The organism is Streptomyces sp. NPDC037126, from assembly GCF_055605965.1.
In genome coordinates, this window is record NZ_JBVJTD010000029.1 from 1 (window position 1) to 56581 (window position 56581).

Genomic DNA, 56581 nt, shown 5'->3' on the forward strand with positions numbered 1-56581 from the left:
AGGTGCTGGACCGGCACATGCACCACCTGCGGACGCCCCATGCCCCGCCCTCGGAGCATCCGCAGACAGCCCAGAACCTAACGAAGCACTACTAGCCGGAGGACAGGGACGGGGCGCGCACCCGCGCGCCCCGTCGGCTCAGCGCACGCGCCGCGACGTCACCGTGAACTGGGCCCCGTCGGCGTCCCGCAGGATCGCCTCGTCCTCCTCCTCGCTCAGCACGCTGCCGCCGTGCTTCTCCGCGGCCCGCGCACAGCCCGTCACGTCGGCCACGGCGAAGTGGATCTGCCAGTGCGGCCGCACGGAGGGGTCCGGCGCCGCCTCCTCCGCGCCCGAGTCGATGCGGGCCACGATGTCGCCCTGGCTGCGCAGCAGGACCTCGCCGGCCTCGTACTCCACCTCGCAGCAGCCGGGCGCCCCGGTGGCCCAGTCGAGGATCTCGCCGTAGAAGATCGCGGAGTCGAAGGCGTTGCGGGTGTGCAGCCGGATGAACGTGGGTGCCGCCCGGCGCCAGGCCTCCCAGTTGGAGACCAGTTCCCCCTGCCAGATGCCGAAGGTGGCCCCGTCCCGGTCGGCGAGCAGCGCCGCCCGGCCGGGCGGGAAGGACAGCGGCCCCACCGCCGCCGTACCGCCGCGCTCCCGTACCCGGGCCACGGCCACGTCGGCGTCGGGGACCGCGAAGTACGGCGTCCAGGCCACCGCCATCTGCCACATCGAGGCGACGGCCGCGATGCCGGCCACCGGCACCCCGTCCGCCAGCGCGATGCGGAAGTGCTCGCCGAGCTTCGCCCCACGCCAGCGCCAGCCCAGCACGGCCGCGTAGAAGTCCTGGGTGGCCTGCAGATCACGGCTGGTCAGGCTCACCCAGCACGGGGCGCCGAAGACGGAGTGGGTGGAGACGACGTCCCGCTTGCGCGGTCCGCGGCCGGGGCCCGCTCCATCACTGACGGGGGTGTCTTGGTTCATGGCAGTCGCGTCCTGCTCTCGGGGCCGGGCGGCCACCGGTCTCGGTCCAGTGTCCAACCGGACAGGGGTGGGGCGCAGGTCGAGTACCCCCGGTGGCAGGGGGGCAGGCCGGTGCGCAGGATGGAGGGATGGGAGAGAGTGAGGCGGTCCGCATCGCCGCGTTGCAGGCCGAGGTCGACCAGCTCAAGGAGGCCGTGACCTCCCACGCGGTCGTCGACCAGGCGATCGGGATGATGGTGGCGCTCGGCCGGGTGACGCCCGACCAGGGGTGGCAGGTGCTGCGGGAGGTCTCCCAGCACACCAACATCAAGCTGCGCAACGTCGCCGAGCTGATCCTGATCTGGGGGCGCCGGGGCGACATCCCGGCCGACGTCCGCGCGGCGGTGGAGGACACCCTGGACCGGTACGGGCCGGTCCAGGTGCCGGGCGCCGACGAGGGCTGAGGGGGCGGGGGCTTCAGCGGGCTTCCGCGAGCAGTTCCTCGCGCAGGTGGTCGAAGCAGCCGCTGAGCAGCCGCGAGACGTGCATCTGCGAGATACCGAGCTGCTCGGCGATCCGGCTCTGCGTCATCCCGCGGAAGAACCGCAGATAGAGGATGGTGCGCTCACGCTCGGGCAGAGCCTCCAGGCACGGCTTGACCGCCGCCCGGTCCACGACGAGGTCGTATCCCGGGTCCGGCCCGCCCAGGGAGTCCCCGAGCGCGTAGCCGTCCGTTCCGGCCACCTCGGCGTCCAGGGAGAGCGCGGAGAAGCACTCCAGCGCCTCCATGCCGGTGCGCACCTCGTCCTCCGTCAGCCGTGTGTACGCGGCGATCTCGGCGACGGTGGGCGGCCGGCCCGAGGTGGTCTGGGCCAGCTCCTTCATGGCGCTGCGGACCCGGTTGCGCAGGTCCTGGACCCGGCGCGGGACGTGCAGGGTCCACATGTGGTCCCGGAAGTGACGCTTGATCTCCCCCGTGATGGTGGGCACCGCGTAGGCCTCGAACGCGCGGCCACGAGAGGGGTCGTAGTGGTCGACGGCCTTCACCAGTCCCAGCGCCGCCACCTGGTAGAGGTCCTCCAGGGCCTCACCGCGGCCGCGGAAGCGGACGGCGATCCGCTCGGCCATGGGCAGCCACAGCTGGACCAGCTCGTCCCGCAGCGCCTGGCGCTCGGGACCTTCGGAGAGCCGGGAGAGGAGTTCGAAGGACTCACCCGTGTCGGGTGCGTCGTCATGTGGGTGGGGTTTCGTGCTGCCAGTGACACGCATCGCGCGCACCTCTTTCGGCAGGTGCCGGTTGGACAGACACCGTGGGAGGCGCGCTCGGACCATCGATAGGACACCGGGGCGTCCGGCGAGGGCCGGTTCCCACGGACGTGCCTCCTGTCCGAAGCACTAACTACCCTTTCCCGTTCAGGGACATCTCAAAACAATTGGCAGTATAAGGGGCGGCGCCCAGGTCGCCTTTGACCGCTTCTTGGGGGTGCTCGAGGAGCATTACCTCTGTTACAGAGGTAATCTCGGGAGTGTGGAAGACGAAGCGGAACGGGGTACGGGAACGCGGCTGGAGAGCTTCCCCGAGGAGCTGGCCGACGCGCTCGTACGCATCCAGCGGCTGATCCGGCGGCGGCTGCGCGGCGGGCTCACCGGGCCCCGGCTGCGCGGTGCCGAGGTGGAACTGCTGAGGATGGTCGAGGCCCGGCCCGGCATCGGCATCTCGGAGGCGGCCAAGGCGCTGCACCTCGCGAGCAACTCCGTGTCGACGCTGGTCAACCAGCTCGTGCGGGACGGCTATCTGCTCCGGGAGACCGACCCGGCCGACCGGCGCGCGGCACGCCTGCTGCTGACCGGGGCCGCCGAGAAGCGCCTGACGGACTGGGGGCGCCGCCGGGCCGAGCTGTTCGGACGGCAGGTCTCCCGGCTCGACGAGGCCGACCGCGAGGCCCTGCGCGCGGCCCTCCCGGCCCTGCGTAAGCTCGCCGTCCATCTCCACGAGGACACCGAGGACACCGAGGACACCGAGGGTGACGAACCGGACCCGAACGAGGGCGCGGAGGAATCATGACGAGGACAGAGGCATCATGACGGGCGACACGGCTGAGGCCGTCACCTGCAGCGGACTCGCCTACACCTTCGGTGACACCCGTGCCGTGGACGGGCTCGACCTCGCCGTCCGCGAGGGCGAGGTGTTCGGGCTGCTCGGGCCGAACGGCGCCGGCAAGACGACCGCGATCCGCTGCATCACCACGCTGCTGCCGGTCCCCGCCGGCATGGTCCGCGTCTTCGGGCACGACACCGCGAAGGAGCGCATGGCCGTCCGGCGGCTGCTCGGCTACGTCCCGCAGCAGCTGTCCGCCGACAGCGGGCTCACCGGCCGGGAGAACGTCGCCCTGTTCGCCCGCGTCTTCGACGTGCCGCGCCGCGAGCGCGCCGAACGCGTCGCCCAGGCCCTCACCGCCGTCGGTCTCTCCGACGCCGCCGACCGGCTCGCCAAGACCTACTCCGGTGGCATGATCCGCCGCCTCGAACTCGCCCAGGCCCTGGTCAGCGCGCCCCGGCTGCTGATCCTCGACGAGCCGACCATCGGCCTGGACCCGATCGCCCGCACGGGCGTCTGGGAGCACATCAACGCCGTGCGCGCCGCGACCGGCATGACCGTCCTGGTCACCACCCACTACATGGACGAGGCCGACCAGTACTGCGACCGGGTCGGCCTGATGCACCACGGCCGCATCCGCGCCCTCGGCACCCCGGACGAGCTGCGCCGGGGCCTGGCCGAACGCCGGGGCACGGACCGCCTGCCCACGCTGGAGGACGTCTTCCGCGACGTCGCCGGCAGTGGCCTCGACGACCACTCCGGAGGAGGATTCCGCGATGTCCGAAGCACCCGCCGCACCGCGCACCGCGTCGGCTGAGGGCACCCGGCTGCTGCTGACCCCGCCCGCCCCGCGTCCGGGGTGGCGGCTGCTGCCGGCCCGGGTCGTCGCCATGTGCGCCGTGGAGCTGCAGAAGCTGCGCCACGACCGTACCGAGCTGTACACCCGCGCGATCCAGCCCGCCCTGTGGCTGCTGATCTTCGGCCAGACGTTCACCCGGATCCGCGCGATACCCACCGGCGGCATCCCGTACATCGACTACATGGCGCCCGGCATCATCGCCCAGTCGGCGATGTTCATCGCGATCTTCTACGGCATCCAGATCATCTGGGAGCGAGACGCGGGCATCCTCAACAAGCTCCTCGTCACCCCGACCCCCCGTTCCGCGCTGATCACCGGCAAGGCGTTCGCCGCCGGGGTGAAGTCGCTGGTGCAGGCGATCGTCGTCGTCCTCATCGCCGCCCTGCTCGGGGTCGCCCTCACCTGGAACCCGCTGCGGCTGCTCGGCGTCGCCGCCGCGGTGATCCTCGCCTCCGTCTTCTTCTCCTGCCTGTCGATGACCATCGCCGGCATCGTCCTGAGCCGCGACCGCCTGATGGGCTTCGGGCAGGCGATCACCATGCCGCTGTTCTTCGGCTCGAACGCCCTGTACCCCGTCTCGGTGATGCCGGGCTGGCTGCAGGCCGTCAGCAAGGTCAACCCGCTGAGCTACCAAGTCGACGCGCTGCGGGGCCTGCTGCTCGGTACGTCCGCGCATCTCGCCGCCGACTTCGGCGTGCTGGCGGTGGCCGCCGCGCTCGGCATCACCGCGGCCTCCGCGCTGCTCGGCCGGCTCGCCCGGTGATCTTGCCGCGGACGTGATGTGCGGCACGCACCCGCGTCCGCCGGATGGTGCCGCGGGCGGATTGTTCCTGCGCAGCGCTTGATCACCGATCAAAGCGGGCGAACCCCCTGGCCACAGCGCATTCTGCTCATTTGACAGTGCGCTCAGCACACAGATAGACAGCAGCTCTCGAAGGTCGAGAGGGGCACTGTGTACGAGCCGAACGTGGTCGGGGACTGGCAGGAGTACGAGGAGCATGCCGGTCTGCGGGTCCTCGTCCATCGCCTGGAGGCCGCCGAGCCGCCGCGCGGACGCGACGACGCCGCCGTCGGGCTGACGTACTTCAGTCTCCGGGTGACGGTGGAGAACCGCGGTGCGCGGCACTACGGCATCCACCTCGAGGACGGGCAGATCGACGTCCGCGTCGGACCCGACGGGGAGGGCGCCTTCATCGACTGGCGCAACTCCCAGTTCGTCGAGGGCTTCGACGTCTACCCGCTGCGCCGGGCCACCGCGGTCGTCTACGCGGCCGCCCCGGAGGCGTCCCTCAGCCACGTCGACGTGCAGGTCCAGCTGCGGGTCGACGAGGAGTGGAGCGAGCGCCGGCTGTGGGCGGGCGGCATCGGCGTCCTGGAGGCGGCCGCGACGGCCGCTCCCGCGGCCACCGGACCGGCCAGCCTGGCCCACCAGGTCAGCGCCTTCCTCAAGGACCAGACGGAGCCCGGCGCCGCCTGACGCCGCGCCGCCTGAGAGGGGGGCGCAGAGGCCTGGTCAAGCGCCGCGCGGGGTCTTCCCGAAGCCCGATGGAGCCCGGCACCGCTTGGTGCCGGGGCCACCGCGCCGGTCAGTGCGGGATACCGTCGATGATCTCCCGCGCGCCCTGCCTGAGCAGAGCCACCGCGACCGAGGTGCCGAGCGTGGCCGGGTCGAGCCGGCCCGCCCACTCGTGGGCGTTCAGCCGGGTCTTGCCGTCCGGGGTGAACACACAGGCCCGCAGGGAGAGTTCCCCGCTGCGGTCCACGCGCGCGTAACCGGCGATCGGGCTGTTGCAGTGGCCCTGCAGCACATGCAGGAACATCCGCTCGGCCGTCGCCTCCCGGTACGTGTCCGGGTCGCCGAGCCCGCTGACCGCGTCGATCAGCTCCGTGTCGTCCTCGCGGCACTGCAGGGCGAGGATGCCCGCGCCGATCGGCGGCATCATCGTCTCCGGCGACAGCACCTCGCTGATCACGTCGGTCCGGCCGATGCGTTCGAGGCCGGACACCGCCAGCAGCAGCGCGTCCGCCTCGCCGTCGGCGAGCTTCGCCAGCCGCCGGTTGGCGTTGCCGCGGAACGGTACGCACTCCAGCTGCGGATGGGTGGCGGCCAGCTGGGCGATCCGGCGCACCGCGGAGGTGCCGATGCGGGTGCCGGCCGGCAGCTCGTCCAGGGTGAGCCCGCACGGGTGCACCAGCGCGTCCCGGATGTCGTCCCGCTTCAGGAACGCGGCGAACACCGTCCCGGCGGGCAGCGGCCGGTCCGCGGGCACGTCCTTGACGCAGTGCACCGCGAGGTCCGCCTCCCCGGCCAGCAGGGCGGCGTCCACCTCCTTGGTGAACGCCCCCTTGCCCTCGACCTGGGACAGGTCGCCGAGCCACTTGTCGCCGGTGGTCTTCACGGGGACGACCTCGGTGCGCACCCCCGGGTGCAGCACGGCCAACTCGGCGCGGACACGCTCGACCTGAGCCAGAGCCATGGGCGAGTCGCGGGAGACGATTCGGATCAGTTCGGGAACCGGCATGCGCACACGATAGACCCAGCGGGCTCAGTCAAGTCCCTCGGGCAGGTGTGCCGCGGACTCCTCGGGCGTCAGATCGGGGCGCAGCCGCAGCCAGGACGGCTGGCGCAGCAGCCCGGCCCGGGTTCGGGTGCTGTAGCTGACCTCGCCCACCAGGCGGGGCTGCACCCAGCGGGCGTCCGGGACGCGGGGGACCGGGTCGAAGGGGCAGCGGTCGCTCGCCGCCTCCCGCAGCAGCGCCGCCAGGCCGGTCCGCTCCGCCTCGTTCCAGCCGGTGCCCACCCCGCCGACGTAGCGCAGCCGGCCGGCCGCGTCGCGCTGGCCGACCAGCACCGCGCCCGGCAGGCCCGTCAGCCGCCCCTTGCCCGGCAGCCAGCCGCCGACGACCACGTCCTCGGCCCGCATGTTCCGGATCTTGATCCAGGCGCGGGAGCGCACCCCGGGCTCGTAGACCGAGTCCAGCCGCTTGCACACCAGGCCCTCCAGGCCGTGCTCCCGGGTGGCCGCGAGCGCCTCGGCGCCGTGCCCGGTCACCGCGGCGGGCGTCGACCAGTGCGGACCGGTGAGGCCCAGTTCCTCCAGCCGGGCCCGCCGCCGCGCGTACGGCAGCCGCACCAGCGGCTCGGTCAGATACGGCACGTCGAACAGGACGAGGTGCACCGGCACCTGGGCGGCCCGGCGCGCGGCCCGCGCGGGCGCGTGGGCGAGGCCCATCCGGCCCTGGAGCAGCTGGAAGTCGGCCCGGCCCCGCGCGTCCAGGGCGAGCACCTCGCCGTCGAGGACGGCGGGCACGGCACCGAGCGTGCCGCCGAGGGGCCGCAGTTCGGGGTAGGCGAGGGTGATGTCCTCGCCCGAACGGGCGCGCAGCAGCAGGCTGCCGTCGCCCGGCAGATAGACCATGACCCGCTGGCCGTCCTGCTTGGTCTCGTACGCCCACCGCTCGTCCTGGGCCGAGGGCGGCAGCGATCCGGCGGTGGCGAGCATCGGCGCGATGAGCGGCAGGGCTACGGCGGTCACGGCTGAACATGTCGACCACTCCCACCGCCCTCACGCCCCTCACGCCCCCGGTTCCCCTGAACGGGCCCGGGGGCGGGAGCCGCACCACGCAGGCCGCGGATCCGGGGCGGGGGAGCCGCGGCGGTGGCGGACGGCGTCGACCCCGGTCCGCGGGCGGGCCACCGCCTCGGCGTCCCGCACGTCCGCGCCCGGGTCCTCGCGGACGTCGTACACCACTCCGGCCGGGGCGAGGCGGCCCGGTCGCCCCGCCCCGGCCGGCCTCCCGGCGCCCCGCTCAGCCCACCGTCTCCGCCGGGGACGCGGGGGCTGCCGAGGCCGGGGCAGCGCTGCCGCGCCCCCACACCCGTGCCTCCTCGGCCTCCGCGCGGCTGCTCGGGTGGGCGTCTTGGGGCTTCGTGTGTTCCCGGCCCCGCGTGTCTGATTGAGTCCTCGCGCCTTCCGGTGACTCCGTAGGCCTCCTCGGGCTCTGGCGCCGTGTCAGGTCCGGGTTGTGGCGATGCTCAGGGTGTTCGCCGCCACGACCGCGCAGATGCCCGCCCACTCGGGGCCGCCGAGGCCCTGGCCGAGGACCGCCCAGCCGACCAGCGCGGCCAGGACCGGGTTGACGCTCATGAACAGGCCGAAGGTCTGCGCGGGGACGTGCCGGAGGGTGAGCAGGTCGGCCAGGTAGGGCACGGCGGAGGAGAGGGCCCCGGCGGCCACGGCGCACAGCAGGGCCCCGGCCGTCGGCGGGTGGCGCGGCGCGAGCCCGATGCCGATGGGCAGGAAGGCCAGCGCGGACACCGTGGCGGCGGCCGCCGCGCCCTGCGCACCGGGAACGCGCCGCCCGACGACCCGGTTGAGCAGGATGTACGACGCCCAGCAGCACGCGGCCACCAGGCCCAGCGCCATCCCGGTGTAGTCGGCGGAGGGGCGCGGGCGTATCAGTACCACGACCCCCGCCGCGGCCAGCGCCGCACAGCCGGCGTCCAGCCGGCGCCGGGACGCGGCCAGCGCGATCGTCAGCGGGCCGAGGAACTCCAGTGTCACCGCGAGGCCGAGGCCGATCCGGTCGACGGCGGAGTACAGGCTGAGGTTCATCGTGCCGAAGACGGCGCCGAGCAGCAGCACCGGCCACCACTGCGACCAGGTGAAGCCGCGCAGCCGGGGGCGGCCCACCGCGAGCAGGACGAGCGCGGCCACGTACTGGCGGACCGCCACCACGCCCAGCGGGCCGAGGACCGGGAAGGCCAGTGCCCCGACGGCCGCTCCGGTCTGGTTGGACAGCGCGCTGCCGACCATGGTGCCCACACCGGTCAGCCGCCGGGCCGCCGGCAGGGACGCGGTCGCGGGTATCGCCGTGGCCGGGCGTTCGATGGCTCCTCGCATACTCCGCACGGTGCGCCGCCCGCCTACTTGCACATAATGCATGCGTCGGCCGATCTATACGCTGGCCGTATGGATGACATCGAGCTGCGGCAGCTGCGCTGTCTGGTGGCCATCGTCGACGAGGGCACGTTCACCGACGCGGCGATCGCCCTCGGCGTCTCCCAGGCCGCCGTCTCCCGCACCCTCGCGTCCCTCGAACGCGCCCTCGGAACAAGGCTGTTGCGACGGACTTCCCGAGAGGTGGCACCGACCGCGACCGGGCTGCGGGTGGTGACGCGGGCCCGGCGGGTGCTCGCGGACGTGGCCGGCCTGGTCCGGGAGGCCACCTCGGGGCACACACGGGTGCGGATCGGATACGCGTGGTCGGCGGTCGGCCGCCACACCGTGGCCTTCCAGCGCCGCTGGACCGCCGCCCGTCCGGGCACCGACCTGTATCTGGTGCGGGTGAACTCGCCCTCCGCGGGGCTCGCCGAGGGCGCCTGCGATCTCGCGGTCGTCCGCAAGCCCCTGGACGACCGGCGGTTCGACACCGCCATCGTCGGTCTGGAGCGGCGGCTGTGCGCGCTCGCCGCCGACGACCCGCTCGCCGGACGCCGCTCGGTGCGGCTCGCCGACCTCGCCGACCGGGTCCTGTTCGTGGACCGCCGTACCGGCACGGCCACCCCCGAGCTGTGGCCGCCCGACACCCGGCCGGCGACCGAGGAGACGCACGACGTCGACGACTGGCTGACCGTCATCGCCGCCGGGCGTGGCATCGGGGTGTCGGCCGAGTCCACGGCGAACCAGTACCCGAGGCCGGGCATCGTCTACCGGCCGGTGCGCGACGCCGAACCCGTCGCCGTGCGGCTCGCCTGGTGGCGCGACGACCCGCATCCGGCGCTCCAGGCGGTGGTCGAACTGCTCACCGAGCTGTACCGCCAGGGACGAGGACAGGGCTGACGGATCGCCCCACATCTTTGTTGACGATCTTGTCTGGCTGGATTTAGGTTCGACAGGCACTCACTCAGGGAGGGCACGATGCCGAAGGAAGCCCGTCCGACCACCGGAGAGCAGGCCAAGCAGCATGCGCTCGCGCAGCTGCGGCAGGCGATCCTGCACGGCGACATGGCGCCGGCCCAGCGGCTGGTGGAGAACGAACTCGCCGAGCAGTTCGGTGTGACGCGGGCCGGCATCCGTGCCGCGCTCATCGATCTGGAGGCGCAGGGGCTGGTCGAGCGGATCCGCAACCGCGGATCGCGGGTGCGGGTGGTGACCGTCGAGGAGGCGGTCGCGATCACGGAGTGCCGCATGGTCCTGGAAGGGCTCTGTGCGGCGAAGGCGGCCGTCGCGGCCAGCGACGAGCAGCTGAGCGGTCTGGCCGACCTCGGCAAGGCGATGGAGAAGGCCGTCGCCGACGGCGAGCCGGTGACCTACTCCGACCTCGACCACCAGCTCCACGACCGGATCCGGGAGATCTCCGGACAGCAGACCGCGGTCGAGCTGCTGGAGCGGATCAACGCGCAACTGGTGCGCCACCGTTTTCAGTTGGCGCTTCGGCCGGGACGTCCGCAGCAATCCCTGAGCGAGCACCTGGCGATGATCGAGGCGATCGGCGCCAGGGACCCGCAGGCGGCCGAAGCGGCCGTCCGCGCCCACCTCGCCGGCGTGATCGAGGCGCTCGGCGGCTGACGCACCGAGCGCGGGCGCGGGGCGGGCGCGCACCTGTCCACCGGGGCACGGGCCCCGCCGGGGCACACCCGGCGGCGCCCCGCTGCTGCCCACCGGGCTGAGCTCCCGCGGCACGCACGAGGGGGCCGCGCAGAGCCGTGCGCGGCCCCTTGGTGCGACCGGCCAGCCCGGACGGCGGCCGGTCACCACCGCCCGACCGGACCCCCGTGCGGCGCCGGGCGTCCGGGTCAGTCCTGGGCGCTCGGCGGTCCGTCCGCGTCCAGGCCCGTGCACGCCAGCTTCCCGTCCACCTCCGCGCACGCCTCCACGCCCCGGGGCGAGGACACCGAGAGCATCGGGCTGCTGACACCGGTGGCGTCGTCCGCCGGGTAGCTCGCGGTGAGCACGTCCTCGCCCGCCCGCACGGACACCTCCCGGGCCCGCGGGGAGCGGACCCGCACTTCGGACCAGGCGGTGCCGCAGGCCGGTGACCAGCGCAGCCGGACCGCGTACCCCTGGTCGCTGACCGTGCTCGTGGTCTGCGCGTCCCGTGCGCACACCGACGCGCCGGGCAACTCGCCCTGGCAGGTGGTGCCGTGGCAGCGCGGTGCCGTGGTCGCGGTCCGGGCGGCCGGCGCGCTCCCCGGACGCCCGGACAGGGCGACGGCGGCGGCCACCGCCGTCGCCGCGCCGAACAGCGCGAGGGCCGACACCGGGAGCCACCGCGGAAACCACCGCGACCAACGGCCGCGTGCGGGCCCTTCGGGCGGGCACGGGGGAGCGGGAGCCCCGGCCGCCTCCCACAGGGCGAGCACGGCGGCCGGGTCGGCCTCGGCGAGCCGGCACAGGGCCTCCACCGCGGGCCGGGGCGGCCGCTTGCCGCCGGAAAGATAGCGGTGCCAGGCGGACTTGCTGTAGGGGGTGCGGGCGGCCAGCGCCGCCAGGCTCAGCCCCGTACGGTCCTTCAGTTCGCGCAGTCTCAGCACCAGTGGCTCGTCCGGCGTGGTCGATCCTTGGGGGTGCCGCATCGTACGTTCCTCGACTCCCATTCCGCTATGGGCGATTTCGCCCCTGTTGCCGGAATGGCTTCCCTGCCGGACGGCGGCTTCAACACCCGAAGGGATACTGGGAGGGTGAACCATGCGCCCATGCCGAAGGCCTGTTCGGGACGCGGGGTTCCCGGACAGGCCTTCGACGGTCAGTGGATGCGGTGGCCGGCGCCGGTCAGCACCAGGGGACGGCCCGGTTGGCCCGCACGTAGTGGGCGGAGACGTAGCCCCGGTGGTGCGGGAGCCGGTACCAGATGTGGTTCCCGTACACCCCGGAACCGTAGGCCTTGCAGCTGAGGGTCATGACCCGGTGCGTGCGCCGGTGGCCGACCACCCGGTAGCCGGTGCCCGGTCCCGAGCGGACGTTGAGCCGGAAGCGGTGGGTGGCGACCCGGCCGGTGAGGCTGTGGTGGTACGGCGTCTGGCGCGCGGTGAAGCGGTAGGCCAGGCCCTGCGGGGAGAACCAGTAGACCGCCCCCTGCGAGGTGAGGCGAAGCCCGCGGTAGGCGTGGTGCATCCGGCGCGCGTGGTACCCGCGGTAGTGGACGTGGTGCCGGACGTGGTGCGTACGGTGGGTGTACTGCTGGGCGGCGACGGCGGGCACCGGGTGCTGGGCGGTGGTGCTCGCGGCGGCGGCACCGGCCGTGGTGGGCAGGAACGCGAGCACCGCGACCGTGGCCAGCAGGCCGTTCTTGAGGGTCCGTCGGATCATGGAAGCCTCCGGCTGTCGATCTCGTGACCACGAGCCGTGATCACGCCGGCCAGCCTTGCCGTGACGAACCGTCACCATGCCGTCCCGGCGTCCCGCGGGATGCGCGGGACGTCCCCCGGGACGGGTGCGGGAGGCGCGAGGAGGCCCCCGCGGCCCGCCGGGAACAGGTGTTCCAGGGCCCTGTCCGGCGCCACGGGCGTTCGTGCGATGTGCGACGGGGCGCCTGTTTCGGAACGGGTGGGGACGGGGGAGACGGATGCCGAGCGGTGGGCGTCCGGGCGGCGGACGCCCGGTGGCGACGGCGTGACGAGCCGGCCGCACCGGCCGCCCGATGGCCTACCGTCCAGTAATATCCGGCGGCAGGTCACCAGAGGAGGAACCGTGTCCCGGTCCGAACGCTCACCCCTGCTGCTAGCCGGCCTGCTGGCCGCCGCGGGGGTCGCCCACTTCGCCGCCCCACGCCAGTTCGACGCGATCGTGCCCCGCGAGCTGCCCGGCTCGCCCCGGGGCTGGACGTACGGCAGCGGCGCCGTCGAACTGGCCCTGGCGGCCGGAATCGCCGCGCCCCGCACGCGTACCGTCGCCGCGAAGGCGGCCGCGGCGTTCTTCGTCGGCGTGTTCCCGGCGAACGTGAAGATGGCCGTGGACTGGCGGAACCGGCCCGCGCCGCTGAAGGCGGCCGCCGTCGCACGGCTGCCGCTCCAGCTGCCGTTGGTGCTGTGGGCCCGCGGTGTCGCCCGGAGCGGGGAGGGACGGTCGTGACGGAGCGCATCGAGGTCGGGGACAAGGTCGAGGACTTCGCCCTGCCCGACGAGACCGGCACCACCCGCCGGCTCACCGAGCTGCTGGCCGACGGGCCCGTGGTCCTCTTCTTCTACCCCGCCGCCCTCACCCCGGGTTGCACCGCCGAGGCCTGCCACTTCCGCGACCTCGCCGCCGAATTCGCGGCCGTGGGCGCCCGGCCCGTCGGCATCAGCGGGGACAGCGTGGACAAGCAGCAGGAGTTCGCCGGCCGGCACACTCTCGGCATGCCGCTGCTCTCCGACACCGACGGCACGGTCCGCGAACGGTTCGGCGTCAAGCGGGGCTTCTCCCTCGCCCCCACCAAGCGCGTCACCTTCGTCATCGCCGAGGACCGCACCGTCCTGGAGGTCGTCCGCACCGAGCTCCGCATGAACACCCACGCCGACCGCGCCCTCGCCGCACTCCGCGCGTACCGGGGCTGACCTCCGGGGGCGCGGGCCCGGGTGTGTGTGTCCGGGCCCGCGCCCACTTGCGCGCTGCCAGGGCCGCCGAGCAGGCCCGAGCCGCCCTCCGGGCCCCTGGGCGCACGCCTGCCGGGGTCCGGAGCGGCACCACGGCTCCAGCACGGGCTCGCCTGTCCGGCGGGCCCCGAGCCAGGGCACCGCTCTCTGTCGGCTCGCCGGCTCCTCCCGCGGTTGAGGCACGGGGACAATCGGATCATCCTGGGGTGTATGGAGCGTGTCGCCGCCGTGGCGATCATCGACGCCCTGGGCAGGGTGACCGGGTGGAGCGAGGGCGCGCGGCTGCTCACGGGGCGCGCGGCCGGCGATGTCGTGGGCCGGCCGGTGGCCGGGCTGCTCGCCGAGGAGGCCCCCGGCGACTTGCTCGCCGCGGGGAACGGCGTCGTCACCCTGCGCCACCGCGACGGCCACCGGATCGAGGTGGCCGTCACTGCCTGCCCCGTCGCCGGTGCCGACGGCAGGCCCGCCGGCTTCGTCGTCACGTCCGACCCGCCCGAGACAGCGCTCGCCGCCCAGGCCTTCCAGCAGGCGTCCATGTCCATGTCGGTCTTCGACCCGGAGCAGCGCTACCTGCGCGTGAACGACGCCGCCGCCAAGGTGATGGGCGTCCCCGAGGCCACGCTCACGGGCCGGTACTTCCCGGAGACCGTGGAGGACGCCGAGCACAACCGGGGCTTCCTGACCCACCTCCGCGAGGTCGCCGAGAGCGGCCGGCCCGTCCGCTACGAGAGCTTCGCCGACGCCCCCTCGCTGAACCGGGAACACCTGTGGAGCCTGGAGATGTGGCCGCTGCACGCCGGCTCCGGCGAGCTGACCGGGGTCGCCGTCGCCGCCCTCGACAGCACCGAGCAGTACTGGGCCCGGCGCCGCCTCGCCCTGCTGAACGAGGCCTCCACCGGCATCGGCACCACCCTGGACGTGGTGCGCACCGCCGAGGAACTGGTCGAACTCCTCGTCCCGCACTTCGCCAACTTCGCCAGCATCGACCTGCTCGACTGGGTGCTCAGGGCGGACGAACCGCCGATGGTCCCCTACGACGGGCTCGAACTGCGGCGGGTCGCCCACGACTCCACCCGCCGCGGCAACCCCGGCGCGGCCGTGCCCGTCGGCGAGACCGACGTCTACGTGCCGTCCTCGCCGCCCGCCCGGGCCCTGCGCGAGGGCCGTGCCGTGCTCAGCCAGGCAGGCGAGCCGGAGTTCGTCCGGTGGCTGGAGGAGCGCAACGCCCGCTCGCCCCAGGGCCGCCCCTACCGGCAGAGCGTCCACTCCCTGATCGCGGTGCCGCTGCGCGCCCGGGGCACCACCCTCGGCGTCGCCGTCTGCGTCCGCACGGCCCACCCGGAGGACTACGGCCCCGACGACGTCGTCTTCGCCGAGGAACTCGCCAGCCGCGCCGCCGTCTGCATCGACAACGCCCGACGCTTCGCCCGCGAACGCGCGACGGCCCTCGCCCTCCAGCACAGCCTGCTGCCGCGCGGCCTGCCCGGACAGGCCGCGGTCGACGTCGCCCACCGCTATCTGCCGTGCGGCTCGCTGGCCGGCATTGGCGGCGACTGGTTCGACGTGATCCCGCTGTCCGGCGGCCGGGTCGCCCTGGTCGTCGGAGACGTGGTGGGCCACGGCATCCAGTCCTCGGCCACCATGGGCCGGCTGCGCACCGCCGTACGGACGCTCGCCGACGTCGACCTTCCGCCGGACGAACTCCTCACCCACCTCGACGACCTGGTCACCCACCTGGTCGCCGAGGACAGCGGCGAGGAGGTCGCCGAACTCGGCGCCACCTGCCTGTACGCCGTGTACGACCCCGTCACCTGCCGCCTCTGCCTGGCCGCCGCCGGCCACCCGGCCCCGGCGGTCGTACTGCCGGGCGGCTCCGCGGAGTTCGTACCCATGACCGCGGGACCGCCGCTCGGCGTCGGCGGGCTGCCGTTCGAGGCGACGGAACTGCACCTGCCCGAGGGAGCCGTCATCGCCCTCTACACGGACGGCCTGGTCGAGGACCGCGAGCGGGACCGGGACGGCGCCACGGCCGAGCTGCGCCGCGCCCTCGGCGCACCCGCCGTCTCCCTGGAGGCGCTCGCCGACACCGTTCTGAAGGCCGTCCTGTCCGACCAGCCCGGCGACGACGTGGCCCTGCTGCTCGTGCGCACCCGCGCCCTCGGCGCAGACCGGGTCGCCACCTGGGACGTCCCGCCCGACCCCGCCCATGTCGCGGTCCTGAGGCAGGCCACCGGGGAGCAACTGGCCGCCTGGGGGCTGGAGGAGGCCGCCTTCGTCACGGAACTCGTCGTCAGCGAACTCGTCACCAACGCCATCAGGTACGGCGAACCCCCCATCCACCTCCGGCTGATCCGCGACCGCGCGCTCATCTGCGAGGTCTCCGACGCCAGTTCCACCTCACCGCACCTGCGCCGGGCCCACGCGTTCGACGAGGGCGGCCGCGGACTGCTGCTGGTCGCCCAGCTCACCCAGCGCTGGGGCAGCCGGCAGACGGGCGCAGGCAAGATCATCTGGGCCGAACAGCCGCTCCCCGACGCCTGACCACCGGAACGCGGTGTCCGTGCCGGCTCCGGTCCGGCCGCCCCTCAGTCCTCGTCCCCGGCCGCCGCGACCTGGGCCAGGGTGCGTCCGGTGCGCACCGAACGGGCCCGCCGCGGGTCCGGGGTGCCGTGTCCGGCCGACCGGGCCGGGCCCTTGCGGACCAGCAGCCAGGACTCCTCCTCGTCCGCGCCGCCTCGGAAGCGGGTCAGGGCGTACTCTCCGTGCAGCTTGGTGCCGTGCAGCCGGAACGTGGCGTGCCCGCCCTCCAGGGACTCCGCGAAGTCCACCGGACGCCCCCGGCGGTCATGGCTGAGCGGTTCGTATGTCCCCCGGTCCCACACGATCACCGTGCCCCCGCCGTACTCGCCCTCGGGGATCACGCCCTCGAAGTCCTCGTACGCCAGCGGATGGTCCTCGGTCGGCACGGCCAGCCGCTTGTCCCCGGGGTCGCTGGACGGGCCCTTCGGCACCGACCAGGACTTCAGCACGTCGTCCACCTGCAGCCGGAAGTCGAAGTGCATCCGGCTCGCGTCGTGGATCTGCACCACGAAATGGGGCCCGCCGTCCCCGCCGGACGTGCCCTCGCCCGCCGGCTCGCGGGTCCGTGCGAAGTCGCGCTTGCCGCGGTACCTCCGCAGCCGGTCGTCCGCTGCCACGTGCGGCTCCTTCCGTACGTCCGCCTCAAGGGCCCCGAGTACCCCGGATCGCGCCCTTCCCCGGGCGGGGCGCTCAGAACTCCTCGTGCGTCTCCGGGTCCCCGCCGAGCCGGCGCGGCGCGTGGCGGGCGACCGCCGCCATCTGGTCCGAGTCCAGCTCGAAGCCGAAGACGTCCAGGTTGGCGCGCTGACGCTCGCGATCGGCCGACTTCGGAATGGGCAGCGCGCCGAGCTGGACGTGCCAGCGCAGCAGCACCTGCCCCGGCGTCACCCCGTGCGCCGCGGCGATCCGCACCACCTCGGGGTCGTCCAGCAGATGGCTGCCTCGGCCGAGCGGGCTCCAGCTCTCGGTGACGATGCCCCTGTCCGCGTGGAAGGCGCGCAGCTCCTCCTGCGGGAAGAGCGGGTGCAGCTCGATCTGGTTCACCGACGGCAGCACGCCCGTCTCCTTCTCCAGCCGGACGATGTGCTCCGGGGTGAAGTTGGAGACCCCGATCGACCGGACCAGACCGTCCTCGCGGAGCCTGACCATCGCCTTCCAGGAGTCGACGTACCTGCCGACGCGTGGATTGGGCCAGTGGATCAGATACAGGTCCACGTACTCCAGGCCGAGCCGCCGCCGGGACTCCTCGAACGAGGCCAGGGTCTCCTCGTACCCGTGGTGGCGGCCCGGCAGCTTGGTCGTCACCACCAGCTCCTCGCGGGGCACCCCGCTGCCCGCGACGCCCCGGCCCACACCGGTCTCGTTGCGGTAGTTCGTCGCGGTGTCCACCAGCCGGTAGCCGAGGCCGAGCGCGCCCCGCACGGCCCGCTCGGCCGCCGCATCGTCCAGGGGCCAGGTGCCGAGGCCCACGGCCGGGATCGCCGTACCGTCGTTGAGCGTGTGCGCCGGAATGCCGTTCACGATGGAGCCTCCCTCGACAGTGTCGTCCCTCCAGCCTCACGGATACGGTGAGCGGTGATCAACCGGACGGCGGGAAGAGAGCGGCGCACGGCGCCACGCGCGGCGCCCGGGTGTCACGATCTCCGGGGAGCCGGTACGACGAACATCGGAGCGCGCATGACGACGGACAGGGCCGCAGCGGACCAGCCGGAGCGAGTCGCGGGCGTGGAGGTGAGGCCGGTCGCCGGGCACATCGGGGCCGAGATCACCGGTGCCGATCTCGCCGGACCGCTCGACGACGCCGTGGTGGCCCTGATCCGGCGGGCCCTGCTGCGCTGGAAGGCGGTCTTCTTCCGGGAGCAGCGCCTGGACCACGCCGCGCACGTCGCGTTCGCCCGCCGTTTCGGCGAACCGGTCGTCCTCGGCCGCCGGGGCGGCGCCTCACCGGCCGGCTTCCCCGAGGTGGAGACCACGGCGGACCGGCTGGAGCTGGGCGGCCGGTTCGGCATGGAGCACGAGGAGTGGCTGCGGCGCCGCCGGCACACCCTGCTGCGCGGCTGGCACTGCGACCACGGCGCCCGCATCGACCCGCCGGCCGCGACCGTCCTGCGCGCCGAGGCCGTACCGCCCTACGGCGGCGACACCACCTGGGCCAACCTGGCCGCCGCCTACGCCGGGCTGTCGGCGCCGGTCCGGGCCTTCGTGGACGGGCTGCGCGCGGAGCACCGGCTCGGCGTCGGATACCAGCCACGGCCGGGCGACGACGCCTACCTCCGCCACCTCCTCGACCACCAGGTGGCCTCCGTGCACCCGCTGGTGCGCGTGCACCCGGAGACGGGGGAGCGGGTGCTGTTCGTGAACGGCTACTACCTGGAGCAGCTCGTCGGGATCTCGCGCCCGGAGAGCGCGGCCCTGCTGGAGATGCTCCTGGAGCAGGCGGTCCGCCCCGAGTACACGGTCCGCTTCCGCTGGGAGCCCGGCAGCGTCGCCTTCTGGGACAACCGGGCCACCATCCATCTGGCCCCCGGCGACCACACCCACGTCGGCGCTCCCCGGATCATGCACCGGGTGATGCTCCGGGGCGACGTGCCCGTCGGGGTGGACGGCAGGCCGTCCGAACCGGTCACCGGCACGGAGCCGGGCCGGTGGTGAGTCAGCCGCCGGGCCGCCACCCCAGCGCGGGCCCCAGCCCCGTCGCCATGTCCGTCAGGATCTGTACGTAGTCCTCGTGCGCGAAGGTGAACGGCAGGGCGAAGGCCACCTCGTCGATCTCGCGGAACGCGGCGTGCGCGTGCAGGCGTTCGGCCAGCTCCCGCGAGGTGCCGACCAGGTCCGGCGCGAACAGCAGCCGTGCGGCGCCCTGCGGGGAGGCCGTGCGGGGCAGGCGCCGGGCCGCGTACTCCGCGTACCGGGCGCGCTGCCCAGGTGTCGCCGAGTCGGTGGGGATCACCACCAGGCCCTGGGAGACCCGGGCCGCGTCGCCGTCCGGGTGGTGGGCACGGAACTCCCGGATCTGGGACAGCTGGATCCGGGCGAAGTCCAGCGGCACGTCCGGATCATCGGCCTTGACGACACTGCTGGTCAGGAGGTTCATGCCGTGCTCGCCCGCCCAGCGGGCCAAGCGGAGGCTGCCGCCGCCGTACCAGAGCCGCCGCCCGAGCCCGGGGGAGTGGGGCTGGACCACGTCCGAGAAGGTCTCGAAGCCCTCCGTCCCGCTGAAGTCGGTGGCGGGCTCGCCGCGCACCAGGTCGAGCAGCCGCCGGACCCGCTCGTGACCGAAGTCCTCCGCGTCCGCGGTGTCCGGGTACAGGGCCTGCCCGACCTGCCCGAAGTGCGTGGGCACGCCGACGCTGACGCCCGGGTTCAGCCGGCCGCCGGACAGGATGTCGACGGTCGCCAGGTCCTCGGCGAGCCGCAGCGGGTTCTCCCAGCCCAGCGGTGTCACCGCCGTGCCCAGCTCGATGCGGCGGGTGCGCTGCGAGGCGGCGGCGAGGACGGCGACCGGGGACGAGATGCCGTACTGGAGGTGCCGGTGGCGGACCCAGGCGCTGTCGAACCCGAGCCGCTCGCCCAGCTCGATGATCTCGAGCGTCGACTCGTGGCCCCGGGCCGGATCCGCCGGGTCGAAGAGCCCGATGGTGAGGAAACCCAGCCTGCGCAGGGGGCGAGGGGTGGACGCCACGGGCTCCTCCAGCGGTCGTACGTCGGCTCCCCCGATTCTGGCAGCCGAGTGTGACAACCGTGTGATCGGATCCGGAGGGACCCGTCCGGCGGGATCACCCGGGCGGACCGGCTCCCGCCGGTTCACTTCAGCGGGATCGTGATCTCGTCCTCGACCGGCGGGTCGACCTCCTGCGCCCGGTTGCCGGTCGCCGCGAAGCAGCGCAGCCGCACCGCGTCCCCGGTGACGTCCAGACGCAGGAAGGACTTGAAGAAGGGCGGGCTGTAGGTGGCGGAGGACGGCGAGAACAGCTGGGTGTAGATCTTCCGCACCGGCAGCCGGACCCGGGAGGTGCGGTCGGGACGTCCGCCGGCGCCGAGGAGGCTCGCGACCAGGCGGGTGCGCCGGGTGACCCGGGCGTCCGGGCCCGGGGCGCGGCCGGGCTCGGTGCCGAGCCGCTCGGCGATCACGGCCGTCGCCTCGGACTCGCTCAGGGCGAAGAGCCGGCGCAGCCGCAGCCGGCGGCCGTACAGGCGGCTGTAGAAGGCCAGCGAGTCGCCGCGCAGCGGGTAGCAGCGGAAGTCGCGCTCGGTGACGCCTCCGACGGACACCCGGGGGATGGTGTGCGTGGCGTGCATGAACGCACCGCCGCCGCCCGAGACGACGTACTGGATGGTCCGGCCGGCCACGTCGACCGGGTACCGCTGGTAGTTGTGGATGTCACCGCCGATCGCGGCCACGTAGTGGTGCTCCGGGCCCCGGACGATGTCGTCGACCGTCCCGCCGCCCTCGATGGGGCACGGGTGGTGCTCGCCGTCGACGTACAGCGGTGACCCGGTGATCAGGATCTTGGGCCTGGGCCCCCGGGACACCTCGCGCAGCCAGGCGCCCTGTTCGGCGTCGATCGTGCCCAGCAGACCGGTGTCGATGCCGACGATCCGCAGGGGGCCCGCGTCGATCGCCCAGTAGGGTCCGGGCTGTACGGCCCGCTGGCCCGGCGCGGAGCGCAACTGCCTTGCGGCGGCGAGCCGTTGCTCGTCAGCCGGGCGCGGCCGGTGCCACAGCAGCGCCCGCCACCAGGCGCGGCCGAGCGGGCGCGGCCGGGGCTCGGGGTCGAGCGGCGGGGTGTCGGCGCAGAAGACCCGCATGAAGGCGCCGAGGTCCTCGTACCAGTCGTGGTTGCCGGGTATCGCGTAGATGGGCGCCGGGTAGTCCCGGTACGGCCGGAAGAACTTGCGGCCGTAGTCGTCGGTGCTGCCCACCGGGTAGATGACATCGCTCGCTATCACCGCGAACTCGGTGTCCCGGCTCGTCTTCAGGAAGCCCGGCACCACGGCGTACTGGGAGTCGTCGCCCTCACCGGTGTCCCCGATGACCATGAAGGAGAACCGGTCCGGGACCTCCCGGTGGATCACCTTGTCGGCCGGTGCCCCCGCGGCCTCCCGCCGGGCCACCCAGCGGCTTCGCGTACGGCCGGTCGGATCGCCGAACCAGGACGCCAGCACACCGTTGCGGGCGGCCCACAGCGTCCCGGGGTTCAGCCACGACAGCTTCTCGACGTGGTCCGGCATCAGCTGCTTGTAGGCACCCGGTTCGGCCGAGCCCCAGCCGGCGCCCTGTGCGGTATCGCGTGAGGAGTCAGACACGCGGTGCACCGTAACAACGTCCCGGTCGCGGGCGGGACGCCGGGGCCCTGCTCAACCCGCGTGTCACGCGGGCGCGTTGGCACCGTCGGCGCGCCACTGCCGCGGAGCCCCGGAAGCGGCGCCCGTGGAACCGGGACACCTCGGGCTATGATCGGCGCATGCATCGTTCGTCGTGTCTGAGCTGGTGGCGCTCCTCGTAGGAGCGGCCACCCTCAGTCATGACCACCGGGCCGTTCGAACGGACGGCCCTTTCGCGTCCCCTGGTCCAGGGGTGCACGCGCCGTCCTGACGGCGGCGGACACCCACCAGGAGAACCCATGAACCCCATGCCGTACGCCACCGAGAGCACCGTCGCCGCGGGAGCGGCTCCCGCCGACGGACTCGGGAGCTCCGCCGCGCGGACCCGCAGCGCGGTGCTGGAGAAACTGGTCCGCGCACAGCCAGGACGGTTCCGGATGCTGACCGGGGACCGCCCCACCGGCCGGCTGCACCTCGGGCACTACTTCGGCACGCTCCACAACCGGGTCGGACTGCAGAACCTCGGGGTGGAGACGTTCGTGCTCATCGCGGACTACCAGGTGCTGACCGACCGCGACGTGGCCGAGAACCTGACCGGGCACGTCGAGGAGCTGCTGCTGGACCACCTCGCCGTCGGCGTCGACCCGGCCAGGACCACGATCTTCACGCACAGCGCGGTGCCCGCGCTGAACCAGCTGCTGCTGCCGTTCCTCAGCCTGGTGTCGGTCGCCGAACTGAACCGCAACCCCACCGTGAAGGACGAGATCGCCCACTCGCGGCAGGCCGCCGTCAGCGGACTGATGTTCACCTATCCCGTCCACCAGGCCGCCGACATCCTCTTCTGCAAGGCCAACCTGGTCCCCGTCGGCCAGGACCAGCTCCCCCACCTGGAGATCACCCGGACCGTCGCCCGCCGCTTCAACGACCGCTACGGCAGGGGCGCTGCCGTCCTGCCCGAGCCGGAGGCCCTGCTGTCGCGGGCCCCGCTCCTGCTCGGCACCGACGGCACCAAGATGAGCAAGAGCCGTGGCAACGCCATCGCGCTCGCCGCGGACGCCGACGAGACGGCCCGGCTGATCCGGGGCGCGAAGACCGACGCCGAGCGGCACATCACCTACGACCCGGTCGGCCGCCCCGAGGTGTCCTCCCTGGTCCTCCTCGCCGCACTCTGCCAGGACCGGGCACCCGAAGAGGTCGCCGACGAGATCGGCTCCGGAGGGGCCGGCGCACTGAAGCGGCACGTCACCGAGGCGGTCAACGAGTACCTGGCACCGATGCGCGCCCGGCGCGCGCGGTACGCCCAGGACCGGGGGTACCTGCGCGAGGTGCTGCGCGAGGGCAACGCCCGCGCGAACGCCATCGCCGAGGTCACCCTCGACGAGGTACGGCAGGCCATGAACAGCCGCTACTGACGGTGCTCGGGAGCGGACCGCTTGCGGTCCGCTCGCAGAAGCTGATACAGCGTCAAGCAACTTTGCAGCAAAGAGATTTGGGCGTCACCAGGGTACGAGCCCACTCATAGGGAAAACCCTCGATTGGCTCTTCTTCGCGTGACATGGCTTGGTCAATCCTGTCATCCTCCCCCAGCACGCTGATCCCCCACGCTCTCTTCGCGGATCACGGTCCCGCACAGCTCAGCTCGCCCGGGCAGCAGACCCGTCTGTCCGGTCTGTCACCGGCCGCGACCCGGCGGCCGCAGCAGGAGGAGTACGAGTGAGACCCCACAGACCCGTTACTCGAGGACGTCTTCCCCAGGGACGTTCGTTCAGCAAGCGGACCACGGTCGGAGCCGCCCTGGTCTCCACCGCGGCCTTCCTCGCCGTCGGCATCCAGGCGGTCCCGGCTACCGCCACCCCCACCGCCGCCCACCCCAGCCCCCTGCGCACCGGCGGCCTGGAGGCCAAGCTCAGCCCCGCCCAGCACAGCGCGCTGCTGAAGAGCGCCCAGGACAACAGCGCCGCGACGGCGCGGACCCTCGGCCTCGGCGCCAAGGAGAAGCTGGTCGTCAAGGACGTCGTCAAGGACAACGACGGCACGGTGCACACGCGTTACGAGCGCACCTACGCGGGCCTGCCCGTGCTCGGCGGCGACCTCGTCGTGCACACCCCGCCCGCCTCGCTGGCGGCCGGGACCGTGAGCGCCACGTACAACAACAAGCACCGCATCCAGGTCGCGTCGACCACCGCGACCTTCGCCAAGTCCGCCGCCGAGACCAGGGCCCTGAAGACCGCCAAGGCGCTCGACGGCAAGAAGACCACCGCCGACAGCGCCCGCAAGGTGATCTGGGCCGGCAACGGCACCCCGAAGCTCGCCTGGGAGACCGTGATCGGCGGCTTCCAGGACGACGGCACCCCGAACAAGCTGCACGTCATCACGGACGCGGCCACCGGCAAGGAGCTGTACCGGTACCAGGGGATCGAGACCGGCGTCGGCAACACGCACTACAGCGGCCAGGTGACGCTGACCACGACCCAGTCGGGCTCGACGTACACGCTGACCGACGGTGCGCGCGGCGGCCACAAGACGTACAACCTGAACCACGGCACCTCGGGCACCGGCACCCTGTTCTCCCAGAGCAACGACACCTGGGGCGACGGGACCAACACCAACGCCGCCACCGCGGGCGCGGACGCCCACTACGGCGCCCAGGAGACCTGGGACTTCTACAAGAACACCTTCGGCCGCAGCGGCATCAAGAACGACGGCATCGGCGCCTACTCCCGCGTGCACTACGGCAACTCGTACGTGAACGCGTTCTGGGACGACAGCTGCTTCTGCATGACCTACGGCGACGGCTCCGGAAACAACGACCCGCTGACCGCCCTCGACGTCGCAGGCCACGAGATGAGCCACGGCGTCACCTCCAACACCGCGGGCCTCGACTACACCGGTGAGTCCGGCGGCCTGAACGAGGCGACCAGCGACATCATGGGCACCGGCGTCGAGTTCTACGCCAACAACGCCTCCGACCCCGGTGACTACCTCATCGGCGAGAAGATCAACATCAACGGCGACGGCACCCCGCTGCGCTACATGGACAAGCCCAGCAAGGACGGCGGCTCCGCCGACAGCTGGTACTCGGGCGTCGGCAACCTCGACGTGCACTACTCCTCGGGCCCGGCGAACCACATGTTCTACCTGCTGTCCGAGGGCAGCGGCACCAAGGTCATCAACGGTGTGACCTACAACAGCCCGACCTCCGACGGCGTCGCCGTCACCGGCATCGGCCGGGCCGCCGCGCTGCAGATCTGGTACAAGGCGCTGACGTCGTACATGACGTCGAGCACCAACTACGCGGGCGCCCGTACGGCCGCCCTGAACGCGGCCACCGCGCTGTACGGCGCCAACTCCACCCAGTACGCCGGAGTCGCCAACGCCTTCGCCGGCATCAACGTCGGCAGCCACGTCACGCCGCCCGGCAACGGGGTGACGGTCAACAACCCGGGCAACCAGACCTCCACCGTCGGTACGGCCGTGAGCCTGCAGGTCCAGGCGAGCAGCACCAACAGCGGCGCGCTGACGTACAGTGCCTCCGGTCTGCCCGCGGGCCTGTCCATCAACAGCTCCACCGGCCTGATCTCCGGCACACCCACCACGGCGGGCACGAGCAGCACCACCGTCACGGTGACCGACTCCACCGGCGCGACCGGCACCGCCAGCTTCAGCTGGACGGTCAACCCCAGCGGTGGAGGCGGCGGTTGCACCTCGACCCAGCTGCTGGCCAACCCGGGCTTCGAGTCGGGGAGCACCGGCTGGACCGCGAGCAGCGGTGTCATCACCAACGACACCGGTGAGGCGGCGCACGGCGGTTCCTACAAGGCGTGGATGGACGGCTACGGCACCTCGCACACCGACACGCTGTCCCAGTCGGTGACGATCCCGGCCGGCTGCAAGGCCACGCTGACCTTCTACCTGCACGTCGACTCCGCGGAGACCACCACCAGCACCGCGTACGACAAGCTGACGGTGACCGCCGGTTCGAAGCCCCTGGCGACCTACTCGAACCTCAACAAGGCCTCGGGCTACAGCCAGAAGTCCTTCGACCTGTCCTCGCTCGCGGGCTCGACGGTCACGCTGAAGTTCAACGGCGTCGAGGACTCCTCGCTCCAGACGAGCTTCGTCGTGGACGACGCCGCCCTGACGACCGGCTGACCCACACACGCAGGTCCCGCCCCCGGCAGCCGGCCGGGGTGCGGGACCCTCGCGTGTCAGGACATCGGATCCAGTGTCAGATACGCCTGCCGCGGGCTGCCGTCGTGGACCAGCGACTCCTGATCGCCGACGTCGTCGAAGGCGAACGCGTAGGCCTTGCCGTCGGCCATCTGCGCGTGGACCGCGCGCGCGTACTGGTTGGTCACGGCGTCCCGGTAGAAGTCCGCCGACGAGGTGTCCGGCTGGCTGGGGTCGACCAGCAGCGTCGAACGGTTGAAACCGGCGCACAGCGTACGGGAGATGGGCCCGCGGACGTCGTCGTTGGGTGCGTCCAGCAGCTTGTGGCAGCCGAACACGCTGTCCGCGTCCGGCTTTTGGAAGCTGGTGACGACGGCGCCGGAGGAGTCGGTGAAGTTCATGACGCCGCCCGAGACCCGCCCGAAGTAACGCGTGCCGGGCCGGTCGGCGAACGGTGTCACCGTCAGCGTGGACGTCGTGTACTTCTGCCACACCCGGTTGACGAAGCCGTCCAGCACGCCGGCCGGCAGCGCACCGGTCTCCACGCCGTACAGCGGGGACAGGGCACGCAGCACGGTGCCGTCCGACCGCGTCTGGACCAGGCCGCCCCAGCCGCCCGGCCGACCGCGCAGGGCTCCGAAGAAGCCGCTCCAGCCACCGGACTTCAGGTGGCCGGTGGTGCTCACACTGCCGTCGGACCGCTGCACCCCGACCGCGTACGGCGCCGAGAACATGTCCACCTGGGTGCTGTTGAGCCACAGCCCGGAGTCGTTCAGCGTGTACTCGGACCAGTTGAAGAGGATGTCGCGGTTGGGGTCGGACGGGTTCTGCACCGCAGGCTGCACCAGTCCGCCGGTGGTGAGCCTGAAGACGAGCTTTTGGCCGTAGGAGAAGTAGATCCGCCCGGAGAACTTCGGAATGCGGATCGTGGCCGACTGGCCGGTGGCCGGGCCCGCGATCGCCGCGTCGGGCGCCGGGGTCGGCGGGTTGCCGCCCGCCGGCCAGGCGTGGAAGACGCCGTTCGCGTCGGCCCAGCCCTGCCGTCCCGAGGAGAGCTGGGTGCCGAGGTCGTAGACGTAGACGGGGCCGGAACGGCCCGAGTTGTTGGTGATCTTCAGCGGAAGGGTGTCCGGCACGGCGGCTCCGGCACGGTCCGGGGCACCGAGCGCGAGCAGTCCGCCGACCAGGGCCGCCGCTGCCGCGAGCGGCAGCGCGGGGCGCGTGAATCTGTGCAGCACTCTCCACCTCCGTGTGGGGTCGGGGTCGTACGGAATTGGTCCGTACCTCTTTGAGAGCGCTCTCAGACTCGTGCCGGGATGCGTGCATGTCAATGATCTGGACCGGACCGGTCCGGCGCCCGCCGTACCGCGGGCGCCGTGAGCCGGTGCCGTCACACGCGTCGGGCCGGTGCCCTCACACGTGTTGAACGAGTGTCAGAAGGTGCGCTTGAGCAGGTCGAGCAGGGCCGCCCAGTGCCGTTCGTCGCCCTCCCGGTGGTAGGCGGAGGTGTCCGCCTGGGTGAAGCCGTGCCCGGCACCCGGGTAGACCTCGCAGGTGTGCCGCACGCCCGCGGCGGTCAGCGCCTCCTCCAGGCGCCGGATCTGCTCCTCGGGCAGGGAGCGGTCCTTGTCGGCGTGTCCGAAGTAGACCTCGGCCCTGATGTCGCCCGCGCCCCGGTGCGGGCTGTCGGGCGCGTCGGTCGCCAGCTGGCCGCCGTGGAAGCCGGCCACGGCCGCGACGCGGTCGGGGTGGGTGGCCGCCGTGCGCAGCGCCAGCCGGGCGCCCATGCAGTAACCGACGAGTGCCACGGGGCCCTCGGCGACCAGCGGGTTCTCCGCCATCCAGCCCAGATACGCGTCGGCGTCCCGCCTGGCCTCGTCCGGGCTCAGCGAGGACACGACCGGGCCGAGCCGCTCCCAGAGGGTCGGGTCGGCGGCCGGGTCGATGAACTCCGGCAGGTCGACGACGGGGGTACGGCCGAGTCGGTAGAACACGTTCGGCACCAGGACCGTGTGGCCGGCGGCGGCGATCCGGTCGGCCATCGACTCCAGCTGCGGGCGGACTCCGTAGGCGTCCTGGTAGAGCAGCACCCCTGGGTACGCGCGGCCGTCGTCCGGATGGCTGAGGTAGGCGTCGGCCACGCCGTCCGCGGCCCGGATGTCGATGGCTGTTCCCTGTACGGCGGTCATGGGGCGAGGCCTCCAAGGTTCGGTGGCGAGCGGGTCTCCCGCGGTACTGCGTTCAACCACATGCTGCCATGCAAGATCCCGACCGACCGACCCGCCGGTCCGCTCACTCGAACCGCGAGGTGTCGCCGGCTCCCCGCCGGACGATCTCCGCCTCCCCGCCCGAGAAGTCGACCACCGTCGTCGGCTCGGTGCCGCACTCCCCGGAGTCGACCACCGCGTCCACCGCGTGGTCCAGCCGGTCCTTGATCTCCCAGCCCTGCGTCATCGGCTCCTCCTCGTCGGGGAGCAGCAGCGTGCTGGACAGCAGCGGCTCGCCCAGCTCCTCCAGCAGCGCCTGGGTGACCACGTGGTCCGGGATGCGCACACCCACGGTCTTCTTCTTCGGGTGCAGCAGCTTGCGCGGCACCTCGCGGGTGGCCGGGAGGATGAAGGTGTAGCTGCCGGGCGTCGACGCCTTCACCGCCCGGAACACGTCGTTGTCCACCCGTACGAACTGGCCGAGCTGTGCGAAGTCCCGGCACATGAGCGTGAAGTGGTGCCGGTCGTCCAGATGGCGGATGGAACGGATCCGCTCCATGCCGTCACGGCTGCCCAGCCGGCAGCCCAGCGCGTAGCAGGAGTCGGTCGGATATGCGATGAGCGCGTCCGAACGCACGGCTTCGGCGATCTGGCCGATGCTGCGCGGCTGCGGGTTCTCGGGGTGCACGTCGAAGTACTTCGCCATTCGACGAGCTTATGCCGTCCCCGGGTCCGGCACGCGCAGCACCCGACGTCCGTCGGTCGGGCGGCGGAGTGGTGCGGGCGTGGGCGTCACCAACCCCGTGGGTGACGCCCACGCCCGCGCCGGACCGGCTTGCCCGCCGTCGGCGCACCGGGCCGCCCTCGGCGACCGCCCGGCGTGCGGGTTGTTCCGGCTGGCCCCCGGCGACCGCCCGGACCACGGAGTCGCCGAGCGCCCGGTCTGCGGGTTGTACCGGTTCGGCGTCGGCTGCTCGGCGTGTGGGTCGTTCCGGCTCGTGCCCGGCGATTGCCCGGTCCACGGATCCCCCCGGCCCGTCGCCGACTGACCGGCCTGCGGAGCGCCCCGGTTCGCCGTCGGCTGCCCCACCCGCGGATCGTCCCGGCTCGCCCCGCTGATCGCCCGGACCGCGGATCGTCCCGGGGTGTTCGGCAAGTACTTCGGGATCTCTGTGTACGTCGTGGAATACGGGGCAAGCGACCTGTGAGCCGCCCGGGGCCTTCCCCCCGTCCCGGGCGTGGCGTCTCCGCCGGCGGCCCACCCCCCCCAGGGCCGCCGGCGGAGCCATGTCCGGCCGCCGGGAGCGCTGCCGAGGACGGGGCCGCGAGGTGTCGGGTAACGTCCCGGTGCGACCACCCAGGTCGACTTGACGACAAGGGGAGGAAACGTGGCCTGCCGATCGGACGAGGACCCGGCGTCCCGGCAGCCGTACGGGACCGGCGACGCCTGGGCACGCGAACTGCTCGGCCAACTGCGGCCCGCCGGGCGCGATCTGCCCCGCCTCGTGGCCTGGCTCGCCCGCAGCACGGGCGCCTCGGTGTGTCTGCAGGACGCCCGCGGCACACTCCTCGCCGGAGGACGCCTGCCGCTCGACGCGGCGGTGGTGGCCGACATCGCCACCGGCCGGGTCTCGGCCGCGGCTCTGGAGGACGGTGCCCGGTACGTGCGACTGGTCGGGATACGGCAGCCGGGCCCGGACCCGGCCGCGCGTGCCGTACTGGCCGTCGCCCGCCCGGCCCCCTTCGACCGGCACACCACCGAGATCCTCGGCCACACCGCCGCGGTGCTCGAACTGCTCCTGCGCGAGCGGGAACTGGCCGAGGCCGGACACCGGCTGCGGCGGGCCACGGCCGATCTGCGCCTGGCCATCCTGCAACTGCTCATGGTGGAGGACACCGTCTCCGCCCGCCGCGTCGCCGCGGGGCTGTGGCCCGGGCTGCTGGAGGAGGACACCGCCCGCGTGTACGTCGTCGAGGGCGCGGCCGCCGAACGCGACCGGCTCGCCGACGAATGCGCGGCGGCCACCAGCGGCGGGGCACTCGTCGTGCGCTGCCCTGCGGTGGACGAGCACGTCATCGTCGTCGGCCCGGCCGCCGGGGTGGAAAAACGGCTGCGCTCCGTCGTCGCCGGCCGGCCCGGCACCTTCCTCGGCGGCAGCCCCCGGCAGCGCCTCGCCCTGACCGCCACCGCCTACGGACAGGCCGTCACCGCGCTCGCCGTGGCCCGCTTCCGCACCGACCGGACCGCCGTCTACGCCGAACGCACCCGCCCCGCACGGCTCATGGACCCCACCGCCCTGCGCGCCTGGTCCGCGGCCGTGCTGCGCCCGCTCGACACGCTGCCGTACCACGTGCGCGCCGAACTGCTCTCCACCTCCCGGCTGGGGCTGGAGTTCACCGCGGTGAGTGCGGCCAAGGTGCTCGGCGTCAGCCGCAACACCGTCCGCGCCCGCATGGACCGGACCGCCGCGCTGCTCGGCGCCGACTTCTCCGCGCTGACGGTCCGCGCCGTGGCCCATGTCGCGCTGAACACCGAGGCGGCGCACGGCCCGTACGAATCCGGCGGTACGGCCCGCGGCCAGTCGGTCCCGGCCCGGTTCACGGACCTGCTCGGCACGAGCGCGCTGCGCTCCTGGGCCGAGGGTCTGCTCGGCCGCCTCGACGGCGACGGCCGGGACCTGCGCGGCACCCTGCGCGCCTGGCTCGCCGCCGACGCCAACGCCGAACACACCGCCGAGGCACGGGGCGTACACGCCCAGACCGTGCGCGAACACGTCCGGGCCGCCGAACCCGTCCTGGAACGCCGGCTGCTGACCGGAGGCACCGATCTGTACGAGGTCGTCCTGGCCCATCTGGTCACCGGCGAACTCGCCGTACCCGCGCTCGGCCCGGCGAACCTGGACCAACCGGACTCGGCTGTGCACAGGTGAGTGCCGTGGGGCCCCAGCCGGGCACCGGTGCGCTGGTCCAGGCCGCTCGGCACACGTAGTTTCGGCAGTCCGCGGGGCACGACCGGAACGGGGGACCGGTCGGGGCCCCGCGGCCCGTCCCGCCGTGCGGTCAGACTCCCAGCCGGACCGGGATCTCCCGCCAGCCGTGCGCGATGAACGAGGGCACCTGCCGCAGCTCGCCCTCGCCGACGGCCAGGCGCAGGCCCGGAAAACGGGAGAAGAGGGCGGGCAGTGCGGTCAGTGCCTCCAACCGGGCCAGCGGCGCCCCGATGCAGCGGTGCACCCCGACCCCGAACGCCAGATGGTCCTCGGCGTCCCGTCCCGCGTTGAACACGGCCGCGTCCGGCCCGTAGTGCGCGGGATCGAGGCCGGCCGCCGCGTACGTCGTGATGATCGCGTCCCCGGCCGGGATCGTCACGTCCCCCACCTTCAGCTCCTCGACCGCGAACCGCAGCGGCAGCGCGGCGATGGACGGATGCACCCGCAGCGTCTCGTCCACCACCGCGTCCCAGCCGATCGTGCCCGAGCGCACCGCCGCCAGCTGCACCGGGCGGGTCAGCAGGGCAACGGCCGCGTTGCCGATCAGATTGACGGTGGTCTCGAACCCCGCGCCGACCACCAGCAGCAGGGTGTGCAGCAGCTCCTGGTCCGAGAGCCGGTCGCCGTCGTCGTCCCGGACCCGGATCAGCTCCGTGGTGATGTCGTCACCCGGGTGCGTCCGCCGATGGGCGATCAGCGCGCCGAGCACGGAACCGATCCGCTCGTGCACGGACGAGGCGAACTCGGGGCTCATGTCGGAGGTGTCCATGATGTCGGCGATCAGCCGAGCCGCATCGGGCCGTAACTCCTCCGGCACGCCTAGCAGTTCGCAGATCATGCGCATCGGCAGCGCGTGCGCGAGCCCCGCGCGCAGATCGACCAGCCGGCCGCCCGCCCCCTCGGCCTCCAGCGTCTCCAGCAACTCCTCGGCCAGGGCCGCCACGCGCGGCCGCATGGCCTCGGTGCGCCGGTGGGTGAAGCTCGGCGCCACGAGCCTGCGCAGCCGGGCGTGGTCGGTGCCGTGGGTGGAGAGCATGTTGACCACGCCGACCCAGTTCGACACCCAGCTCCAGGACGGTTGCGACCCCAGCTCCGGCCAGAATCGCCAGTGCAGGCGGGCGTCCTTGCTGACGCGCGGATCGAGGATCAGTTCCTTGAGGGCGTCGTAGCCGGTGGGCGCCCAGGCGGGGATGCCGCCGGGCAGCTCGACGGGCACGACGGTGCCGAGGGCGCGCAGCCGGGCGCTCTCGGCCGTGATGTCGGAGCCGAAGGGATCGAGGGCGATGCGGTCGGTGCCGGTCACGACGGTCTCCAGACGGTCGGCCTCCGGTGCGCGGTCGGAACAAGTACACCGCGTCACCGGTCGCGTGCACACGGTGCGAGTCGGCTCGTCCGGAAATCTGGCCGAGTTCGGGCACTTGCCGGCCGTGCGGGCGCGGACGGCCGCGGGTCCGCGGCACCGGCCCGGTCGCGCGTGCTCGGTGACGGCGTCGTGCGGCCTCGCGGCGCCGACGTGCGGGGGCAGGCTCGGTTCCCCCCCGTGACCGGGCCTGCCCCGGTCGGCGCAGCCCTCGACGGGACCTCAGCGGGCCGCCGGCTCGGCCGGGAGGTTGAACACGTGACGGGGGGAGATGATCTGCGTGATCGCCTTCCCGACCAGGGTGCTGGGCTCCTGGCCGGCATGGTTGATGTCGGTGTTGAGCAGCACCACCAGGGTCGTCCGCGTCGCCGGGAGGTACACGGTCAGGGACTCGTAGCCGGGCAGGGAGCCGTTGTGCCCGATCCACCCCTGCGCGTTGAAGATGCCGAGCCCGTACCCGACGCCCGGGAGCGTGGTGGCCGGAGTGACGAGGCGCTGCCGCTGGGTGGCGGCGCTGATCATCCGCCGGCCGTCCGGCAGTTGACCGGTGGCCACCGTGGGCGCCCAGGTGTGCAGGTCGTGCAGGGTCGAGATCATCGCCCCGGCCGCCCAGCCCCAGGAGGGGTTCCAGTCGGCCGTGTCCGCGACGGCGCCGTTCGCCGTCTGGTTCGTGTAGCCCTGCGCGTGTGGTGAGGGGAACTCGTTGCCCTTCGGGAAGAGCGTGTCATGCATGCCCGCCGGGTCGAGGATGTGCTGCTTGATGTAGTCCCCGAGCTGCTGCCCGCTCTCCTTCTCCACGACCAGCCCGAGCAGGATCAGATTGGTGTTGGAGTAGGAGAACTTCGCGCCCGGCTGGAACAGCACCGGATGTTTGAAGGCGTAGGCGAGCAGCTGCTGGGGCGTGAAGGGGCGCTGCGGGTCGGAGGTCAGGGCCTTGTAGAAGCCGTCGTCCTCGGAGTAGTTGAACAGCCCGCTGCGCATCCCGGCCAGCTGGCGCAGGGTGATCCGGTCGCCGTTCGGCACCCCGTGCACGTACCTGCCGATCGGATCGTCCAGACCGACCTTGCCCTGGTCCACCAGCTGCAGGAGCGCGCTCACGGTGAACGTCTTGGTCTCGCTGCCGATGCGCATGCGCAGGTCCGATGTCATCGGCTGGCCGGTGCTCTTGTCGGCCACGCCGAACGAGCGGACGTAACTGCCCTGCCCCGGCGTCCAGATGCCCACGGTCACGCCGGGCACGTTCGCCTCGTGCATCACCCGCTGCACGGCCGCGTCGAGTTGGCGTGCCAGCGCGGGAGTGAGGGCGCGTACGTCGGGTCCCGTGGGCGACGGGCTGGGTGAGCCGGGGGTCCGTTCGGCCGGGGCCGGTGCGGCGACGGCCGGTCCCGCGGCGAGCGGCGACATCAACGACCCAGCGGTCAGGGCGACGACGGCTCCCCTCCGCAGGCGTCCGGATGAGTGCGACATGGGCTGCCTCCAAGCACGCGGCAAGGCGTACATGCGGTGCGCGGGACGTCGTGGCCCGGGCTCCTCAGGATAAGAGCGGTCATCCCGCGCCGCCCGTCGGCCGTACGGGGCGCCCGGCAGCGTCGCCCGGCCCGCGCAGGGGAGCCTCGCGGCGGGATGTTTGTCGGACTGGCCCAGGCCCCCGTTCGAGCGACGGCCTCACCCGACTCGGTGACCCACCCGGACCGGGCGTACCGGCGACGGGACACGAACGTTGCCCCGGCATGAACCGCTTGGACCGGATCGAACCGACGGACCGGATCGAACCGACGGACCGGATCGAACCGACGGATCGCATGGATCCCGTGGGTCGCACGGACCGGATGGATCAGATGCCCCGAGGGGCTCGGGTGGCTCGGGTGGTACGGGTCGAACCGGTGGACCTCGTGGGCCAAGGAGACGGAGCCGGCGGTGACGGTGCCCCGGCGGCCCCGGCGGCCCCGGCGGCCCCGGCGGCCCCGGCGGACCACTCGGATCCGGGAGGGCGGGGCTCAGGCGCGAGCCGCGGGGATCGCGTCGATCGCGTGGACCTGGGGGAGCGACGGCCCCGGCTTGACCTGGTGGACCCCAGGGGCCGGAGGGATCCGACGGCGCGGCCGGAACTGCCGTCGCGGACTGCGGGCCGGGACCGGCGCAGGCGGCCGACGCGGAATGAGGCCCCGGACCGGCGGGAGGGACCGGCGCGGGCGGGGGAACTGGATCGTCGGGAGGGACCGGCGCGGGCGGGGGAACTGGACCGGCGGGAGAGGCCAGTGCGGGCCGGGGAACTGGACCGGCGGGAGAGACCGGTGCCGACCGAGGGGCAAGACCTGGTGCACCGGCCGGAACCGGCGGAGGACGCGAACCATGTGGACGGTCCGGAGAGTCCTGCTCGTCCGGAGTCCGCACACCAGACCCCGTCGCTCAGGCGGAGGATCCCGCAGGAACCGGACGTCCCCGGGGTGAGCGTCCGCGCGCTGCAGGACCGGGAGCCGATCTACGCCCGTCTCGTCGCCGAGTGGCGGGCGCAGGGGAGGACCGTGCCCGCCGGGCGAAAGCGGTGACGGACGCACGGTGGACGCCCGTCACCGCTCTGGCTCGACCGCGCCCGGATCCGGCCGGAGCGCACTCAGTTCCGGCCCGACCGCTCCCGGCCCGGACTGAACCGCTCCCGGCCCCCGCCCGAAACGCTCCCGCTCCCGCTACTGCCCGCACAGCGGAGCGAGGACGGCCAGGGTGCCGTTGGCCTGTCTCAGCGCCTCCTCCAGCGTGCCCGGCAGGTGCAGGGTGCCGGTGCCGTCCGGTGGTACGAGCCACTCCAGTGAGCGGGCGGGCCGGTACGGCGGAGGCGCGGCGACCCAGGAGCCCTTGGTCGCGTAGCGCAGCCCGGCGCCCACCCAGCCCCCGGACGGATCGGGCGGCAGGAGGAAGCCGACCCGCCCCGCCACGGTGTCCACCAGGGTCGGTCCCGGAACCGGCAGCTCCGGCCGCCAGAGCAGGTCCAGGGTGAGCAGTCCCAGCCGCTCGGGGACGCTCAGCACGTCCCAGAAGCGCCCCGCCTCCAGCAGCGCGACCCCATCGCCGTGGTCCCACTCCCACTTGCACGCGCGCGGGTCCGGGGCCGCAGCCGCCAGCCACTCCACGCCCCGCATCCACATCGTGTTCGTCATGCACCGCTCCGGATGTCCTCGCTCGCCTGCCATGGGCGCAGGAAAACGGCCGTGACCGGGCACTCCGTGCGCGTGCACAGCAACCCGGCATATGCATGCTCGTAGATATTTCTACCTGGCGGAAGGGGTGGCGCACCCTGGCGTTTGAGCCGTCTCGTTCGAAGCCCGCGTGTCGGTTCGTCAGCCGGGCGAGGGGGGACGGGTCACCCTTCCGACGGCGCGAATCGCCCTCTACGCATGATTCGATCGCGGCGACAACTGATTCATGCGTCGCCCCTTGAGTTCGTCGTCATTTCGGCCGTACTCTCTCGGCATTCCGTCACCGTCCCCAGCGAGGTACCCCATGGACCGCACGCGTCTGCACGACCTACTGGCCCGGGAGAGCGCCGAGGCCGAGCGCCGCAACCCGCGCTCGCGAGCGGCCTACGCGGAGGCCGAGCACCTCTTCGGCCGGGTGCCGATGACCTGGATGAACAAGACCGCCGGTGCCTTTCCCCGCTACTTGGCGGGGGCGCGCGGCGCCCGGGTCACGGACGTCGACGGGCACGAGTACATCGACTTCTGCCTCGGCGACACCGGCGCTATGGCCGGCCATTCGCCCGCGGCCGTCACCGAGGCCGTGCGCGTGCGGTTCGCCGAACTGGGCGGGGCCACCGCCATGCTGCCCACCGAGGACGCCGAGTGGGTGGGCGCCGAGCTGACCCGCCGCTTCGGCCTGGCGCGTTGGAGCTTCTCGCTCACCGCGACCGACGCCAACCGCTGGGCGATCCGGCTCGCCCGGGCCGTCACCGGCCGCCCGAAGATCCTGTTCAACAGCTACTGCTACCACGGCAGCGTGGACGAGTCGCTGATCGTCGCCGGCCGGGACGGCACGGGCACAGCCCGCCCCGGCAACGTCGGCGCGCCCTGCGACGTGACGCTCACCAGCAGGGTCGCCGAGTTCAACGACCTCACCGCACTGGAGCGTGAGCTGGCCCACGGCGACGTCGCCGCCGTCCTCATGGAGCCCGCGCTCACCAACATCGGCATCGTCCTGCCCGAACCCGGCTACCTCGCGGGAGTCCGCGAACTGACCCGGCGGTACGGCACCCTGCTCATCAACGACGAGACCCACACCTTCTCCGCGGGCCCCGGCGGCTGCACGGCCGAGTGGGACCTCGAACCCGATCTGCTCACCATCGGCAAGGCGATCGGCGGCGGCATCCCGGCCGGTGCGTACGGCCTGTCCGCCGAGCTGGCCGAGCGGCTGCTGGGCCGCGCCGACCTGGACCTCGTCGACATGGGCGGCGTCGGCGGCACCCTGGCGGGCAACGCCCTGTCGGTCGCGGCGACCCGCGCCACCCTGGAGCAGGTGCTCACCGACGAGGCGTTCGCCCGCATGGCCAAGCTCTCCGAACGCTTCGAGGCGGGGGTACGGGCCGGTATCGAGGCGCACGCGCTGCCCTGGTCCGTCAGCCGGCTCGGCGCGCGCAGCGAGTACCGTTTCACCTCCCCGGCGCCGCGCACCGGCACCGAGTCCGCGGCGGCCTCCGACGCGGAGCTGGAGGACTTCCTGCATCTCTACCTCGCCAACCGAGGCATCCTGCTGACCCCCTTCCACAACATGGCGCTGATGTGCCCCGACACCACCGAGCAGGACGTCGACACCCACACCGAGGTCTTCGCCGCCGCCCTCGCCGAACTGCGCGGCTGACCGGCGGGCCGGCGCCCGACGTACGAAAGGACACGCGTGGACGAGATCGACCGGGCCATCCTGCGCGAGCTGCAGACCGACGGCCGCATCGCCTACGCCGACCTCGGTCCCAGGGTCGGCCTGTCCGCCTCGGCGGCCCGGCAGCGGCTCCAACGGCTGCTGGACTCCAGGGCGGTCCAGGTGGTCGGCGTCACCGACCCGATGGCCATGGGCGGGCAGGCCATGGCTCTGCTGGGCATCGGCGTCGACGGCGACCCGCGCACCGTCGCCGACGCCCTCGCGGAGCAGCCCGAGGTCGTGTACTCGGTGCTCACCTCGGGCGGATTCGACCTGTTCGCCGAGGTGGTCGCGCCCGGTCCGAAGGCCCTGCTGGACTTCGTCAACGACGTGGTCCGCCCCCTGGAGGGCATCCGCGAGGTCCAGTCCTTCCCCTACTTCGCCATCCACACCCACCGCTTCCTGTGGGACGTGGGATGACGGAGCGGTCAGGGCGCCGGGGACTCGGCGGAACCACCGGGGTCCGCCGGGTCGGGGGCCAGCACCAGCATCGTGGCGTCGTCGCGGACCTTGTAGCTCAGCCGCCCCAGGTCCGCCCACACCGTCTCGGGCAACTCGTCGTAGCCGGTGCCCGCGAGGGCCGCCAGCCGCTCCGGCAGCGGGTAGAAGGCCCCTGATCCGTTGCGCGCCTCCCAGACGCCGTCGGAGGCCATGAGCAGCCGGTCGCCCGGCTCCAGCGGCACCGTGACCTCCTTCGCCGGCTCGACGCCGACCATCCCGATCCCGAGCGGTGTGCCCGGCGTGACGGCGATCTCCCGCGCGCAGCCCCCGTGCAACAGGACCGGCGCCGGATGGCCGCAGGTCACCACGCGCGCGGCGCGTGCGTCGGCGGCGAACTCCACCAGCACGGCGGTCGCGAACAGTTCGCCGTCCTCCCCGCCCGTGGAGTCCACCTCCAGCCTGCGGTCCAGCCGGCCCGCCACCGACATCAGGTCCTGCTGGTCCAGCGACGCCTCCCGGAACGCGCCCAGCAGCGACACCACGGTCGAGACCGCCGACAGCCCGTGCCCCCGTACGTCACCCATCACCGCCCGCACGCCGTACGGCCCCTCGCGCACGTCGAAGAAGTCCCCGCCCACCAGCGTGTCGTCCTCCGCGGCCCGGTAGAAGCCCGCACACCTGACGCTTCCCACCCGCTCGGGCAGCGGCGGCATCACCGCACGCTGCACGGCCTGCCCGATGGTGCGCTCCACCATCAGCTGGGTGTCCCGGCGGCTGCGCACGAACGACACGAACACACTCAGCACGGCGACGAACACGATGGTGAGCAGGTCGGTGTTGCCGGGGCGGTTGAGATGGGTGGACGGCAGGTTCAGCGCCACGATCACCAGGGCGCCGAGCACGGCGGTCCCGCCCGGCCCGTACGACAGGATGGCCAGCGGCGGAATGGCTCCCAGCAGGAAACCCAGATCGGCGGCGTGGGGCGTGATCGCCGTGGCCGCGGTCACCCCGACGAGCAGCAGCACGGGCAGCAGTCGCACCCACCACGGCGGTGGCGCGCCCCGCAACCAGCCGCGGCCCCTCTGGTCACCGTCTGACGACCGGCCGCGCACCCTTCCCACGTGCCCACGCTACGCCGCCCCCGGGACAAGGGCCCGCTGTCACCGTCGGACATGACCACGGCGAACACGTCCGCTGGGCCGTCCGTCGTCGGCCGCGGCCCGATAACGCGTGGACCGCCCCGCCCCGGCACGCCTGGCGTGTGACCGCACGCCCGAGACGGACGGAAGGAGACGAGCGTCATGGCCACGGTGATCCCGGGCTCCCCCTCCCCGTCGCCCGGGTGTGCCACGCCTGACCGGGAGCGCGCCCCCACCGCACGCGACCCGGAGGAATCCATGACCGCCCTGGTCATTCGCAGGCTCGACGAGAGCAGTGCCCGTCTCTTCGACACCATGCCCGATTCGACACCATGCCCGATCCGCTCGGCTTCCGTGAGAGGCACCGGCGGACCCGCTACCGCCCCGACCGGCTGAGGATCACCCGGCGCGACGGCCGCACCGTGGCCCGTGCCGCCTGGTGCGCCCGGCCCGAGGACACCGAGCCGCTGCTGATCAACTGGTTCGACGTCGCCGAGGGTGAGGCGGAGGCCGGGGCCGCGCTGCTGCGGACCGCGCCCTGGCACACCGACGAACTCGAACCGGACCTGCCTCCCGGCCGGCGCGACGACCCGGGCCGCCGCCGGCGCCCGCGACGCCGCGCGCAGGGGCGGCTACACGCCCCTGGTCGAGCGCTTCGTCTACCGCTGGACCCCGGAACGGGGCCTGCCGGACGCCTGGTCTTCGCGCCGGAACCGGACGACGCCGTCTCCGCGGCCTCCTGCGCCGCGTCCACTCCGTCACGCTGGACGCGCACGCCCGCCGGGCCATCGAGCAGGGCGGTGTGGACCGGGCCGCGCAGAAGGAACTCGGCGTCTTCCGCTGGATGCCGTCACCGCGCACCTGGTGGCGGATCGCCCGCACCCCCGACGGCGAGACCGTCGGCATCCACATGCCCGCCCGCGATCCCTCCGGACCGTGCGCCGGCTTCATCGGCGTGGTGCCCGAGCGGCGCGGCCACGGCTACGCCTACGACCTGCTCGCCGAGTGCACCCACGTCCCGGCCGAACGCGGCGCCGAGTTCATCGCCGCCGCCACCGACCGGGGCAACTTCCCGATGGCAGCGCACTTCGCCACGGCCGGCTACCCCGTCCTGCGCGAGCGGATCACCTGCCGGTCCGACCGCGTTGTCAGTGCCGGGTGACATGCTGAAGCCGACGTGAGGGGCGGCGAGGCGGGGGAGGGGCCATGGGGTTCGGCGGTCAGGTCTGGCGCGTGCACGCGGGGGAGCAGCCGGTCGGTGACATCGTGGTCGACGAGGCCGACTTCCCATGGCTGTCGGGCGCGTTCAGGGCGGGTCCCGGCTTCGCCGCCGTCCGGGACCTCTTCGCCCGTGAACTCGCTCTCATGGACCGGGACGACGAGCAGGGCTGGGCGGACTGGGAGCGCCTGTACGACGGGATACGGCACCGCGTGACCCTGTCGGCGCCGGACGGCCCGGTCCCCGAGTTCCTCCTGCACATCGAGGGAGACCGGGCCTGGTTCCGCTGGAGCGACGAGCCGTTCGAGGAGGAGCCGGTGAACGACTGACGACCGGGTCCCCGCGGCCGGCGCGCGACGGACGGCGACCGGCGACCGGCGAGCCCTACTCCGGGCCCTCCGGCACCCCGCCCTCCGACAGCCGGGCCTGCGCGGTCGCCAGGATCTCCGTGACGCGCAGGCCGAACGCGGCGTCGCACGGGTGGGGGCGGCCCGTGCGGACGGCTGCGAGCAGAGCGTCGGCGGCGCGCGAGAGCGCGGGGACCGCTCCCTCGGAACTGCCCGGCAGGGCCGTCACCCCGGCCTCGCCGCGCAGTTCGACATCGGCCCCGGCCGCCGCGGGCGGTGCCGTCAGGCTCAGCGTGAGCGTGCTCGACGCGCCGGTCGCGTGGTCCAGGACCAGATGGACGGTGTCCGCGGCACCGTACGCCGCCGCCACGACCTGCCGTACGTCACCGAGCACCGGCAGCAGCACCGACAGGGCGTGCGGGCCCACGTCCCACAGCGCGCCCTTCTCCCGCCGCCACGGCGAGACCGCGAACGGGCTGTCGGTCGTGAACACCGCCCCCAGCCACTGCGCCCGCGCCGTGAACCAGCCCGGCACCGCGGCCTGTTCCTCGATCCAGGCCTCCGGCTCCTTCTGGAACCGCGCGGTGAAGAAGACCACCGAGGACACCCCGGCCCGCTCCACGGCCTCCGTGACGGCCCGTCCGTCGGCGACCGACAGCGCCAGCGGCTTGTCCAGCAGCAGATGCCGGCCGGCCCGTGCCGCGCGCACCGCCAACGCGGCCTGCACGGAGGGTGGCAGGGCGACGGCGACCGCGTCCACGTCGGCGAGCAGGGCGTCCACGTCGTCGTACGCGGCGACGCCGTACTGCTGGGCCAGCGTGGTGACCGCCTCGGGCCGACGACCCCACACCCCGGCGAACTCCAGGCCGGGGTGCCCGGCCAGGGCGGGGGCGTACGCGGCCTTGGCCCAGGGGCCCGTTCCCAGCAGTCCGATGCGCATGTCGCGTTCCCTTCTCCGAGCCGTTCCCCGCGTCGTCAACAGCCTGCGCTCCGGGCGCCGTCCGCACACGTGCGCTCCGGATCGGCGTCCCCCGCCAGCCACTTGGCGATCGTGGCGGCGATCGGCTGTCCGGTGTCCATCTCCACGAAACCGAACTGACCGGACTGGTTGCACTCCAGGAACCACCAGATGCCGTCGGAGTCCTCCGCGAAGTCGAACGCGCCGTAGGCCAGTTCGGCGTCCCGCAGATAGCGCAGCACGGCCTCGGCGACCCGTGGGGGCACGTCCGCCGGCAGCCAGGGGGAGCCCGACGGGGCGAACCGCACGTCCACGTCGTCCGGATGGGCGTCCGGGGCCACGGGTTTGCGCGCCGCGAGAAGCGTGTCGCCCACGACGGTGAGCCGGATGTCGGCCCGCTTCGCGACCCGCCGCTGCAGCAGCGTCGGACCGAAGGCGACCGCCGCGAAGTCGGTGTCCGGCGCGACCCTGCTGGTCGGCACCGCCCGCGGCGGCTCCTGCGGGTGCGCGCCGGAGACCGGCTTGACCACCAGGTCCGGGAAGCGCTCGGCGAACTCCCGGGCGGCCTGCGGGAACGTCGTGATCAGCGTGGCCGGCACCGCGAGACCGCTGCGCTGCGCCAGGTGCAGCTGCCAGGGTTTGTGGCGGGCGCGGCGGGCGGCGTCGGGATGGTTCATCCAGCGCGCGTCGGAGCAACGCAGCATGCCGTACAGCGCCTGCGAGGACTCCTCGGTCAGCCAGGCGGACGGCTGGGCCGCGCGGGCGGCGGCGTCGCCGGGCCTGCGCACCCAGATCGAACGCAGGCCGTTCATGCTCACCAGGCGCCCGCCCACGGACAGATGCCCGCGGGAGGCGCCTTGCACATACTCGCCCGACAGCGCCACCCCGTTGGTGAGATCGGCGGGGTCGAGCCGGACGACGGGCACCCCCGTCTCGCGCAGCCGCAGCACCACCATGTCCGCCGTCACGTCTTCTTCACTGGTCAGGATGAGCACGGTCATCTTCCGGTAGCCCGCGCCTCAGTCGTCGAAGTGCGTCTTGGAACCGGCCGTCGAGGTCGTGGTTCCGAGTGCCATGAGGGTCGCGTGGTCGGTGGCGGCGATCCGCCCGTCCGGGAGGACGTTCAACTGCAGTCCGGAGTCATACGCGTACGGTGTGGTGACGTCCAACTGCACAGCCGGGCGCGCGTAGTTGAGCGTGAACGGTTGCATGGTCTCTCCCTGATTCGGCTTTCACGTCCTTATACGAATCGAACGGGTGATTGGTTTCCTTACTCTGCGTAATCATTGCCCGGAGCGAGGCGTTCCGCCCACACCCGCCGGCGCCCCGTTCACCTCGCGAGCGCCGTTTGCGCCACCGTCAGCGCCTGTTCCGCGTACCCGCGCCCGAACAGCACGGCGTGCACCAGCAGGGGGAAGAGCTGGTGCATCCCGACCCGCTGCCGCCAGCCGTCGGCCAGCGGCGCCGCCTCCTGGTATCCGGCGAGGATCCGGTCCAAGTGAGAGCAACCGAACAGCTGGAGCATCGCCAGGTCGGTCTCCCGGTGACCGCCGTGCGCGGCCGGGTCGATGAGCCGGACCTCGCCGTCGGCGCCCCACAGCACATTGCCGTTCCACAGGTCGCCGTGCAGGCGGGCGGGCGGCTCGGCGGGCCCCGCGAGGTCCGGCAGCAGCGCACAGACCCGCTCGAACACGGCCGCCTCATCGGTCCGCAGCGTGCCGCGGTCGACCGCGCCGCGCACGTACGGCAGTACACGGTGCTCGGCGTACCAGGCGGGCCAGTCGGCGCCCGCGGTGTTGCGCATGGGGGCGAGGCCGATGAACGCCTGCTCGGGGCCGTCGGGCGGCGCCGCCCCGAAGTGGTCCGCGCCCGCCGCGTGCAGAGCGGCCAGCAAGTGGCCGAAACTCAGCGCTGCCTCGGGGTCGGCGCGTCCGGTCGCCACCCGTTCGGTCACCATCCAGTGCTCGTCGTGCCCGAGCACCGCCGGCAGCCGGACGGCGTCCGCCGCCGCGAGCCAGCGCAGCCCCGCGACCTCGGCGCGTACCGCACCGGGGGCGTCCGCGCGCTTGACCATCACCGGTGTTCCGTCGTCCAGCATCACCTCGGCGGGCGACCCGGAGGTCCTGTGCGCACCGGTGACCGGGCGGCCCGTGAGCCGGGACGCCACCTGCCCCGGATCCTCGTCTCGGTTGACCACGGCCCCAGGGTACGGCCCGCAACGCGGGCCACACGGAGGGCACTTCGAGCGTTACTACTATGCTTTTCGGCCAAACCGCGGCAGTTACTACCCGTGCTGATCCCGTACGGCTAGCGTGAGGGCGCCGCGTCGCCACACCAGGGGCACAGGGCCCCGGAGGGACTAGCGCGCGGCGGAGGATTACCCCCGTGACCACAGCATCCGTGCTGATGGCCGACGTCTTCGAGGTCCAGCCCTACACCTCACACTGCGAGGTCATCCTCGGCGAGGGCGCGCACGCCGTGATCGGCGTCTCCCCGGGAAACAGCTACTTCTCGGCCCGCCGCCTGCACGATCTCGCCCGCTGGGGACTGGACCACTTCGACCGGGTCGACTTCGTCTACACCGACCTGTACGTCGCCGAAATGTACGAGGCCTCCGGGTACCCCCCGGACGAGGCCCGCCGAAAGGCCGTGAAGAACCTGCGCGGTGTGCGTGCCAAGGTCCGCGACGCGGTATCGGCGGCCGATCCGGAGGGCGCGCGGCTGGACTGGCATCCGATGTCGGAGTTCCGCACCAACCCCGCCTACCAGGAGATCCACCGTCAGCTGCAGGCGCGACTGGCGGCGGACGCCGCCTTCCGGGGGGTCTGCGACGCCCTGGTGAATCGTTTCCTCAGTGCTCGCGGCGAGACACCCACCGAGCGGCAGCGCGCCGTGTGCCTGGAGTACGTGTGTGCCGAGGCCCCGCTGTTCCTGGACACCCCGGCCATCCTCCAGGTGCCCTCCTCGCTCAACTGCTACCACCAACTGCTCCCGATGGCGGAGCTGTTGTACTCCCGCGGCGCGGGCCTGCGCGCCTCCCGGAACCAGGGGCACGCCGTCGTGACCCCCGCCGCCGCCCTGGAAGGAGCCGTGGCATGACCACCGCCCCCGAGGTCCCTGCCGAGCCGTCCCCGCCGGCGTTCCCCTTCTCCTGGGACGGCACCCGGGTGCCCGCCGAGGTCGAGGGGCTGCGTGCCGCGGCACCCGTGCGGCGCGTGCGGACCATCGCCGGCGACGAGGCCTGGCTGGTGTCGTCGTACGAGCTGTGCGCGCGGGTGCTCAAGGACGACCGGTTCTCGCTGAAGGACACCTCCGCCCCCGGTGTGCCCCGGCAGTACGCGCTCACGATCCCGCCCGAGGTCGTGAACAACATGGGCAACATCACAGGGGCCGGGCTGCGCCGCGCGGTGATGAAGGCGCTCAACCCGAAGACGCCGGGGCTGATGGACTGGATGCGCGAGGACGCCCACCGCCTGGTCGACCTGCTGGTGGCCGACGGCCCCACGGCCGATCTGCGCGGGGCCTTCTGCGAGCCGTACTCGGCGGGCATGCACTGCCGGATCCTCGGCATCCCGCAGGCCGAGGCCCCTGCCTTCCTGCGCAGCCTCGACATCGCCTTCATGAACTCGCCGTGCCCGGTCACCGGCGCACGCGTCAACTGGGACCGGGACATCGCCCGTATGGCGGCCCTGCTCGACGACCCGGCCACGCACGGCCTGATGGGCGAGCTCGGCGCCCTGCGCGACGACCCCGACTACGCGCACCTGACCGACGAGATGCTGGCCACCGTCGGCGTCACCCTCTTCGGCGCCGGGACCATCTCCACCTCGGGCTTCCTCGCCATGGCCCTGGTCCACCTGCTCACCCACCCCATCGCCCACGACCTCCTGCGGGACCGCCCCGACCTGATCGGCCCGGGGGTGGAGGAACTGCTGCGGGTGAACCTCTCCATCGGCGACGCCCTGCCCCGGCTCGCGCTGGAGGACGTCCGGCTCGGCGAGGTCGAGGTGAAGCGGGGCGAACTCGTCCTCGTCCTGGTCGAGGGCGCGAACCTCGACCCGGAGAAGTTCCCCGACCCGCACCGCTTCGACGTCCACCGGGACAACGTCGCCGACCACCTCTCCTTCGGCGGCGGCGCCCACTACTGCCCCGCCACCGCACTCGGCCGCGCACACGCCCGGATCGCCCTGGAGGTCCTGCTCGACCGGCTGCCGGACCTCGCGCTCGCGGTACCGGCCGGCCAACTGGTGTGGCGCACCGGCTTCATGAAGCGGATCCCCGAGCGGCTGCCGGTGACCTGGTAGCCGCTCGGACGCGCCCGACGCACGACGTCCCCCGCCCGGCACCCCGGGCGGGGACGCCGGCGCACTCCCCGGCGTCAGCGGTCGAAGGGGTACGAGTCCTGGGGCAGGCCCACCGGGTTGCCGGGCGGCAGCAGGCCCGAGTCCGCCACCGTCCGGGCGAGCGGCTCCAGCAGCCCGGCCAGGCGCACGGCGCGATCCACGCCCAGCGCCGCCCACGGCCCCTCGGCAGCCGCGTCGGTCAGCGCCTCGGCCTCCGCGCGCACGGCGGCCCCGGCCGGGCTGAGCGAGCCGTCCGCCGTGAGCAGGCCGCGCGTCCGCAGCCGCTCTCCGGCCGCCGTCCACTCGGCCTGCTCCCACCGGCGCGTCTCCCGCAGGAACACCCCGTCCGACTCGCCGGACGCGGCCTTGAGCACCATGGCCTCGACCGGCCCCAGCCCCTGGCTCACGAGCACCGCGACATGCCCGTCTCCCCGGTGCTCGCGCAGCGTCGTCAGCGCCTGCCACAGGCGCTCGGCGGGCCGCTCCGGGCGCTCCAGCGCCTGGTTGGCGGCGGCCAGCACCCGGCCCGCCGTGTCCGCGGCCGCAGCGGCCTCCCAGGCGAGATCGGCGGCCTCGGCGAACCCCGCCGAGCAGGTGACCTCCGCGCCGAACAGACGGGTCATCGCCGCGTCCATGGCCTCCCGGCGGGCCGTCAGCACCGCGTCCGGAGCGGCGTACCCCCAGGCGTCCGGCAGCGCCCGGGCCACCCGGGCGGGATGGAAGACGTAGAAGCAACTAGTCACCACGGCGGGGGACACCGCGCCCAGCGGGGCGGCGCGCATCGCGAAGTACCCCATCCAGAAGCCGCGCATCCCGAGCGCTTCCGCCGCCCGGCGCGCCTCCGGCGCGAAGTACACGAGGTCGTGCACCGGCTCGTACCGCTCCCACAGGGTCCGCGCCATCCCGTCCGCCACCGCTTCCTCCTACCACGCCTGCCTGTCCCGCCCGTCGGCACCAGCCTGCTTTATGACGGCTGTCATAACAAGAGCGCGGAGGCGGGAACCTGCCATGCACCCGCGTCAGCGCGGGAGGGCCCGGAGGCGGCCGACGGCGTTGCCGAGGAGTTCGGTGAACCACACGGCCCGGTCGGGGCCCGTGGTCAGGCGGAAGGGCACCTTGTCGGCGCCGCCCCGCACCGGGAAGATCGTGATCGCGCCGTCCGCGGCGACCCGCCCGATGCGGCCTGCCTGGTCGGCGTACCACACCTGCCCGTCGGGCCCCAGGGCGATGCCGCTCGGATCGCTGTCGGTGCCGGGCGGCGTGAACCGGGTGACGCGGCCGTCGTACGCGATCCGCGCCACCGAGTGCGCGCCCGGCGCGGTGAACCACATACCGCCCGGACCGGCGACGATGCGCCCCGGAAAGTCGTGCGGGCCGCTCAGCCGATACTCGGTGATCCGCCCCGAGGCGGTGATGCGGCCGATCCTTCCGGCCACGGTCTCGGTGAACCACAGGGCGCCGTCCGCGCCCGCCGCGATCGAGCCGGGGCCGGCGTCGGAGGTGGGGAGCGGGTACTCGGTGACCCGGCCGGAGACGGTCATCGTGCCGATCCTGTCCGCGCGCGACTCCGTGAACCACAGGGCGCGGTCCGGCCCGACGGCGATCCCGGCCGGCCCGCTGCCGGGCGTCGGGACCGGGAACTCCGTGCACCGGCCGGAGGTGGTGACGCGGCCGATCCTCCCGGCGGCGGCCTCGGTGAACCACAGAGCCCCGTCGGGGCCCCGGGTGATCTCCGCCGGGCCGCTGTCCCGGCCGGCGGTCGGGAAGTCGGTGACCGTGCCGTCGAGCGCCATCCGCCCGATCCGGCCGACGCCGTTCTCCGTGAACCACAGGGCGTGGTCCGGTCCCGCGGCGAGGCCGGCGGGCCCGCTGTCCGCAGCGGTGGTGACCGGATGCTCCGTCACCTCTCCCGTGTCGGCGCGGGCCGGCGCGGCGACGGCGGTGACGCCGAGCAGCGCGCCGGCCGCCGCCGTGAGCAGCCGCCGGACGCCTCGGGCGCACAGTGTGGTCTCGGGCACGGGGCGACCCCTTCTCGGCCGGGCGTGGCACGCGACGCCGTTGAGGACTGATGGGTCGTCGGGCCGCGTCGGGCATCCCGCCCGGTCGTACGACGCGTCGCCCCGGCGGGGGTGTGGCCGCCGTGCCGGCTCCGGCACCGGGAGGCGGTGTCCGATTGACCCGGACGAGGGGCCGTCCGGTGGGAGCACTGGGGCAGACGGGTGGCCTGATGACACGGCTGGGCGGCCCGGATGGTGGGAGCCGGGGCCCTCACTGACGGTGGTTCATGTCGAAGCCGGGTCCATCCAGCTGATGAGGTATCCGCTGCCCGGTCACGGCGGTAAGGACATCACGATGCGCTCTGCCCGCACGCTTCTGGCCACGGCAGCCGCCGCGGCCGCCCTCGCCTTCGCCACGCCCGGCGCCGTGTTCGCGGCCCCGGCCGGGCACGACGGAGGCCGTGGCGACTCCTCGTACAGCAGGGACAACGACCAGGGCTCCGACCGTGACAAGGGTTCCGGCGGTGGCCACGACAAGGACTACGGCAGTGATCACGACAGCGGCCGGGGACACGACGAGCCCCGCGGGGGAATGCACACGGGTGGCGGAGCGCTCGCCACGGTGCTCCGCGGCGACGAGTGGGGTTCGAGCGCCGGCGACAGCCGCTTCGACCCGAACACCTACCGCGACCAGGGCGGGGACGGCGGCGGCCGCGGCAAGGGCTCGGACGGCGGTGGCGGCAGCGACGGCGGTGGCGGCGGCGGTGGCCGTGGCAAGGGTTCGGGCTCGGACGGCGGCGGCCGGGACGGCGGTGGCAGCGACGACGGCGGCCGCGGCGGCGACGACGGGGGCCGCGGCGGCGACGACGGCGGCCGGGGCGGGGACGAGGGAGGCGGCCAGAAGCCGCGCGGCGGCATGCACACCGGCGGCGGAGCGCTGGCCGGTTCCGGCGTCACCGCGGGCGGCCTGGCGGTGCTGGCCGTAGGCGCCACCGGCATGTACGCACTGCGTCGCAAGAAGGCCGTCCAGCCGGCGTCCTGACCGCTCGACCCGTTCCAGGGGCTGCGGACGCCGCCGGCGCGCGCACCGTGTCGGCGGCCCGGGCCCCTGCGGTCCGGTCCTCGTGCTCCGGCCCCTGCCCTGATCCCCGTGCCGCCGTGCCCGAGTGAGGTGGTGTCCGATGGCAGCAGATCCGTCCTCCCCGTACCGCGCCGACCCGGCGCCGGACGAGGTGAGTTCCGGCCGCGGCGGGCGGCTGGTGCTGTGGGGCGTGGCGATCGTCTTCCTCGCCGTCAGCATGTTCGGCGGCCACGGCGGTGCGCGCGACGTGCCCCGGCCCGCCCACGCCTCGGGTGCAACCGCCGCCACGCAGGCCGACCCGCGGGAGGCAGGCGACGCGCTGCCCCGCTCCGCGCCGACCCGGCTGCTCATCCCGAAGATCGGCGTGAACGCCCCCTTCACCGACCTGACGATCGGCCCGGCGGGCCAGCTCCAGCCCCCGCCCGCGGGCGACACCAACCTCGTCGGCTGGTACTCCAAGGGCGCCTCGCCCGGTGAGAAGGGCACCGCGATCATCGCCGGCCACGTGGACACGGTGGTCTCCGCCGCCGTCTTCGTGAACCTCGACCACCTGCAGCAGGGTGACCGGTTCTCCGTCGAGCGCACCGACGGGCGGACGGCGAACTTCGTCGTGGACAGCGCCGAGACCTTCGCCAAGGACGACTTCCCCAGCCAGCTGGTGTACGCGGACGCCCAGCGTCCCGAGGTCCGGCTCATCACCTGCGCCGGGGACTACGACCACGCGGTCCGCGACTACACGGACAACCTCGTGGTCTTCGCCCACCTGGTGTGACCCGCCGGCCGAGGGTCAGCCCGCGTCGTGCGCGAAGGCGCCGCCTGCACCGAACGCCAGTGCCGCGAACCGTTCGCCGATGCGGCGGTGCGCGGCGGCGTCCGGGTGCAGTTCGTCGGGCAGCGGCAGCTCGGCGAAGTCGGCCTCGCCGTACAGCTCGCGCCCGTCGAGGTGGAACAGCCACGGGTCCTCGGCCGCCCGCTCGCCCACTATGCGCGCCAGTTCCGCCCGGACGACCCCCAGGGTGAGCTTCCCGGCCGCCTTCTCCGCCGGGTTCCCGGCGGCCCGGAAGCGCAGTCGTCCCTCGCCGAGGGCGTCGAGGTCCGGCAGGCTCGGTCCCGGCGTGTCCTCGTGGATCGGGCACAGGATCGGTGAGACGACGAGCAGCGGCGCGTCGGGGTGGCCCTCGCGGATGGTGTCGAGGAAGCCGTGGACGGCCGGTCCGAAGGCGCGCAGCCGCATCAGGTCGGTGTTGACCAGGTTGATGCCGAGCTTGACGCTGATCAGATCGGCGGGGGTGTCGCGCAGCGCGCGGGCGGTGAACGGGTCGAGCAGGGCGCTGCCGCCGAGGCCGAGGTTGATCAGCTCCACGCCGCCGAGCGAGGCGGCGAGCGCCGGCCAGGTGGTCGTGGGGCTCGCGGCGTCGCTGCCGTGGCTGATCGAGCTGCCGTGGTGCAGCCAGACCGGGCGGCCCCGGTCCGGTACGGGCTCGACGGGGGCGTCGGTGCGCAGCGCGACCAGTTCGGTCGTCTCGTTGTGCGGCAGCCAGATCTCCACGTCCTTGGCCGCGTCCGGCAGGCCGCCGAAGCGCACGGTGCCAATCGGACCCGGCTCGTACTCGGTGCTGCCGGTGGTCATGTCGATGGTGAGGGTGTTGCCCCCGGCGACCCGGCCCCGGCCGGCCGGACGGCCGTCCACCAGCAGGTCGTACACGCCGTCCGGGCGCGGGGGCGCGCCGACGTAGACCCGCTTGGTCGGCAGGGTGTCCAGCTCGACGGTGGTGGCGCGGGTGCGGAACACCAGCCGGACGCCGGAGGGCTGGGACTCCACCATGGCGAGCTGCGGGTCGGCGCACTGGGCGCGGGCCCGGGCCGGCAGCCGGTGCGGCAGCAGCCCGTGCGCGGTGCGCTCCAGATCGAGGGCACCGCGCACGAGGTCGGCGGTGAGGGGCGTGGTGTGCATCATGTCGGCCTGTTTTCCGGGGAGTCAGGGGGTGACGGACCGGTGCCCGGGGGCGGGCCAGTCGCGCAGCAGGGAGTCGAGGGCGTCCACGATCCGCGTCCACGACTCCTGCGGGTCGGGGGCGCTGTGGCTGAACCCGCCGGCTCCCTCCAGGCTCACGTAGCCGTGGAAGACGCTGCCGAGCAGGCGCACCGCGTGGGTCTGCTCGGGCTCCGGCAGGTCGTAGCCGCGCAGGATCGCCCGGGTCATCTGTGCGTGCCGGACGCCGGCGCTCGCGGCCGCGGCCTCGCGGTCCAGCGGATACCGGGCCGCCGCGTAGCGTCCGGGGTGGGCGCGGGCGTAGTCGCGGTAGACGTCGGCGAAGGCGCTCAGCGCGTCCTTGCCGGCGCGCCCGGCGAGCGCGTCGGCGGCCCGGTCGGCCATCTCCTCCAGGGCGAGCAGCGCGATGCGCGTCTTCAGGTCCTGGGAGTTCCTCAGGTGCGAGTAGAGGCTCGCGACCTTGACGTCGAACCGCCGGGCCAGCGCCGACACGGTCACCTGATCGAACCCGACCTCGTCGGACAGTTCCGCGCCCGCCCGTACGAGACGTTCGGTGGTCAGTCCTGCGCGCACCATGAGCCTTCTCCCGTCTACCGAAAATGATTATGCGACTTCCTAAAGCTTTTAGGCAAATGGTCATCTGATGTAGGTGACGGTCATGGACAGGCCGCCGTCAGCAGCGCCTCGGCGGCCGGGGTCCGTGCGTAGAGCACCGAGCGGCCCGCCCGGTGGGCGCTGACCAGGCCCGCGTCCCGCAGCGCCGTCAGGTTCTGGGAGACGCCGGCCGCGGACAGCCCGGTCCGCCCGGCCAGTTCCGTGGTGGAGGCGGGGGAGTCCAGCTCGACCAGCAGCAGGGTCCGGGAACGGCCGAGCACGGCCGCCAGGGCGGCGGTGTGCGCGCGGCCGCGCGGGCTGCCACAGCGCTCCGGTTCCCCGTGCGGGATAGGCGAGTTGGGGCGGATCGGGCGGGGTCAGCCGGGTGAGCGGCAGCGGACCGGTGAAGACCGAGGGGATCAGCAGCAGCCCCGGGCCCGCCGTCGTACGGGACAGTGCGCGCCGCCGGCGCAGCAGACGCACCACTCGATCGCCGCCGGCGGCCGGCAGTCCGGCGCGCTCGCGGGCGAGGAATCCGGGGTCCTCGCCGTCGCCCGGGCGCACGGTGCGAGCCCGGCCCAGGTCCGCATCGCCTGGACGCTGCGGCAGGGCCCGCACGTCCTGGCCATCCCCGGCACTGGTGACCCGGCCCACCTGGAGGCCAACGTGGCCGCGGGTGCCCTGCGGCTGTCCGCCGAGGAGCTGGCGCTGCTCGACACGGTGCACCGCGGGGCCGCGCGGTAGCCGTCCGCACCCTGGCGGACCTGCGCCTTGTGCCCGGCAGGGCACAATGGAACGCTTCGTCCGCCGGTCACGACCACGGCCGGCGAGGGCGTGAGCACCGGTTTTCCCGTGGCCGACGGGACGGGGGAACGGTCGTGGGACGAGACGGGAAGTGGAGCGATGGAGCTGGAGCTGCGGCACCTGCGCGTGCTGTGCGCGATCGCGGACGCGGGCAGCGTGGGACGCGCCGCCACGCAGCTGGGGTACTCGCAGCCGGCCGTGAGCACCCAGCTCCGGCGCATCGAGCGCCATCTGGGCGAGCCACTGTTCGAGCGCGGCACCAGCGGGGTGCGGCCGACCCGTTACGGCGCCGAGGTCGTCGCCCAGGCCCGGGACGTGCTCGCCAGGGCCGATGCCATCGGCCACCGCCCGGCCGAGCGCCCCCGCCGGGCGCTGCGCGTCGCCGCGACCAACTCGCCCATGCTGTCCGGCACGGTCTCCCGGGTGCGCACCCGGCTGCCGGAGCTGTCCCTCGCGGTCAACAGCGTCTACGCCTCCTCGCGGATCGTGGAACTGCTGGAGGAGGGCACGGTGGACGCGGCCATCGCCGCCGACTACCCGGGCATGGAGCTGCGGCACTCGGGCGCGGTGCGGCACCGGGGCATCGTCACCGAGCCGACGTTCGTCGCCCTGCCCGCCCGGCACCGGCTCCGGCAGTGCGCCCAGGTGCAGCTCGCCGACCTCGCCGAGGACGCCTGGTTCGTCACCCCGGACGACGGCGCCGGCTGGCCCGGGGTGTTCTACGACGCCTGTGCGGCGGCCGGGTTCGCGCCGGTCACCGTCCACGAGTTCCTCGGCGACCAGACCCAGCTGCAGACCATGATCGCCGACGGGCTCGGTGTCTCCCTGGTGCAGCCGACGTTCCGCCCGGTCCCGCACGTCGTCGTCAAGCCGCTGGCCGGCTCCCCGCTGTGGTGCCGGTACGTGCTGGCCTGGCGGCCCGACGCCGTCACCGACGACGTGGTGGAGACGGTGTTCCAGTCGGCCACGGCCGCCTACCGCGATCTCGTCGCCCAGGCACCGCACCTGCGCACCTGGGCCTCGCGCACCTGGAGCGCCACCGGGGCGTAGCGGCACGTCAAGGACGCGCCGCGATGTTATGAGCGGTCAGTGTCATGTGCTATGTCACACGCCATTGTTGGGGCGCACGGTCCGCTGAGACAGTGCCTCACACGCCTCAACTCCCCACAGAGGCGCATCTCTTCGTGGAGGAATCCAGATGCGCTATCGCTTCACCCTGCCCAGACGCGTGGCCGGTGCCACCGCCGTCTGTGTGACCGTGGCCGGCCTGCTGGCCACCCCGGCACTGGCGTCGCCCCAGCCGCACCACGGTCCGGTGACCGCGCCCCTCAGCCGCACGGCCACCCCCTCGCCGACCGGCGCGACCACCGCGGCCACCGAGCACCCCGCGAGCCGGCCCCACCGTCTGAACCCGGCCCAACTCCCGCCCCGGCGAGCGGAATCGGCCGAGCCGGCCCACCGGGCGCCCCGGACGGCCGCCTCGTGCACCCCGGCCGACTTCGGCTCCCGCACGGGCACCGCCCTGGTGGCCCTGGTCAAGGCCTCGTCCACGGACTGCGTGAACACCCTCTTCGCGGTCACCGGCAAGGACGCGCACGACATCTTCCGCGAGCCGCAGATGATCACCGTGGCGAACGCGTACACCCGCGCCGCCGGCCAGTACCGCGGCGACGACTCGGGCAGCCTGGAGCAGCTGGTGCTGTTCCTGCGCGCCGGCTACTACGTGCAGTTCAACGACTCCGCGGACGTCGGCTCGTACACCTCCCGCCTCACCACCGCGGTCACGGCGGGCCTGGACACGTTCTTCGCCCGCTCCCACACCCGGGACGTCACGGCGGCCAACGGCGACATCCTCGGCGAGACGGTCATCCTCACCGACAGCGCCGACCAGCAGGGCCGCTATCTGTACGTCTACCGGCGGCTGCTGAACGACTACGACAGCACCTACGACTCCCTGCCCAGCATGATCAGTGCCGTCAACGACGTCTACACACCGCTGTGGCGCGGCAACTGGAACCCGGCCTACGTGCAGGCGGTCGAGGCGGATCCGCGCATCATCGACACCCTCTTCGACTTCGCCGTCGCCAACACCGACCAGCTCGGCACCGACCTGTCCTTCCTGGACTCCAACGCCGGGATGAACGTGGCCCGTTACGTCGAGCACCCGGAACTGCGGGACGCGGCACGGCCGTTGGCGAAGGAACTGCTGGACGAGACCGCGATGACCGGACCGACGGCCGGGCTCTGGGTCGCCGTGGCCACGCAGGCGAACGCCTACGACGGCGCCGACTGCTCGTACTACGACGTCTGCGACCTGCCCGGGAAGCTCACCAGGGCCGTGCTGCCCGTCACCCACCGGTGCGACTCGAACGTCACGTTCCTCGCCCAGTCGCTGACCGCCTCCGACCTCGACGCCGCGTGCGCCGGCGTGCTCGGCCAGAGCACCTACTTCCGCGGCGTGGTCCGGGCCGACGGCGCGATACCCGGCCAGTACGCGTCGACGATCCAGCTCGTGGTGTTTGCGAGCCGGACCGACTACCAGACCTACGCCGGCCCGATCTACGGCATCGACACCGACAACGGCGGCATGACCCTGGACGGCAACCCGTCCGACCCGGCCAACCAGGTGACGTCGATCATGTACCAGAAGGACGCCGACGACGGCTTCGTGGCCCGGATCTGGAACCTCAACCACGAGTACACGCACTTCCTGGACGGCCGCGACGACATGAAGGGCGACTTCGCCCAGGAGACCACCGTGCCGGACGTGTGGTGGATCGAGGGCCTGGCCGAGTACGTGTCCTACAGCTACCGGGGTCTCGCCGACGACCAGGCGGTGCAGGAGGCGGCCAAGCACACCTACCGGCTGAGCACCCTGTTCGAGAACACCTACGAGAACAGCGACGTGACCCGCACCTACCCGTGGGGCTACCTGGCCGTGCGCTACATGGCCGAGCGGCACCCCGACGACGTGCAGCGCATGCTCGCCAGGTTCCGCGCCGGTGACTACGCCGGCGGGTACGCCGTCTACCACGACGGCATCGGCACCCGCTACGACGCCGACTTCGACCAGTGGCTCACGGCGTGCGCCGCTGGTTCCTGCGCCACGCCCGCGAAGGCCTGACCGCACGCGCCCGAGAACGGCGGCCGCCGACCGGAACCCGGTCGGCGGCCGCACCTTCGCGCGGGGGCGGGCGTCAGACCGCCGTCGCCGGGTAGGTCGGGTACTCCACGCCCGACACGTACTGCACGACCCGGACGACCTGGCACGAGTAGCCGAACTCGTTGTCGTACCAGAGGTAGAGGATCGCGTTGTCGCCGTCGACCTTGAGGGCGCCGGCGTCCACGATCGAGGAGTGGCGCGAGCCGATGAAGTCGCTGGAGACCGCGTCGGGCGCCGTGGTGAAGTCGATCTGGCGCTTGAGCGGGGAGGTCAGCGAGACGTCCCGCAGGTAGTCGTGGACCTCCTCGCGGGTGGTCTCACGGGCCAGCTGGAGGTTGAGGATCGCGATCGAGACGTCCGGCACCGGCACACGGATCGAGCTGCCGCTGATCGTCGCCTTGAGGTCGGGCAGCGCCTTGGCCACGGCGGAGGCGGCACCGGTCTCGGTGATCACCATGTTGAGCGGCGCGGAGCGGCCACGGCGCTCGGACTTGTGGTAGTTGTCCAGCAGGTTCTGGTCGTTGGTGAACGAGTGGACGGTCTCCACGTGGCCGCGCAGCACGCCGTACTCGTCGTCCATCGCCTTCAGCGGCGGGACGATCGCGTTGGTGGTGCAGGAGGCGCAGGACAGGATCTGCTCGTCCGGCTTGATGGTGTCGTGGTTGACGCCGTGCACGATGTTCGGGACGTCGCCCTTGCCGGGCGCGGTCAGCACGACCTTGTCGATACCGGGGCGCAGGTGGTTGGACAGCCCCTCGCGGTCGCGCCACTTGCCGGTGTTGTCGATGAGGATGGCGTCCCGGATGCCGTACTCGGTGTAGTCCACGTGCGACGGGTCGTCGGCGTAGATCACCTTGATGGCGTTGCCGTTGGCGAAGATCGTGCTGCTGTCCTCGTCCACCGTGATGGTGCCCTGGAACTGGCCGTGGATCGAGTCGCGCCGCAGCAGCGAGGCGCGCTTGACGAGGTCTCCGGCGGCCCGGGCGCCGCCGCCGCGCACCACGATGGCGCGCAGCCGCAGGCCGTTGCCGGAGCCGGCCTTCTCGATCAGCAGGCGGGCCACCAGGCGGCCGATGCGGCCGAAACCGTACAGGACGACGTCGCGCGGCTCGCGGCGGTCGATCTTGTTGGCGCCGGTGGCACCGGCGACGGCCTCGGCGGTGAACTCCTCGACGCTCAGGCCGCGCTCGTCGGCCTGGTACGTCGTGGCCAGCATCCCGAGATCGATCTGGGAAGGCCCGAGGTCGAGGGCGGTCAGGGCCTTGAGGAACGGCATGGTCTCGGTGACGGACAGCTCGGCGCCGGCGATCTGCCGGGCGAAGCGGTGCGTCTTCAGGATGCTGACCACCGACTTGTTCACCAGGGAGCGGCTGTGCAGCAGGACGGTCACGTCCCGCTCGCGGTGCAGCTTCCCGATGAGCGGGATCATCGACTCCGCGATCTCCTCGCGGTGCTTCCAGTTGGTGAACGAGTCGTCGTTGACAGT

51 protein-coding genes and 3 pseudogenes (1 of these 54 cut by a window edge) are annotated in these 56581 nt (G+C 73.2%); 26 read left to right on the forward strand and 28 right to left on the reverse strand.

Annotation, left to right across the window (positions count from 1 at the left end):
- Positions 1-138 precede the first annotated feature (138 nt).
- Positions 139-966, reverse strand: coding sequence for a VOC family protein (locus ACZ7FF_RS38540; protein ID WP_470818572.1), 828 nt, complete (start codon positions 964-966; stop codon positions 139-141).
- A gap of 128 nt (positions 967-1094) precedes the next feature.
- Here ACZ7FF_RS38540 and ACZ7FF_RS38545 point away from each other — a divergent pair, with 128 nt between their 5' ends.
- The gene (locus ACZ7FF_RS38545) at positions 1095-1409 is read left to right on the forward strand and encodes an ANTAR domain-containing protein (protein WP_470818574.1); all 315 of its coding nucleotides are present in this window, start codon (positions 1095-1097) and stop codon (positions 1407-1409) included.
- Positions 1410-1422: 13 nt separating this feature from the next.
- Here ACZ7FF_RS38545 and ACZ7FF_RS38550 read toward each other — a convergent pair whose 3' ends face one another.
- Complete coding sequence (locus ACZ7FF_RS38550; RefSeq protein WP_470818576.1) at positions 1423-2214, reverse strand: RNA polymerase sigma factor SigF; 792 nt, start codon at positions 2212-2214, stop codon at positions 1423-1425.
- Positions 2215-2473: 259 nt separating this feature from the next.
- Here ACZ7FF_RS38550 and ACZ7FF_RS38555 point away from each other — a divergent pair, with 259 nt between their 5' ends.
- From ACZ7FF_RS38555 to ACZ7FF_RS38570, 4 genes are all read left to right on the forward strand, one after another.
- Positions 2474-3010 carry a MarR family winged helix-turn-helix transcriptional regulator gene (locus tag ACZ7FF_RS38555; protein ID WP_470818577.1) on the forward strand — a complete coding sequence of 179 codons (537 nt, stop codon included), beginning with the start codon at positions 2474-2476 and terminating at the stop codon, positions 3008-3010.
- 16 nt (positions 3011-3026) lie between these two features.
- Positions 3027-3860: an ABC transporter ATP-binding protein gene (locus ACZ7FF_RS38560; protein ID WP_470818578.1), complete on the forward strand. Its 834-nt coding sequence runs from the start codon at positions 3027-3029 to the stop codon at positions 3858-3860.
- A complete protein-coding gene (locus tag ACZ7FF_RS38565; protein WP_470818579.1) occupies positions 3820-4665 on the forward strand; it encodes an ABC transporter permease in 846 nt (281 codons plus the stop codon). The genes ACZ7FF_RS38560 and ACZ7FF_RS38565 overlap by 41 nt, the downstream gene beginning before the upstream one ends.
- Positions 4666-4854: 189 nt before the next feature.
- Entirely contained in the window at positions 4855-5379 is a 525-nt protein-coding gene (locus ACZ7FF_RS38570) for a hypothetical protein (RefSeq protein WP_470818581.1), read from the forward strand.
- Between the two features lie 109 nt (positions 5380-5488).
- Here ACZ7FF_RS38570 and hemC read toward each other — a convergent pair whose 3' ends face one another.
- The 3 genes from hemC to ACZ7FF_RS38585 all read right to left on the reverse strand — a co-directional run bounded on the left by hemC (position 5489) and on the right by ACZ7FF_RS38585 (position 8728).
- Positions 5489-6430 (reverse strand): hydroxymethylbilane synthase, encoded by a 942-nt coding sequence (gene hemC, locus ACZ7FF_RS38575; RefSeq protein ID WP_470818583.1) that lies wholly within the window; start codon positions 6428-6430, stop codon positions 5489-5491.
- 18 nt (positions 6431-6448) lie between these two features.
- Positions 6449-7405, reverse strand: coding sequence for an ATP-dependent DNA ligase (locus ACZ7FF_RS38580; protein ID WP_470818683.1), 957 nt, complete (start codon positions 7403-7405; stop codon positions 6449-6451).
- A gap of 510 nt (positions 7406-7915) precedes the next feature.
- The gene (locus ACZ7FF_RS38585; protein ID WP_470818685.1) at positions 7916-8728 is read right to left on the reverse strand and encodes an EamA family transporter; all 813 of its coding nucleotides are present in this window, start codon (positions 8726-8728) and stop codon (positions 7916-7918) included.
- A 147-nt stretch (positions 8729-8875) separates the two neighbouring features.
- On the opposite strand from ACZ7FF_RS38585, the gene ACZ7FF_RS38590 reads away from it, so the two are divergent.
- Together ACZ7FF_RS38590 and ACZ7FF_RS38595 are read left to right on the forward strand one after the other, a co-directional pair.
- Entirely contained in the window at positions 8876-9745 is an 870-nt protein-coding gene (locus ACZ7FF_RS38590; protein ID WP_470818584.1) for a LysR family transcriptional regulator, read from the forward strand.
- Between the two features lie 78 nt (positions 9746-9823).
- On the forward strand, positions 9824-10474 hold the full coding sequence (locus ACZ7FF_RS38595; RefSeq protein ID WP_470818586.1) for a GntR family transcriptional regulator: 651 nt from the start codon (positions 9824-9826) through the stop codon (positions 10472-10474).
- Between the two features lie 227 nt (positions 10475-10701).
- On the opposite strand, the gene ACZ7FF_RS38600 is transcribed toward ACZ7FF_RS38595, so the two are convergent.
- Together ACZ7FF_RS38600 and ACZ7FF_RS38605 are read right to left on the reverse strand one after the other, a co-directional pair.
- Positions 10702-11481: an XRE family transcriptional regulator gene (locus ACZ7FF_RS38600; protein WP_470818587.1), complete on the reverse strand. Its 780-nt coding sequence runs from the start codon at positions 11479-11481 to the stop codon at positions 10702-10704.
- A 196-nt stretch (positions 11482-11677) separates the two neighbouring features.
- Positions 11678-12214: a hypothetical protein gene (locus tag ACZ7FF_RS38605; protein WP_470818588.1), complete on the reverse strand. Its 537-nt coding sequence runs from the start codon at positions 12212-12214 to the stop codon at positions 11678-11680.
- 381 nt (positions 12215-12595) lie between these two features.
- Between ACZ7FF_RS38605 and ACZ7FF_RS38610 the strand changes: the two genes are divergently transcribed.
- From ACZ7FF_RS38610 to ACZ7FF_RS38620, 3 genes are all read left to right on the forward strand, one after another.
- A complete protein-coding gene (locus ACZ7FF_RS38610) occupies positions 12596-12976 on the forward strand; it encodes a DoxX family protein (protein WP_470818590.1) in 381 nt (126 codons plus the stop codon).
- Positions 12973-13440: a peroxiredoxin gene (locus ACZ7FF_RS38615; protein WP_470818592.1), complete on the forward strand. Its 468-nt coding sequence runs from the start codon at positions 12973-12975 to the stop codon at positions 13438-13440. Before ACZ7FF_RS38610 ends, ACZ7FF_RS38615 begins: the two co-directional genes overlap by 4 nt.
- A 249-nt stretch (positions 13441-13689) precedes the next feature.
- Positions 13690-16020, forward strand: a complete 2331-nt coding sequence (locus ACZ7FF_RS38620; protein ID WP_470818594.1) for an ATP-binding SpoIIE family protein phosphatase — start codon at positions 13690-13692, stop codon at positions 16018-16020.
- 44 nt (positions 16021-16064) lie between these two features.
- On the opposite strand, the gene ACZ7FF_RS38625 is transcribed toward ACZ7FF_RS38620, so the two are convergent.
- Positions 16065-16676, reverse strand: coding sequence for a DNA polymerase ligase N-terminal domain-containing protein (locus tag ACZ7FF_RS38625; RefSeq protein WP_470818596.1), 612 nt, complete (start codon positions 16674-16676; stop codon positions 16065-16067).
- A 73-nt stretch (positions 16677-16749) separates the two neighbouring features.
- Entirely contained in the window at positions 16750-17580 is an 831-nt protein-coding gene (locus ACZ7FF_RS38630) for an aldo/keto reductase (RefSeq protein WP_470818598.1), read from the reverse strand.
- 156 nt (positions 17581-17736) lie between these two features.
- Here ACZ7FF_RS38630 and ACZ7FF_RS38635 point away from each other — a divergent pair, with 156 nt between their 5' ends.
- Positions 17737-18711, forward strand: coding sequence for a TauD/TfdA dioxygenase family protein (locus ACZ7FF_RS38635; RefSeq protein ID WP_470818600.1), 975 nt, complete (start codon positions 17737-17739; stop codon positions 18709-18711).
- 1 nt (position 18712) lies between these two features.
- On the opposite strand, the gene ACZ7FF_RS38640 is transcribed toward ACZ7FF_RS38635, so the two are convergent.
- Positions 18713-19741 (reverse strand): LLM class flavin-dependent oxidoreductase, encoded by a 1029-nt coding sequence (locus ACZ7FF_RS38640; RefSeq protein WP_470818602.1) that lies wholly within the window; start codon positions 19739-19741, stop codon positions 18713-18715.
- 122 nt (positions 19742-19863) lie between these two features.
- Positions 19864-21366, reverse strand: coding sequence for a metallophosphoesterase family protein (locus ACZ7FF_RS38645; RefSeq protein WP_470818604.1), 1503 nt, complete (start codon positions 21364-21366; stop codon positions 19864-19866).
- Between the two features lie 317 nt (positions 21367-21683).
- Between ACZ7FF_RS38645 and trpS the strand changes: the two genes are divergently transcribed.
- The gene (trpS, locus tag ACZ7FF_RS38650; protein ID WP_470818606.1) at positions 21684-22796 is read left to right on the forward strand and encodes a tryptophan--tRNA ligase; all 1113 of its coding nucleotides are present in this window, start codon (positions 21684-21686) and stop codon (positions 22794-22796) included.
- A gap of 301 nt (positions 22797-23097) precedes the next feature.
- Positions 23098-25536 carry a M4 family metallopeptidase gene (locus ACZ7FF_RS38655; RefSeq protein ID WP_470818608.1) on the forward strand — a complete coding sequence of 813 codons (2439 nt, stop codon included), beginning with the start codon at positions 23098-23100 and terminating at the stop codon, positions 25534-25536.
- A 56-nt stretch (positions 25537-25592) separates the two neighbouring features.
- On the opposite strand, the gene ACZ7FF_RS38660 is transcribed toward ACZ7FF_RS38655, so the two are convergent.
- The 3 genes from ACZ7FF_RS38660 to ACZ7FF_RS38670 all read right to left on the reverse strand — a co-directional run bounded on the left by ACZ7FF_RS38660 (position 25593) and on the right by ACZ7FF_RS38670 (position 28467).
- The gene (locus ACZ7FF_RS38660) at positions 25593-26792 is read right to left on the reverse strand and encodes a glycoside hydrolase family 64 protein (protein ID WP_470818610.1); all 1200 of its coding nucleotides are present in this window, start codon (positions 26790-26792) and stop codon (positions 25593-25595) included.
- Between the two features lie 195 nt (positions 26793-26987).
- Positions 26988-27743: a dienelactone hydrolase family protein gene (locus ACZ7FF_RS38665; protein ID WP_470818611.1), complete on the reverse strand. Its 756-nt coding sequence runs from the start codon at positions 27741-27743 to the stop codon at positions 26988-26990.
- A 103-nt stretch (positions 27744-27846) separates the two neighbouring features.
- Positions 27847-28467: an L-threonylcarbamoyladenylate synthase gene (locus ACZ7FF_RS38670; protein WP_470818612.1), complete on the reverse strand. Its 621-nt coding sequence runs from the start codon at positions 28465-28467 to the stop codon at positions 27847-27849.
- Between the two features lie 682 nt (positions 28468-29149).
- On the opposite strand from ACZ7FF_RS38670, the gene ACZ7FF_RS38675 reads away from it, so the two are divergent.
- Entirely contained in the window at positions 29150-30691 is a 1542-nt protein-coding gene (locus ACZ7FF_RS38675; protein ID WP_470818614.1) for a helix-turn-helix domain-containing protein, read from the forward strand.
- 130 nt (positions 30692-30821) lie between these two features.
- Here the strand turns inward: ACZ7FF_RS38675 and ACZ7FF_RS38680 are convergent, their stop codons facing one another.
- A complete protein-coding gene (locus tag ACZ7FF_RS38680; protein WP_470818616.1) occupies positions 30822-32054 on the reverse strand; it encodes a cytochrome P450 family protein in 1233 nt (410 codons plus the stop codon).
- Between the two features lie 279 nt (positions 32055-32333).
- Positions 32334-33578, reverse strand: a complete 1245-nt coding sequence (locus tag ACZ7FF_RS38685) for a serine hydrolase domain-containing protein (RefSeq protein WP_470818618.1) — start codon at positions 33576-33578, stop codon at positions 32334-32336.
- Between the two features lie 827 nt (positions 33579-34405).
- On the opposite strand from ACZ7FF_RS38685, the gene ACZ7FF_RS38690 reads away from it, so the two are divergent.
- Complete coding sequence (locus ACZ7FF_RS38690) at positions 34406-34660, forward strand: hypothetical protein (RefSeq protein WP_470818620.1); 255 nt, start codon at positions 34406-34408, stop codon at positions 34658-34660.
- Positions 34661-34798: 138 nt separating this feature from the next.
- Here the strand turns inward: ACZ7FF_RS38690 and ACZ7FF_RS38695 are convergent, their stop codons facing one another.
- Positions 34799-35266 carry a hypothetical protein gene (locus tag ACZ7FF_RS38695; protein WP_470818622.1) on the reverse strand — a complete coding sequence of 156 codons (468 nt, stop codon included), beginning with the start codon at positions 35264-35266 and terminating at the stop codon, positions 34799-34801.
- 343 nt (positions 35267-35609) lie between these two features.
- Here ACZ7FF_RS38695 and ACZ7FF_RS38700 point away from each other — a divergent pair, with 343 nt between their 5' ends.
- Together ACZ7FF_RS38700 and ACZ7FF_RS38705 are read left to right on the forward strand one after the other, a co-directional pair.
- Entirely contained in the window at positions 35610-36959 is a 1350-nt protein-coding gene (locus tag ACZ7FF_RS38700) for a transaminase (RefSeq protein WP_470818624.1), read from the forward strand.
- Positions 36960-36995: 36 nt separating this feature from the next.
- Positions 36996-37436 (forward strand): Lrp/AsnC family transcriptional regulator, encoded by a 441-nt coding sequence (locus ACZ7FF_RS38705; RefSeq protein WP_470818626.1) that lies wholly within the window; start codon positions 36996-36998, stop codon positions 37434-37436.
- 8 nt (positions 37437-37444) lie between these two features.
- Here ACZ7FF_RS38705 and ACZ7FF_RS38710 read toward each other — a convergent pair whose 3' ends face one another.
- Positions 37445-38578: a PP2C family protein-serine/threonine phosphatase gene (locus ACZ7FF_RS38710; RefSeq protein WP_470818627.1), complete on the reverse strand. Its 1134-nt coding sequence runs from the start codon at positions 38576-38578 to the stop codon at positions 37445-37447.
- Between the two features lie 276 nt (positions 38579-38854).
- Between ACZ7FF_RS38710 and ACZ7FF_RS38715 the strand changes: the two are divergent.
- Positions 38855-39758 (forward strand): annotated as a pseudogene (locus ACZ7FF_RS38715) (GNAT family N-acetyltransferase).
- Positions 39759-39802: 44 nt separating this feature from the next.
- Positions 39803-40144: a hypothetical protein gene (locus tag ACZ7FF_RS38720; protein ID WP_470818629.1), complete on the forward strand. Its 342-nt coding sequence runs from the start codon at positions 39803-39805 to the stop codon at positions 40142-40144.
- A 55-nt stretch (positions 40145-40199) separates the two neighbouring features.
- Here ACZ7FF_RS38720 and ACZ7FF_RS38725 read toward each other — a convergent pair whose 3' ends face one another.
- The 4 genes from ACZ7FF_RS38725 to ACZ7FF_RS38740 all read right to left on the reverse strand — a co-directional run bounded on the left by ACZ7FF_RS38725 (position 40200) and on the right by ACZ7FF_RS38740 (position 43317).
- Positions 40200-41102 (reverse strand): Gfo/Idh/MocA family protein, encoded by a 903-nt coding sequence (locus tag ACZ7FF_RS38725; RefSeq protein WP_470818631.1) that lies wholly within the window; start codon positions 41100-41102, stop codon positions 40200-40202.
- Between the two features lie 35 nt (positions 41103-41137).
- Positions 41138-42121 (reverse strand): ATP-grasp ribosomal peptide maturase, encoded by a 984-nt coding sequence (tgmB, locus tag ACZ7FF_RS38730; RefSeq protein WP_470818633.1) that lies wholly within the window; start codon positions 42119-42121, stop codon positions 41138-41140.
- Positions 42122-42139: 18 nt separating this feature from the next.
- On the reverse strand, positions 42140-42331 hold the full coding sequence (gene tgmA, locus ACZ7FF_RS38735) for a putative ATP-grasp-modified RiPP (RefSeq protein WP_470818634.1): 192 nt from the start codon (positions 42329-42331) through the stop codon (positions 42140-42142).
- 119 nt (positions 42332-42450) lie between these two features.
- Positions 42451-43317, reverse strand: a complete 867-nt coding sequence (locus ACZ7FF_RS38740; RefSeq protein ID WP_470818636.1) for a fructosamine kinase family protein — start codon at positions 43315-43317, stop codon at positions 42451-42453.
- A 188-nt stretch (positions 43318-43505) separates the two neighbouring features.
- On the opposite strand from ACZ7FF_RS38740, the gene ACZ7FF_RS38745 reads away from it, so the two are divergent.
- Positions 43506-44219: a cyclodityrosine synthase gene (locus ACZ7FF_RS38745; protein WP_470818637.1), complete on the forward strand. Its 714-nt coding sequence runs from the start codon at positions 43506-43508 to the stop codon at positions 44217-44219.
- Positions 44216-45424, forward strand: coding sequence for a cytochrome P450 (locus tag ACZ7FF_RS38750; protein ID WP_470818639.1), 1209 nt, complete (start codon positions 44216-44218; stop codon positions 45422-45424). The genes ACZ7FF_RS38745 and ACZ7FF_RS38750 overlap by 4 nt, the downstream gene beginning before the upstream one ends.
- A 74-nt stretch (positions 45425-45498) precedes the next feature.
- On the opposite strand, the gene ACZ7FF_RS38755 is transcribed toward ACZ7FF_RS38750, so the two are convergent.
- The gene (locus ACZ7FF_RS38755; RefSeq protein WP_470818640.1) at positions 45499-46377 is read right to left on the reverse strand and encodes an SCO6745 family protein; all 879 of its coding nucleotides are present in this window, start codon (positions 46375-46377) and stop codon (positions 45499-45501) included.
- Positions 46378-46482: 105 nt separating this feature from the next.
- The gene (locus ACZ7FF_RS38760; protein WP_470818642.1) at positions 46483-47481 is read right to left on the reverse strand and encodes a Vgb family protein; all 999 of its coding nucleotides are present in this window, start codon (positions 47479-47481) and stop codon (positions 46483-46485) included.
- Positions 47482-47815: 334 nt separating this feature from the next.
- Here ACZ7FF_RS38760 and ACZ7FF_RS38765 point away from each other — a divergent pair, with 334 nt between their 5' ends.
- A complete protein-coding gene (locus ACZ7FF_RS38765; protein ID WP_470818643.1) occupies positions 47816-48502 on the forward strand; it encodes a hypothetical protein in 687 nt (228 codons plus the stop codon).
- Positions 48503-48641: 139 nt separating this feature from the next.
- Positions 48642-49313: a class F sortase gene (locus tag ACZ7FF_RS38770; RefSeq protein ID WP_470818645.1), complete on the forward strand. Its 672-nt coding sequence runs from the start codon at positions 48642-48644 to the stop codon at positions 49311-49313.
- Between the two features lie 15 nt (positions 49314-49328).
- Here ACZ7FF_RS38770 and ACZ7FF_RS38775 read toward each other — a convergent pair whose 3' ends face one another.
- From ACZ7FF_RS38775 to ACZ7FF_RS38785, 3 genes and pseudogenes are all read right to left on the reverse strand, one after another.
- Positions 49329-50495 (reverse strand): GDSL-type esterase/lipase family protein, encoded by a 1167-nt coding sequence (locus ACZ7FF_RS38775; protein WP_470818687.1) that lies wholly within the window; start codon positions 50493-50495, stop codon positions 49329-49331.
- A gap of 24 nt (positions 50496-50519) precedes the next feature.
- Positions 50520-51110 carry a TetR/AcrR family transcriptional regulator gene (locus ACZ7FF_RS38780; protein ID WP_470818647.1) on the reverse strand — a complete coding sequence of 197 codons (591 nt, stop codon included), beginning with the start codon at positions 51108-51110 and terminating at the stop codon, positions 50520-50522.
- A gap of 80 nt (positions 51111-51190) precedes the next feature.
- Positions 51191-51620: pseudogene (locus ACZ7FF_RS38785) on the reverse strand (ArsR/SmtB family transcription factor); the annotation flags it as partial.
- Between ACZ7FF_RS38785 and ACZ7FF_RS38790 the strand changes: the two are divergent.
- The 3 genes and pseudogenes from ACZ7FF_RS38790 to ACZ7FF_RS38800 all read left to right on the forward strand — a co-directional run.
- Positions 51612-51872 (forward strand): annotated as a pseudogene (locus tag ACZ7FF_RS38790) (aldo/keto reductase); the annotation flags it as partial. The pseudogenes ACZ7FF_RS38785 and ACZ7FF_RS38790 overlap by 9 nt on opposite strands.
- Positions 51873-52031: 159 nt before the next feature.
- Entirely contained in the window at positions 52032-52982 is a 951-nt protein-coding gene (locus ACZ7FF_RS38795; protein ID WP_470818649.1) for a LysR family transcriptional regulator, read from the forward strand.
- 148 nt (positions 52983-53130) lie between these two features.
- Positions 53131-55056, forward strand: coding sequence for a collagenase (locus ACZ7FF_RS38800; protein WP_470818651.1), 1926 nt, complete (start codon positions 53131-53133; stop codon positions 55054-55056).
- 73 nt (positions 55057-55129) lie between these two features.
- On the opposite strand, the gene ACZ7FF_RS38805 is transcribed toward ACZ7FF_RS38800, so the two are convergent.
- A protein-coding gene (locus ACZ7FF_RS38805; RefSeq protein WP_470818653.1) for a glyceraldehyde-3-phosphate dehydrogenase crosses the window boundary here: on the reverse strand, positions 55130-56581 show its 3' portion. 3 nt of this gene lie beyond the right edge of the window; the window shows 1452 of its 1455 coding nt (coding positions 4-1455); its start codon lies beyond the right edge, outside the window; the stop codon is at positions 55130-55132.

Coding starts and splice junctions, on each gene's coding strand:
- tgmB (WP_470818633.1), bottom strand. CDS start 42,121: ATGACCGTGCTCATCCTGACCAGTGAAGAAGACGTGACGGCGGACATG.
- ACZ7FF_RS38635 (WP_470818600.1), top strand. CDS start 17,737: ATGACGACGGACAGGGCCGCAGCGGACCAGCCGGAGCGAGTCGCGGGC.
- ACZ7FF_RS38770 (WP_470818645.1), top strand. CDS start 48,642: ATGGCAGCAGATCCGTCCTCCCCGTACCGCGCCGACCCGGCGCCGGAC.
- ACZ7FF_RS38800 (WP_470818651.1), top strand. CDS start 53,131: ATGCGCTATCGCTTCACCCTGCCCAGACGCGTGGCCGGTGCCACCGCC.
- ACZ7FF_RS38720 (WP_470818629.1), top strand. CDS start 39,803: ATGGGGTTCGGCGGTCAGGTCTGGCGCGTGCACGCGGGGGAGCAGCCG.
- ACZ7FF_RS38725 (WP_470818631.1), bottom strand. CDS start 41,102: ATGCGCATCGGACTGCTGGGAACGGGCCCCTGGGCCAAGGCCGCGTAC.
- ACZ7FF_RS38545 (WP_470818574.1), top strand. CDS start 1,095: ATGGGAGAGAGTGAGGCGGTCCGCATCGCCGCGTTGCAGGCCGAGGTC.
- ACZ7FF_RS38765 (WP_470818643.1), top strand. CDS start 47,816: ATGCGCTCTGCCCGCACGCTTCTGGCCACGGCAGCCGCCGCGGCCGCC.
- ACZ7FF_RS38795 (WP_470818649.1), top strand. CDS start 52,032: ATGGAGCTGGAGCTGCGGCACCTGCGCGTGCTGTGCGCGATCGCGGAC.
- ACZ7FF_RS38565 (WP_470818579.1), top strand. CDS start 3,820: ATGTCCGAAGCACCCGCCGCACCGCGCACCGCGTCGGCTGAGGGCACC.
- ACZ7FF_RS38780 (WP_470818647.1), bottom strand. CDS start 51,110: ATGGTGCGCGCAGGACTGACCACCGAACGTCTCGTACGGGCGGGCGCG.
- ACZ7FF_RS38600 (WP_470818587.1), bottom strand. CDS start 11,481: ATGCGGCACCCCCAAGGATCGACCACGCCGGACGAGCCACTGGTGCTG.
- ACZ7FF_RS38750 (WP_470818639.1), top strand. CDS start 44,216: ATGACCACCGCCCCCGAGGTCCCTGCCGAGCCGTCCCCGCCGGCGTTC.
- ACZ7FF_RS38685 (WP_470818618.1), bottom strand. CDS start 33,578: ATGTCGCACTCATCCGGACGCCTGCGGAGGGGAGCCGTCGTCGCCCTG.
- ACZ7FF_RS38620 (WP_470818594.1), top strand. CDS start 13,690: ATGGAGCGTGTCGCCGCCGTGGCGATCATCGACGCCCTGGGCAGGGTG.
- ACZ7FF_RS38540 (WP_470818572.1), bottom strand. CDS start 966: ATGAACCAAGACACCCCCGTCAGTGATGGAGCGGGCCCCGGCCGCGGA.
- ACZ7FF_RS38595 (WP_470818586.1), top strand. CDS start 9,824: ATGCCGAAGGAAGCCCGTCCGACCACCGGAGAGCAGGCCAAGCAGCAT.
- ACZ7FF_RS38665 (WP_470818611.1), bottom strand. CDS start 27,743: ATGACCGCCGTACAGGGAACAGCCATCGACATCCGGGCCGCGGACGGC.
- ACZ7FF_RS38590 (WP_470818584.1), top strand. CDS start 8,876: ATGGATGACATCGAGCTGCGGCAGCTGCGCTGTCTGGTGGCCATCGTC.
- trpS (WP_470818606.1), top strand. CDS start 21,684: ATGAACCCCATGCCGTACGCCACCGAGAGCACCGTCGCCGCGGGAGCG.
- ACZ7FF_RS38605 (WP_470818588.1), bottom strand. CDS start 12,214: ATGATCCGACGGACCCTCAAGAACGGCCTGCTGGCCACGGTCGCGGTG.
- ACZ7FF_RS38580 (WP_470818683.1), bottom strand. CDS start 7,405: ATGCTCGCCACCGCCGGATCGCTGCCGCCCTCGGCCCAGGACGAGCGG.
- ACZ7FF_RS38695 (WP_470818622.1), bottom strand. CDS start 35,266: ATGACGAACACGATGTGGATGCGGGGCGTGGAGTGGCTGGCGGCTGCG.
- ACZ7FF_RS38775 (WP_470818687.1), bottom strand. CDS start 50,495: ATGCACACCACGCCCCTCACCGCCGACCTCGTGCGCGGTGCCCTCGAT.
- ACZ7FF_RS38700 (WP_470818624.1), top strand. CDS start 35,610: ATGGACCGCACGCGTCTGCACGACCTACTGGCCCGGGAGAGCGCCGAG.
- ACZ7FF_RS38670 (WP_470818612.1), bottom strand. CDS start 28,467: ATGGCGAAGTACTTCGACGTGCACCCCGAGAACCCGCAGCCGCGCAGC.
- ACZ7FF_RS38550 (WP_470818576.1), bottom strand. CDS start 2,214: ATGCGTGTCACTGGCAGCACGAAACCCCACCCACATGACGACGCACCC.
- tgmA (WP_470818634.1), bottom strand. CDS start 42,331: ATGCAACCGTTCACGCTCAACTACGCGCGCCCGGCTGTGCAGTTGGAC.
- ACZ7FF_RS38560 (WP_470818578.1), top strand. CDS start 3,027: ATGACGGGCGACACGGCTGAGGCCGTCACCTGCAGCGGACTCGCCTAC.